Genomic DNA, 57,671 nt, shown 5'->3' with positions numbered 1-57,671 from the left:
GTTATTTAGAATATCGGGTAAGCAAGAAAACTCAGAGAACATACAACTTCAAGTAGGTGGGGATAAAAAAAACAAATATTGTCGTTATATTTCCTCCTAATCGAGAGCGAGTGCCGCCATAATAATTTCTTTTTTATCAGGATAAACGCTCAGATAAACGTCGTATTCACCATAAGATCGTGAACGCCAACGGATGGTATTAGCATCAATATGCTCAGGAATAAATTTTTTAGCTATTAAATAGTCTTCCAACTTTGATGGGTCAGTCGCCCCCATAAAAAATATGATATTTGTCTCAGGTTTGTTACCGTCACGGGCTGAATAGACTATGTAATAACTCGGTGACACAAGAGGCGTCTCCTTTATCACCTCCATTGAAAAAAACTGGTTATAAAACCAATTTTCTTTTGTGTAAGAAAGACTATCAATAGTCATTAATTTGAGAATCGCACATACCGCCACCACAATAACGGCAAAAAAAACGATTTTCTTATTAATTCCCATATACCCTTCTATCGTTCAACTGCCACGTCATGCCTTCTCCTTTAACGGGAAGCGGCGGCGCACAACGACGAAGAATAGCGGCACGAAAAAAATCGCGAGGATCGTGGCAGAAACCATCCCACCGATGACACCAGTACCGACCGCGTGTTGGCTGGCTGAACCGGCACCACCGCTGGTCGCCATCGGCAAAACACCAAAAACAAACGCCAATGATGTCATGAGGATGGGACGTAACCGTTGGCGTGATGCTTCCAATGTCGCCTCAACCAAATCTTTCCCTTTTTGGTTCATTTCATTAGCAAATTCAACAATCAGGATGGCATTTTTCGCTGCCAGCCCAACGACAGTCAGTAGCCCTACCTGAAAATAAACATCGTTTTCCAGTCCACGTGTCCACGTCGCGACCAGTGCGCCCACCACGCCAAGCGGAACCACCAGCATTACTGAAAAAGGCACGGTCCAACTCTCATATAGCGCCGCCAAACACAAGAAAACCACCAATAAGGAAATCGCGTAGAGCGCAGGCGCTTGTGCCCCCGTCAACCGCTCTTGGAAAGACATCCCCGACCATTGTAAGCCCACCCCCTGCGGTAGATTAGCCACTAACGACTCCATGATCGTCATGGCTGTCCCCGTACTAACGCCAGGTGCGGCCTCACCGACAATTTCCAGAGAGGAATAACCATTGAAGCGTTCAAGACGGGGCGACCCCGTTTCCCAGGCGGTATACGCAAACGCACTGAACGGCACCATTGCGCCCTGATGGTTACGGACATACCACTGATTGATATCGTCCGGTAGCATGCGGTACTTCGCTGCCGACTGAACATAGACTTTTTTCACCCGACCACGATCAAGAAAGTCATTAACATAGGTCGAACCCCAGCCAGTTTTCAGCGTGCTATTGATATCGCTAATCGAGACGCCAAGCGCCTGCGCCTTACGCTGATCGACATGAATACGCAGTTGTGCGCTGTCATCCAGACCATTATGACGCACACGCGTCAAGTCAGGGTTTCCACCCGCCATCGCTAATAACTGGTTACGGACCTGCATAAACTGCTCGTGCCCCATCCCTGCATGATCCTGTAACTGCATGGAAAAACCGGCCGCGCTGCCTAATCCATTAATGGAAGGGGGGCTACTGGCAAACACCCGCGCTTCGTTGATACTACGAAAAGCCTTAGTCGCACGCTCAATAATGGCAAACGAACTGTTCTCCGATCCGGCGCGCTCCTCCCAATCTTTGAGTCGAATAAACAAACGAGCCACATTCTGCCCGTTACCTCCGGGGCCAGAACCGATAGTGGAAAATACCGACGTCACGTTATCTTTTTCTTGCGTAAGATAGTATTGCTCAATGTTGTTGACTACCTGTAGTGTCTGCTGCTGGGTAGCGCCCGGCGGCAACTGAACCTGTGTCGTAAAAATACCGCGATCTTCCTGTGGTAAAAACGACGTCGGTAGTTTGAGAAACAGGAATGCCATCACACCGATAATGCCCAAATAAAGCAGCAACCAGCGACCACTGTTAACCAGAATTTTTCCTACACCACGTTCATAGCGATGTGCATTTTGATTGAAGCAACGGTTGAACCACCCAAAGAATCCTTTACGCCCATGATGCTGACCTTTAGCAAGTGGTTTTAACATCGTGGCACACAGTGCGGGCGTCAGGATCATCGCAACCAATACGGACAAGATCATTGAGGTCACAATCGTGATGGAGAACTGGCGATAGATTGCGCCCGTGGTGCCGCCAAAAAACGCCATGGGTACAAAGACCGCCGACAGTACCAGCGCAATCCCGACCAACGCACCTTGCACTTGCCCCATCGATTTCCGCGTGGCTTCCCGTGGCGAGAGCCCCTCTTCGCTCATCACCCGCTCTACGTTTTCCACGACCACAATGGCATCGTCCACCAGCAGACCGATAGCCAGCACCATCGCGAACATCGTCAGGGTATTCAAGCTGAACCCACAGGCGTATAGCACGGCAAACGTACCCAGCAATACCACCGGCACCGCAATCGTAGGAATCAACGTGGCGCGGAAATTTTGCAGAAACAGATACATCACCAGAAAGACCAGCAGCACCGCTTCAAACAGGGTTTTCACCACATCGGTGATAGAGGCTTTAACAAAGGGAGAGGTTTCAAAAGCGATTTTGGCTTCCAGACCATGCGGGAAGTACTGCGACAATTCTTCGATACGTTCTCTGACGCGCTTATCCGTTTCCAGCTCGTTCGCGCCAGACGCCAGCTTTACCCCCAGACCGGAGGCCGCCTGACCATTATAACGGCTGAGAAAATCATAGCGCTCGGCACCCAGCTCAACATCCGCGACATCCCCTAGCGTCACCGCCGAACCGTCCTGGTTAACTCGCAGGGTAATTTCACGAAACTGCTGCGGCGTTTGGAGCAATGACTGCGCATTAATCGCGGCGTTAAGTGCTTGATGGTCTACTGAGGGCACGCCACCGACTTGCCCGACTGAAACCTGGCTGTTCTGTGATTCAATGGTTTTCACCACGTCGTCAGTGGTGAGCGAATATTTCACCAACTTGAGCGGATCGAGCCAAATGCGCATGGCATACTGCGATCCGTAGGCATCGACGTCGCCTACCCCGCTGATACGGCTGATAGGTTCCTGAATATTGGTGGCGACATAATCTGAGATATCCTGCTTATCCATGCTGCCATCGGTGGAGACAAACGCGATCATCAGAATGTTGGTATCACCGGTCTTATTGACGGTGACGCCCTGCTGCTGCACATCCTGAGGAAGCTTACGCACGGCGGACTGAAGCTGATTTTGCACCTGCTGGCGAGCTTCGTCGGGGTCAGTACCAGCTTCAAAGGTCAACGTGACACGGGCCTGTCCGGTCCCGCTACTATCAGAGGTCATGTACATCAGGTTATCCAACCCCGTCATGCTCTGTTCAATAACCTGAGTAACCGTATTTTCAAGAGTCTGCGCCGACGCGCCTGGATAATTCGCAGTGATACGCACACTGGGCGGTGCCAGATCGGGATACTGTTCCAAAGGCAGCGATTTAATTGCTAGCATCCCGCACAGGCTGAGAAGAATAGCCAGCACCCACGCAAAAATCGGGCGATCGATAAAAAAACCCGCCATCGCTTTCAGACTCCTCAACCGTATTTCGAAGGGGTAATCCCCGACACTGACTATGTAAACTATCGGCAGACTCAATCATTACCACAGGGTGGCAAATTACCTTACCTGCGTAAACCGTCGAAATCGTGGAGAAATTGAGGAGAAAATGTAAATTATCGTCTTTACGTATCGATGAACATCTAAAGAAGGAATGGACACAACCTGCATGTCCATTCCTGATGGGTATTGTCTTAACGACGTGAAAACAGCATTTTCAGGTAACGATTACAGCACCATCCTTGCAATCATCAGCCCTACCACCACCGAGACCACGACACTGACCAATCCCGGACGCATAAAGCTATGGTTTAGCACATATTTACCAATGCGGGTCGTCCCCGTCGTATCAAATGCCAGCGCAGCCAGACATTGCCCGGCGACAGGAATGAAGAAATAACCATTTACCGCAGGCCATGCACCGATAAGCGCATAAGCAGGTAAACCCAACGCGATCCCTAATGGTAATAAGATCATCGTCGTTGCCGCCTGACTACTGACCATTGCAGAAACAAAAAACATCATTACCGCGATCAACCAGATATGTTCCTGCAAGATAGACTGCACACCGGCTTTGATGAAGGGTAAATTTCCACTCACAAACGTGTCGCTCATCCACGCCAGACCGAAGGCACACACAATCGCCAATGCACCCGCCTTAAATACCGTCCCACTCAAAATCTGGTCAATGGACGGACGGCAAAATAAAACGATCAGACAAGCGAACGACAACATGGTTATCTGAATCGTATATGACATGGATAACAGCTGTGGACCTTTTGCGGTTTCAACCATCGGCCGCAGGGATGGAAAAACGCCGAGCAGCACAATCACTACCGCACCCAACAAAAACAGCAGGACAGACAGCTTCACACGCCAGGTCGCGGGAGTACGCGCTTTCCGCTGTTCGGTGCCCTGAATCAGCCCTTCTTTTACCCGACGTTGATATTCCGGATCGTCGGCCAGCTCTTTCCCCATGGAGAACGTCGACAACGCCCCTGCCGCCACACCAATAAGTGTCGCAGGGACACAGACTAGCATGATGGAGGAAATGCTGATGTCTAACGGCATCATGAAGCCAATCATTGCTGCCATGGCCGCAGAAATCGGACACGCCGTTATCGCCTGCTGTGACGCAATCACCGAGATGGATAAGGGGCGCTCAGGCCGAATACCTGAATCACGAGCAACCTCAGAAATCACCGGCAACAGGCTGTAAACGACATGGCCGGTGCCCGACATAAAGGTAAAAAGGTAGGATACAAATGGCGCGAGTATTGTAATGTATTTCGGATGCCGCCTGAGCAATCGTTCAGCAACCGAAACGAGAAAATCCAATCCCCCCGCAGCCTGAAGTGACGATGCCGCCAGCACGACAGAAAGAATAATCAACATCACATCGACGGGAGGTGAAGACGGCGATAGCTGGAACAGGAAGACCAGTACACCAACGCCTAAACCGCCGATCATTCCCAAAAAAACGCCACCGATTCTGGCACCATACATCAGAGCTAATATAATGAAACACAATTCTGTCCAAAACATATATCACCCCAACTTTTATTTTAATATCCCGCCATACTTCAAGTTGCATGTGAGTTGGCTGCAAATCGAATTATTTAGGGTGTAGTGTCAAAATGAATTTCGGATAATTATTCGGCTTATAAATAAGATTTACTTATTCTATGAATGCTTTTCCATAACCGAACGCCCCGAAGTATCGCAATGTTTTCCCTGCTAGCTGATTCCCTTTTTCTATTGCAGTTAATATCTTTTCTTTTTTAGTGCCTTTAAACTGTTCATCAGAAAACAAGAACGAGACTAAAAATCCAGTAAGAAAAGAATCGCCTGCACCCAACGTATCAACAGGTTTTATATAATCAGGACGATAAAAAGTTATTTCATCGCCATCATAATGGTAAACACCTTCATGACCACGCGTTGCAACTACAGTCTTACAACCATAATCAAACAGCATATTTAATTTACTTTTTGTTTCCTCTTCTGATAAATGACTACAGGAAACAAAGCCATAATCAATAAAAGGACACACTTGCCTGAAGTAATCATCCGTACCACGCATAGAGAAATCGAATGATAACAGGACACCTTGTTGTTTAATGATCTCTAATTGGCTTTCCAAATAGCTATTCAGACTCACATGAACCAAATCAAACCCTGAGATATAGTCTAAATCGGCAGATTCAAAAACGAGTGGATGTTCACGCAGCACACCACCTTTATTACTGTGGAGAAAGGTTCTTTCACCGTCGATCAGGTCAATGCAGGCATAGCCATTCTCCCCGGGATAACGGCGACATCGTTGCGTATCAATACCAAGATGGTGTAGCGTGTCCTGCACATGTCTGGCAGGTTCATCGTCACCAAATACCCCCATGAATGCGCTGTCTAATCCCAACTGTTTGGCATAAACGGAAAAATTTAGCGCATTTCCACCTGGGTACATCAACCCAGTGTGTAAATATTTATCAACAACATTATCGCCAATACCAATGACTCTGTATTTCATTTATTTTCCCGCCGTCTTTCTCAGGGTAAATAACGGTATCTCATGTTATTAAGACAATAACGACTCACTGACAGAAAAGGAACAGCATCCTTGCTGAAATACCCTTTCATACAAAAAATGACACATATATCAATTTTATTAGAATAATCCGGGGTATCGTTTTTATAAAAAATATTGTTCGTTTATCAGTAATCAACTTTCCACATATAGCGACGTGTTGTTAGCGGATGTTGACGAATCGCGGCCAATGCACGATTGTAAACCGGATAAACATTATTAAATAAAGAGTGGTTAAAATAATCGACAACCGAGACATCAAGAGTAGAAATACCTAACTCTTTTGCATCAATCACTTCAATACGCTTGCCGTATTTTTTAAGGAATGTCAGCGCACGTTCATCCAACGCTCTGGTTTTCCCTTCAGAAAGTTGAATAAAGAATGGCGTGTTGGCATCGGTAATCTCAAAGGGTCCATGGAAAAACTCACCGCTATGCAGACAAGCAGAATGAATCCATTGCATTTCCATGAAAATACAAATGCTTTGTAGATAAGCTGAACCATAGCTCGCACCACTACCCATCGTATAAATCACCGGGTCGTTTTTATATTCTTCAGCAAAAGCCAGTGCGCGTTTTTCAACATGAATACAAGCCTGTTTAACGATTTTGTCGATCTTACCTGCTGCGTCCAGGAACTTATCGTAATGGGCATAGCCTTCCATCTGGTTGAGAATCTCAACGCCGGTTAACAATGCTTTTATGGTTTTTTCTTCAGCAATATCTTTATCGTCGCCAAAGCTATAAGTCACCACGTGATCGCAAAACTCCACCAACGGAGAATCCGTGAGCCATGTTAAACCAATAACCGGAACCCCACGACTCTGCGCCAATTCTGCGGCTTTAATCGTTTCTGGCGTATTGCCTTTATGTGATGCAACAATCAATACCGCATTTTCACCTAACGCAGCAGGCGGGTTATTGACGAATTCGCTACTGTTGTATAGCCCGACAGAAATGTCTTTGCCTTCTGTTTCCAAAAAGCTTTTTACCGGATAAAACGCCGCATAGGAGCCACCACAGGCTGCGTAGTAAACATGCTTAATCCCGCCAACGTCTGCCTTATCTGCAATAATGCCCGTTACAATCTCTTTTATGCTCATGATTCCTCTCAATAGCGCTTGTGCTTGGATACTCAGTTCACACGTTAAAAAATGTATTAAAATGAACTATGAATTACATATAACATTGCAATACATATCATTCAACAAATCGTTCGCTACATGCAAAAAAACTATGGAGCAGATCACTCTTCCCGCATTAACGACGGGGAAGTTAATCTACCGGCTGAGTGGAGACGACAAAAAAACCGCCGCGGGCGGTTATTAGCAATGAAGAACAGATGGAGCGGCAACGCTGAAGAGTATTAGACAAAAAAACGGATTTTATCGCCCACAATAAGCTGGGTAGATGAGCAAGAAGCCTTACCGTGATTATCAATAATACGACTGGTAATAGAGATTAGCGGATACCCTGTCGGTATCGCCAGATAATGGGCAACGTCGTAGCTCGCGTATACCAGCTCAATAACCTTGGCTGAGCGGGTAAAATAGATATCGTATTTTTCCTTCAGAATTTGATACAACGACTGTTGGTTAAGCTCTTCCGTCAACAGGAAGGAAAACGTTTCGGGAAAACGGGCGATTTCCAGTGAAACCGGAATATCATCGGCGTAGCGAATACGCTCCAACGTGATAATACGGTCATCGTCGGCCAGTTCCAGCGCATCGCGAACCTCTGTTGTCGGCATTTCAATGACGGATTTAATCGTCCTGGCTCCCGGTCGACGCCCTTGCGAACGACAAAGCTCAGAAAAGCTGACAATGCCGGACATATCACGTTGAAATTTTTCCGCCGAGACAAAGGTTCCTTTGCCGGAAATTCGCGTGAGTAAATGATCTCGCGTTAACGCTTCCAACGCCTTGCGAACGGTAATGCGGCTGACCTGATAATTCTGGCTGAGTTCCAGTTCCGTGGGGATTTTCTGTCCGGCTTTAAACTTACCATCCAGAATCGCTGATTTGATCTTCTGTTCTAACTGCTTATACAAGGGCAGTGCACTGTCGGTATCCAGTTTCGCCACGATATTGACTATCCTTTTTTATCAGGCATTACGCTGTACGCCCATCCAACACGCGCTTTACAGCGACGTATCCATAATCTGTCCGCATGTTAAGCATAACATTATATAACAAAGGCGTTGAATAACCCACAGTCCAACCAGTTTTCTTCCCTGACGCCTTCATCAGGCTGATACCGCTCGTTGCGAAAACGCCATAATGGCATCGACAAATGCGTCCGGATGAGAAATAAACGGCGCATGTGCCGCCTTGGGAATCACCAGCGATGATGAGTCGGGCCATTGTTGATCCAACAGGCTCGCCACCTTCCGCGGTACCAGACCATCCAATGCGCCATACACTCTCAGGAAGGGTTGCGTCATCGCGGCGAGCGACTGACGCAAATCAGCCTGACGAAGAATATCCAATCCGCCATTGAGCACCTCGACGGATGGCATCGGTTGTTCCAGCACCACACTTTTCAGTAAACGCGCATCTTGCCGTGCACTGTCCGTCCCCAGCGTTTGTAACGCCAGAAATCGTTCCACGGTACGCTGAAAGTCTTCGCTAAGCTGCTGCTGAAATCCCTGTAACACGGTGGACTTGATGCCCGGCCAGTCCTCTTGCGCGCGAAAGCACGGTGAAGACGCCAGTGTGATCAATCCAGCCACCCGCTGCGGAGCACACAATGCGACCTGACTGGCAACCAACCCACCGAGCGACCATCCCAACCAGATAGCTCGTTCCGGGGCACGAGCCAGCACAATGTCAGCCATCTGCGCCAGCGTCAACGGGCCAAATCCCTGACTTCGCCCATATCCAGGCAGATCGACCAGATGCAATCGAAAATGCGGCGCTAATCGTGCTGAAATGCAACGCCATACCTGAGCATTCAGCCCCCATCCGTGCAACAGCACAAGTTCCGTTTTTCCTGCACCTTCTGTCTGCCAATACAACGCGGTCATCGGTTATCTTCCTACCGTCAGGAATCCTTTTTAGGGGACGTTCTATTTTTCGGGAAATCATTATATAAGGAAATACGATGTTAACCATCGCAGCCCACTGCTGGCTATGTCGATTACCGCTTTATCATAGCCGATGGGGGATCTGTTCATTTTGCCAGCGTCATTTACCAGCACCGCCGCTGTGCTGTCCTCGCTGTGGTTTACCGGCAGTTGATGCCTCACGACAATGTGGTCGATGTCTGCAACATCCACCACCATGGCAGTCGATGACGTTTGTCAGCGACTATGCGCCTCCCTTCAGTACCTTGCTGAAATTATTTAAATTTCAGGGTAAAACGGAATTGGCGACCGTTCTGGCACGACAAATTTTATTAACCTGGCTAAAAGCCTATCGGGAACACGCACAACGCAATGCCATTCCTCTGTATCGACCCGACATGCTAGTTACCGTTCCATTACATAAACGACGCCAGTGGTTACGCGGTTTCAACCAGACGGAATGCTTAGCCCGACCATTGGCACACTGGCTGGGATGTGAATATTCCCCCCAGACAATTCGCCGCCAACGCCAAACCCGAATACAGCAAACGCTCAGCGCCAGCGCCCGACGAAATAATCTGCGAGGCGCATTTGCCTGCGCGGTACCGTTGACCGGTAAGCAGGTCGTACTCTTAGACGATGTCGTCACCACTGGCAGCACCGCTGCTGAAATCAGCCGATTATTGCTGGCTCAGGGAGCTATCGGGGTCCAGGTATGGTGTTTGTGTCGAACCTTGTAGTTAGGGGGAGGATGGGCGTATTATAACCGACATGCGTAGTCAACCATTGAGTTTAACATTATGATCCACATTACTGATGCTGCTCAGGAACACTTTCTGAAACTGCTGGCAAAACAGGAAGAAGGCACGCAAATTCGTGTTTTCGTCATTAACCCAGGTACGCCGAATGCGGAGTGTGGTGTGTCTTATTGCCCGCCAGATGCGGTGGAAGCCAGCGACACCGAACTGAAATTTGAAAAAATTTCTGCCTATGTTGATGAACTCAGCGCCCCTTATCTGGAAGATGCGGAGATCGATTTCGTTACCGACCAGTTAGGTTCTCAACTGACGCTAAAAGCACCGAACGCCAAGATGCGTAAAGTGGATGATGATGCACCGCTGATAGAGCGTGTGGAATACGTTCTTCAATCGCAAATCAACCCTCAGTTAGCGGGCCACGGCGGTAAAGTCACGCTGATGGAAATTACCGATGATGCGCTGGCGATTTTGCAATTCGGCGGTGGCTGTAACGGCTGTTCAATGGTCGATTACACGCTGAAAGAAGGTATTGAGAAAGAATTACTGCAAAAATTCCCCGAATTGAAAGGGGTGCGTGACCTCACCGAGCATCAGCGCGGCGAGCACTCTTACTACTAACATTTAGTATTACTCATATTTCGTATTATTAATGTGCCGTTCTGGGAGCTCCACTCCCAGAACAGCTGTTTCATTTCTTTGTGGCCGTCAATCTCGTGAATGCCATCACTTGCCGGGTGCGCTACGACGTAAATCAATATCTCTGATCAGACGTTCCAGATAACGATCGGAAAAAATTGACTCCAGCGAGCGAGATAACTTACGCCGCCAGTTGGGATATTCCCGGTTGGTGCCTGGTACGTTTACCGGCGTCGCCATATCCAACCAGTCTTCCAGTTGAAACCCCACTAACGCACTGGCGCTATCGGTAATGTAACGCTGCACACCACGGTTAAGCGGCGAACTCATCGTCGTCAGCACCGAGTTCCGCCCCACTCTTTGTGGCAGCAAACCATGTTGATGTAATGCATCCAGCAACCCCTGCTTGGCTTTTTCACGCAGTTGGATCTGCTGTTGTAATAACTCCGGGTTTGGATATAGTCCCAAATCCTTACCCAACGATAAATCTACCGCCTGCCAATAGCCACGTAATGTCGGGAGATCGTGTGTAGTAATCGTCGCCATGGATTGACGAGGGTAGTCAGATGATGGACGAAAAACGTCTTTCTCATCTTTCTCATCTTTCTCAAAAAACAGTACCTTGTAGGAATACACCCCATAGTCCTGCAATTTGCTGACAATCTCTGCGGGTACGGTTCCTAAATCTTCACCGATAATCAGGCAGCGATGTCGCTGACTTTCCAACGCCAACACCGCTAACAAGTCATCAACCGGGTAATGCACATAGGCACCGCCCACTGCGGTTTCCGTTTTAGGGATCCACCATAATCGCAGCAACGCCATCACATGATCGATCCGTAACGCGCCACAGTTCGCCATATTGCTGCGTAACACATCAATAAAAGGTTGATAGCCTCGAGCACGCATCATATTGGGATTCATTGGCGCCAATTGCCAGTTTTGTCCCTGAGGGCCAAGCGGATCTGGCGGTGCGCCAATAGACGCATCCAGACAATAGAGGTGGCGCTCATCCCAGGTTTCCGCGCCGCCCTGTGCCACGCCAACGGCTAAATCACGATACAAACCGATAGGCAAACCAAGCTGTTTACTGTGTGCAAAACACTCCGCCAACTGCTCATAAGCCAACCATTGCAGCCAGCAATAGAACATGATTTCGTCAGCCTGTTCACGACGGAACGACTTTACGGATTCACCATGCACGTCATGGTAACGGGCCGGCCATTGAGACCAGTCCGCATAGTTTTCACCTTGCTGTTTAAGATAATCCTGTAGTGCATCGAAGGTCGCCTGAAGTTGCAGGCTTTGTCCACCATTAAGTACAAACTGGCGAAATGCGCTGGTCCGCGGGTCTAATGCACTCCGGTGATTAAAATAACGGAAAGCCATCCGCAACGCGGTAAGTTTCAACGCCATCACTGATTCGTAATTGACCCAACGCTCAGTGCGCAGCGCCGTTAATGTGTGCTGAGTCTTATCCAGTCGCCACCACTGCTGTGCTTCAGCGCTTTGTTGAAAATCATCAACCCGATTCACATCAATATAAATGACGTTCAGCCAATGACGAGAGGAAGGGCTATAGGGGCTGGCGGCATCAGGGTTCGCCGGATACAGGGAGTGTAATGGGTTCAGTCCAACAAACACACCGCCACGGCGGGCTATCTGCTCAACCAACTGGCGCAAATCACCAAAATCGCCAATCCCCCAGTTATGTTGCGAACGCAATGTGTAAAGCTGAGCGGTTACGCCCCACCAGCGTTTCCCTTGCTGGATAGCCTCTGGTTCATAACAACGTGGCGGCGCCACAATAATACGGCATGACCAGCGGCGATCGGCCTGAGTCAGGGTCAAGAGGTGATAGCCAAGAGGTAAAGCTGTCGGGAGCGTCAGCGCGGTGCCTCCCAGCGTTTTTCCCTGAACCTGTCCACCATTTTCATACATTAGCGTCCAGCCAAATTCGCCACTGCCGCTCAGCGAAATAACGGCATCACGCCCATGAAGAAAAACACTCACCGGGGGCAAAGGTGCATTTTCACTTCCAGACACATCCATCATCGCCAGAAGTTTATCCCTGATCGATGCATCGACAAGACGTTCATTGCCGTATGCATCGGTATATTTTTCTGCAATACCTGTCTGTTGGATTGCCGGTTTATCCACCTTGAATACCCTCTTCCTTTTCCTTAACGACGCACTTGCCAAATGCGTTTCTGGTAGTCACGAATTGCCCTATCCGAACTAAACATTCCCATTCTGGCCGTATTCAGCACACAACGGCGCGTCCATTCCTCCGGTTCGCGATATTGCGCATCGACATCCTGTTGTACCCGGCAGTACGGCGCAAAATCCGCCATTAACATATAGGGATCGCCCGCTTTCAGCAGGCTATTTAATAGCGGTGCAAATGCCTGCTTATCCCCCTGACTAAACACGCCGCTGGCCAATTCAGATAATATTTCACGTAATAACGGCGTTTTTGCAATCTCGTCTGACGGAACATACCCTTGGGCTTGCAGCGCTTTTACCTGCGCCACCGTATGACCGAAAATAAACATATTCTCTGCGCCAACCTGCTGGGCCATTTCAACATTCGCGCCATCCAGCGTTCCCACCGTTAGTGCACCATTCAGCGCCAGTTTCATATTGCCAGTCCCGGACGCTTCCTTACCTGCCGTCGAAATTTGTTCAGAAACATCTGCCGCAGGGATCATCCATTCCGCCAACGACACACGATAGTCAGGAAGAAACACGACCTTAAGGCGATCGCGACAGCGACTGTCCCGATTAATCGTCTCTGCAACCTGGTTAATGGCATAAATGATATTTTTTGCCAGCACATAACCCGGTGCGGCTTTCGCGCCAAAGAGGAAGACGCGCGGAACTATATCCAGATGCGGGTTATCGCGCAATTGACGATAAAGCGAAAGAATATGCAATAAGTTCAAGTGCTGGCGCTTATATTCATGCAAGCGCTTAATCTGTACGTCAAATAGTGCGTGTGGATCGAGAATCACGCCGTAATGCTGCTTGAGATGATCCGCCAGCCGTGCCTTATTGTCATACTTTATCTGCCGGTAACGCTCACGGAATCCCGCGTCTTCGGCATAGGGTTCCAACCCCTGCAAGGCGGGTAAGTCATCGACCCATTCGGTCTGTAATGTGTCATCAATCAGTGCAGACAGCGCGGGATTGCACTGTTTCAACCAGCGCCTCGGGGTAATACCGTTAGTAACATTATGGAATTTTGTCGGCCACAGTTGGTGATATTCAGGAAAGAGGTCTTTTACGATCAGCTCAGAATGTAATGCCGCTACGCCATTAACCGCAAAACAGCTCACCACGCACAAATTAGCCATCCGGATTTGCCGCTGGTAACGAATGGCGACTTTCGCCCAAACCTGACGGTCTCCCGGCCAGATCTTTTCTACTTCCGTCTTGAACCATGCATCAATTTGTCGAATGAAAGACAAATGACGAGGCAGCAGCCGACCAAACAGACGTTCATCCCAACGTTCCAGCGCTTCCGGCATCAATGTATGGTTGGTATAAGCGAACGTACGACCGGTTATCGACCAGGCATCCTCCCAACTTAGCTTATGTTCATCCACCAACAGGCGCATTAATTCCGGGATTGCTAACGTCGGATGAGTATCATTGAGCTGAATCACTTCGTAATCAGGCAGTTCGTGCAGCCCTCTCCCCGCATTCAGATGCCTGCGCAAAATATCAGCCACCGAGCAGGCGCATTGAAAATATTGCTGCATCAACCGCAGGCGTTTGCCTGCCGTATGATTATCATTTGGATACAGCACTTTGGTCAGGCTCGCGGCGGTAATACCAGCCTGCTCCGCTTTAAGATAGTGTCCTTCGTTGAACAGCGTCAGATCGAACGGATGACGATGCGTCGCCTGCCAAAGACGCAGCGGCTGCGTGATACCATTGCGATAGCCTATCACGGGCAAATCACAGGCTTCGCCACGAAAAACCATGTCAGGTTGCCACGATTGACTACCGTCATCGTGTGTCTGTAATTTTCCCCCAAACCCCACATCAACGGCGAATCCGGTTCGCTGGAAAAACCAGGGGTAGCTATCACGCCGCCAATCATCCGGCGTTTCTTGCTGGTGTCCTTGTGAAAAATGCTGACGGAACAATCCGTATTGGTAATTCAACCCATAACCCGTTGCCGCCTGCCCGACCGTCGCCATTGAATCCAGAAAACAGGCAGCCAATCGCCCCAGTCCGCCATTGCCCAGACCAGGATCGCTCTCATGCTCTAGCACATCATTCAAACTGATCCCTTGCTCAGCCAACACCGCTGCCGCATCCTCGAACCACCCCAGATTCAATAGATTGTTGCCCGTCAGACGCCCCGGCAAAAACTCCATTGATAAATAATTCACGTGGCGCGAAGAAGGCACATCAGAAGAAGTCGCGGTATCAGGTTCACTGGGCCGATCAGACTGGGCTGCCAACTGTTCTGCCAGTGCCACGCTAACCGTGTGCCAACGCTGTTCCGGGGTCAATAGAGTGAGGGAGGCTACGCCATGATACTGCCGTTGGCGCAGCAAGGAAGCGGCAAACAGAGATGCGTTGAATGACAAAGGTTGCGTAGATGAAAACGATGACATGGTGCCTCTCCCCTCAAGTCCGTCGCGGAAAAAGGCACCTCTGGATCAGCACAACTCCAACTGCACCTTATGTTGTTCGATAATTTTCTGCACGCTGGGTGGTGGTAGTTGGTCGGTAAAAAGATAGTCGATCAAATCCATATTGCCCAGGTTTACCATGGCATTTCGGCCAAACTTAGAATGATCCGTTACCAACATGACACAACGTGAGTTTTCAATAATCGCGCGTTTCGTTCGCACTTCATGGTAATCAAACTCCAGCAATGACCCATCCATGTCAATGCCGCTGATACCCAAAATACCGAAATCCAGACGAAACTGAGAGATAAAATCCAGCGTCGCTTCGCCCATGATGCCACCATCACGAGTCCGGACTTCACCGCCGGCCAGAATCAAACGGAAATCTTCTTTTGCCGTCAGTAACGTCGCGACATTCAGGTTATTCGTGACAACGCGCAACCCTTTATGTTGCATCAGCGCATAGGCGACAGCTTCAGGCGTCGTACCGATATCAATGAACAACGTGGCACCATCAGGGATCTGACTCGCCACCCGACGAGCTATACGCGCTTTTTCGTCAGACCACATCATTTTACGGTCGTGGTAAGCCGTGTTCACGGAACTAGAAGGCAGCGCAGCCCCGCCATGGTGACGGTGGATTTTATTCTGATCCGCCAGATCGTTCAGATCACGACGAATAGTTTGCGGGCTAACCGCGAAATGCTCTACCAGTTCTTCGGTACTGACGTAACCTTGACGACGCACCAATTCAATAATGGCGTCATGTCGTTGTGTTTGCTTCACGTTCATCCCCTAACATATCCGGGTTTACCGGGGGTTCGTTTTATTATAAGTATCCCAAAAGGCCATCAATAGCCCGACAACCAGCCCGGAAACGTGGGCCGCATTAGCTATCGACAGTCCTAAAATATCGAAATATCCCGCTATCAGCCACAGCAAGGCAAAAGCCATCAGGCTGCGAGGCATGGACAAATAGCCATCAGGTTCTCTTTCACCCCGCAGCCACACGTAGCCCATCAGGGCATACACCACGCCAGATAGTCCGCCAAAATAAATACCACTAAACCATGACTGCACCCACCCGCTTACCAGCGCAGTAATCAGAGTAATGGTCAGTAACTTACGGGTGCCCAGCACTTTTTCAACCGGTCCCCCTAGATACCACCACCACATCAGATTAAACAAAATATGCAAGACGGAAAAATGCAACAAGGCATGACTAAACCAGCGCCATAGCTGCCATTGTTGTCCTTCATCCGGGTAGGCAAGCAACATCATCACCTGCTCATAACCCCACAGTTTCATCAGCGCAAAAATCACAAGCGACACAATCATAATCAACAACGTTAACGGCCCCGCTTGTTGCTTGAGAGTGTTCAGATAAGAAAAACGCTGATACTGAATACCGGAATCGGTTGAACCTGTCTGCCAACTGGCCGCCTGATAACGAGGATTAAGCGGATCCCTCAGGAAAACATCCAGTTCGTCCTGCACCTGGGCTAAATGGCTTTCATCTGCCAACCACAATTCAGCTTCCTGCCCGGTGGTTCGCATTTCCAGGAAAATGCCCTGCGTATGCATGTAGTCCACAAAGGCCTGTGCCAAACGAAGATGAGATAATGCGACAACTCGAATCATGATAGGCGTGAAAACCACAGAGTAGATTGATTTACTAGCATAATAATGAAAATTTTGTTTAATAGGCAGGACTATCTCGTTAAGAACAGACGCACTGGCCCAATTAAAGCAGACTCAATAGCAAAGCCAGACGCGAAAGTAACATGTGCAGAACGTGGGATCACCAGCCATGATGAAAAATCAATCGGTTATGCTGACGTGTTGTATATTCTGCGGATAACGTTTTTGCCAGGCTTCAAAACCACCATCAATGCTATACACCGATTCAAACCCCAGACTGAGAAGATATTGCGCTGCGTTGCGACTACTGATCCCGTGGTAGCAAATCACCATTACTGGCGTTTCGAAATCTGCCTCACGAACAAAATCCGACAATGTTTCATTGGTCAGGTGAGATGCCCCTGGAATATGGGCAGCAGCAAAGCTCTGCGAATCGCGAATATCTGCAACAAGCGCACCTTGCTGCCAGCGAACGTAAGCTTGTTCAATATCTATCGCTTCAAATTGTTCCATCGAAAGTTACAACCACGTTAATCACAAGGAATATTATTGTAACCGGATGGAAGGCAGAGTAAACCGGATAAATCACGAGGATCGCATTCCTCCGCTTCCTTTCTTACGTATCGTCATGGTTCATGCTTACCCTACCGAAAAAACGACCATTTAGCCTGAAAATCGGGCCAATATCCCTTCATTTAATGTGACAACTGTCGTTAAATTGTTAGCCCCATCACGCATAAATGTTTTTATTTGGTTAACTGTTGGCTGAATTGTTTGTTTTCGATTATTATAATGCTCGAAAACGAACATTTTTTATCTTGAGGGTGGAGGAAGAAACGTGGAAACCAAAGATCTGATTGTGATCGGCGGCGGTATTAACGGTGCAGGTATCGCAGCGGATGCCGCCGGGCGTGGATTGTCTGTCCTGCTGCTTGAAGCGCAGGATCTGGCCAGTGCCACTTCCTCCGCCAGTTCAAAACTAATTCACGGTGGATTACGCTACCTTGAGCACTATGAATTCAGATTAGTCAGTGAAGCGCTTTCTGAGCGCGAAACCCTGCTCAAGATGGCCCCCCATATCATCTTCCCGATGCGTTTCCGCCTGCCTCACCAGCCACATTTACGGCCAGCCTGGATGATTCGCATCGGCTTGTTTATGTATGACAATATCGGCAAACGTGTCAGCTTACCTGCCAGTAAAGGCTTGAAATTTGGTGCCGAATCGGTGCTAAAACCGGAACTTACCCGCGGATTCGAATACTCGGACTGCTGGGTTGACGATGCTCGCCTCGTGGTACTGAATGCCCAGGAAGTGGCAAAACGTGGTGGCGAAGTTCGCACACAAACGAAAGTCGTGAGTGCCCGTCGTGAACAAGGCATCTGGTTGGTCGACGCCGTTGACTCACTCACCGGTGAAACCTTTAGCTGGCGCGCCAAAGGTCTGGTTAACGCTACCGGTCCGTGGGTAAAAGAATTCTTTGATGACGGACTAAAACTGAAATCACCATATGGGATTCGCCTCATTAAAGGTAGCCACATTGTCGTACCCAAAGTACACAACCAGCCTCAGGCCTATATCCTGCAAAACAAAGATCACCGTATTGTCTTTGTGATCCCGTGGCAGGATGAGTTCTCCATCATCGGCACCACCGATGTCGAATATCATGGCGATCCTCATAACGTGAAGATCGATGACAACGAAATCGGTTATCTGCTGGATGTGTATAACGATCACTTTAAAACACCGCTAACGCGTGACGATATTGTGTGGACCTATTCCGGCGTTCGCCCACTCTGCGATGATGAGTCCGATTCACCACAGGCCATCACGCGTGATTACACGCTGTCGGTCGCTGACGATAACGGTCAGGCACCGTTGCTCTCCGTGTTCGGCGGTAAATTGACGACCTATCGTAAACTGGCAGAGCACGCGCTGGACAAGCTCCAGAAATACTACCCTCAGGCTGGTAAAGCGTGGACGCAAAATGCGGTCTTACCCGGTGGCGATATCGCAGGCACCCGCGAGGATTATGCCGCTGCATTGCGCCGTCGCTTTAATCTGCCAGAAGCACTCGCCCGCCGTTATAGCCGAACCTATGGTTCAAACAGCGAGCTGATTCTTGCTAATGCAAAAGGCATTGCAGACCTGGGTGAAAACTTTGGTCATGACCTGTACGAAGCCGAATTACGCTATCTGGTAGAAAAAGAGTGGGCCGTGTCGCTGGATGACGTGATTTGGCGTCGGACCAAACTGGGCATGTTGTTGAACGAAGAACAGAAACAACGCATCGGCGAGTGGCTGGATACCCACCATCAACGAGTGGGTAACGTCAGCTAACACGATTAAACCGGTACTCCCTTTATCAGACCGATGGGAGAGTCGGGTTTGCCAACAACTTAATGGAGATCTCCGTTTTCGCGGAGATCTTTATACCCTCAAGCCAAAATGGTATTAACCGTAAACCGCTGTAATACCCCCCTCCACGAAATATCTTGCAGAATACTGGCTCATATCATTTTTCATCAAAAATTTTATATTCGACAATGAGTGGTTACATCAAAATAAGATCATTCCCTCATTTTTATCGTTGTATTACACAATATAAAATCAATCCAATTAAATAACAAAGTTATAATAAAATTAACGACTCTCTATTTTTATTTACGCTATCAATTAAGTTCTTTCTATATTCATAAAAATAAAGATTTCAAATAATAATAAGAATCAATAACCTCAAAAATATTCGTAATAAATAATTTCTATGACATCAATCACAGAATAAAAAACATTATAACCACATCATAAATATGGTTATATCGGATGCATAATAATATCTTATAGAGAAAAGACATTTTACTGCGAATGATTTTCATTAACACAGATGCATGAAAAACGCTATTTTCCATTCTCTCGTGTTTGATGAAGAAATAACAACGGCATGGCTCGCGTAATTAATTGGATATCGCCATCGTTATTTACACAAATATATAACGATAATTGACACAATAAGTCAATGCGTTTCTACACCCTAAATAATTCAAGTTGCTGGCAAGATCACACTCGGCAACTTACTGCATGACGGGTATATACGCCAGCCTTTACCCATTCAGCTATGGGTGTACTTCCATACTCATTTTGCGAGGGATGAGAATTAAATGCCTAATCAGGTTGAACGTCCTTTACTGGATCTGGGGTTAACAAGATTGGAGTTCCTGCGTATTTCAGGTAAAGGTCTGGCAGGAATAACCATTGCGCCCGCCTTACTGTCTTTGCTCGGCTGTAAGCAGGAAGACATTGATAGCGGCACCGTTGGCCTCACGACCACACCTAAAGGGGTGTTGGTAACGAAAAGAGCCCGCTGTACCGGCTGCCACCGTTGTGAAACTGCGTGTACAACGTATAACAACGGCACCGTGGGTTCCTTCTTTTCACGAGTCAAAATTCATCGCCATTATTTTTATGGTGATGGCGGAATAGGGTCAGGCGGCGGGCTGTATGGCGATCTGAATTTCACAACCGATACCTGTCGGCAATGTAAAGATCCCGAATGTATGAAAGCCTGCCCTATTAAGGTCATTACCTATAACGAAGAGCGTGGCTGTATTACCGTCGATGAAAAACGTTGCATTGGTTGTTCTGCCTGTACAACAGCTTGTCCGTGGATGATGGCGACGGTAAATCCTCAGGTCAAAAAATCCGGCAAATGTAATTTATGCGGTGAATGTGCGACCGCTTGCCCCACTGGCGCATTAAGTATCATCGACTGGAAAAATATTACGGTATGAGTCGCCGATTTTATTTCTCCCTGTTTTATTCATGATGATACTTCACACTCAGGAAAATAAATTATGATCAACGGTTGGACTGGCAATATATTACGTATCAATTTAAGCTCCGGCGCCATCACCAAAGAAGACTCCAGTAAATATAAAGCATTTATTGGTGGGATGGGATTTGGTTATAAAATCATGTATGACGAGGTCGCACCGGGAACCAAACCTTTTGATGAAGCCAATAAAGTGATATTTGCCGTCGGACCATTAACCGGTTCCGGCGCACCTTGTAGCTCACGAGTTAATATCACCTCACTTTCCACCTTCACCCGCGGTAATTTAGTCGTTGACGCACATATGGGCGGGTTCTTCGCCGCTTATATGAAATACGCGGGCTACGACGCCATTATTATTGAGGGTAAATCTCCCAAACCGGTCTGGATTAATATTCAGGACGATAAGGTCAGTATTGAGAATGCCGCATTCCTATGGGGAAAAGGCACCCGCGACACCACGGAAGAAATCTGCCGCGCCACCAATGTCGAAGCGTGTGTTGCCGCCATTGGCCCCGCCGGGGAAAATCTGGTGCCGCTATCCGGTATTCTGAACAGCCGTAACCACAGCGGCGGCGCTGGCACCGGTGCCGTTCTCGGTTCTAAAAACCTGAAAGCGATCTCGGTTATCGGCACTCACGGCGTCAACGTATCGGACAGGCAAGAGTTGAAAAACCTGAATGATTACATGATGACGCAACTTATCGGCGCGAATAACAACCATGTCGTTCCCAGCACACCACAAGCCTGGGCTGAGTATTCCGATCCGAAATCACGCTGGACAGCCCGTAAGGGATTGTTCTGGAAAGCCGCCGAAGGAGGGCCGGTAGAAACCGGTGAAATCCCACCTGGCAACCAGAATACGGTAGGGTTCCGCACCATGAAATCCGTGTTTGATCTCGGCCCAACCGCCGAAAAATACACGGTAAAAATGGGGGGCTGCCATTCTTGTCCCATCCGCTGTATGTCGCAGTTGAACGTCCCACAGGCCAAGCAATATGGCGTACCGACAACGGGCGGCAACACCTGTGTAGCAAACTTTGTCCATACCACCATTTTCCCACATGGCCCGAAAGACTTTGACGAAAAAGGCGATGGCAAAGTGGTGGGCAATCTGGTTGGGCTCAATATTTTTGATGATATGGGGCTGTGGTGTAACTACGGTCAACTGCACCGCGACTTCACCTATTGTTACAGCCACGGTGTATTCAAACGCGTGCTGCCCGCCGAGGAATACAACGAAATTCGCTGGGATCAGTTAGAAGCAGGCGATCCGGAATTTATCAAGGATTTCTATCGTCGTCTGGCCTATCGCGTGGGCGAATTGAGCCATTTAGCCGATGGATCTTACGAAATCGCTAAACGCTGGAATCTTGGCGATGCCTACTGGGGTGATAAGAAAAATAAACTCTGGTCACCAATGGGTTTCCCTGTTCACCACGCCAACGAAGCATCAGCGCAAGTGGGGTCCATCGTCAATTGTATGTTCAACCGCGATGCGATGACGCATACCCACATCAACTACATCGGCAGCGGGTTGCCGTTGAAATTACAAAAAGAGATTGCTGCCGAGTTATTTGGCTCTGCGGATGCCTACGACGAAACCAAAAATTACACGCCGATTAACGAATACAAAGTGAAGTATGCCCAATGGACCATCTACAGAAGCTGCCTTCACGATGCGATTACGCTGTGTAACTGGGTCTGGCCGATGACGGCATCGCCGCACAAGAGCCGCAACTATCGCGGCGATCTGGCAATGGAAGCCAAATTCTTTGCAGCAGTGACAGGGGAAAACACCACGGAAGCCAGCCTGGATCTGGCCGCGGAACGTATTTTTACCCTGCATCGCGCTTATACCGTGAAGCTGATGAATACCAAGGACATGCGTAACGAACACGACCAAATCTGCTCGTGGGTCTTTGATAAAGATCCCGATATCCCGGTATTCACCGAAGGGACGGACAAGATGGATCGTGAAGACATGCAAAAATCGCTGACGCTGTTCTATAGCGCCATGGGGTGGGATCCGCAATTAGGCTGTCCGACTCGGGCAACGCTGGTCCGGTTAGGAATGGAAGACGTGGCAGACGATTTGGCGGCTCGGGATCTTCTTCCCGCGTAGTCCCCTATTGCAGGGTATTGATTATGACAACAACATCATCACTCACGTCCGAACCGGCGGGATTGGAAATACCCCCGGACGATCGGCCAGACCTCAGTAAGAGGCGACTGCTGTTGCCGTTATCCACGCAAACAGAAGCTATGGATAACCGTGCTACAGCAGATGATAAGCCGGAACCAAAAGCACCGTTTCTGATCGTGGCGGATTATATCCGCCAATGCTCAGTCGCGGGGGAACTGGTCCATGACCAGTGCTTTCTGGCACCGCCTTATTCACTGGATGCCGCCACTATCGAAGAACTGTTTGATCACATGGCTGCCAGCGACGAGTGTGCAGACATTCTCTCTATCAGCAACGGTGAAGAGCGCTATTACTATTCCGATCAAAGCATGAGCCATAACTACGCCCGGATTTTACTGTTCACTCATGAGCAAGATGCCTGTAAGACCATTGCAGACACCGTACGCTTCGAGTGTCAGACCTATCCGCGCCCCTATAAGGTGCACATGCTGACGCTACCGCCGTATTCATTCGATCAGGAAAAAATTGATAGCGCACTCCGTTTTTTCAGTCAGTCCGATAGCTATAAGGATATTCGTACCGTCGTTGCATCCAACGACGAGCCTTATTTATTCAGTGAACGCTTCATGAGTTATGGCAAGGCGAAAGGGCTATGTGAGTGGATCGAGGTTGAACAATATGAAAACCCATAATCCTTCTCCTGCGGACACACGACAAACTAACGATTTATTCCCTGTGTCCGCGAATTACCCCACTGGAGAGCAGATGAACCAGCAAATTTTGACACCTCGGATGCAATCTACTTTGAACCGTGCATTCTCTAACTGCGCATTTTCTGGGAGGCAAGGAAGATGACATGCTCACGCCGTCAGTTTGTCCTCGGCATGGGATCGGTGATTTTTTTTAGTGCACCAGTCTTCTCCGCCCTCGGCGGAACGGATAAAAACAGACCGGTACGCTACGCCATGATCCACGACGAAACGCGGTGTAACGGTTGTAATATCTGCACCGTTGCCTGCCATAAAGTGAATAAAGTACCAACCGGGGCCGCTCGAATGAGCATCGCTCATATCGCGATGACACCGCCGGAACAGGGAAATATCTACCATTTCTTCCGCCATTCCTGTCAGCAATGCGACGATGCGCCCTGCATTGATGTGTGCCCGACTGGCGCATCTTACCTGGATGAAAGCAATGGCATTGTTCGGGTGGATAAAGCGAAATGCATAGGCTGTAGCTACTGTATTTCCGCTTGCCCGTATCAGGTTCGTTACCTGAACCCCACCACCCGCGTGGCGGATAAATGCGATTTCTGTCTGGAATCCCGGCTGCAAAAAGGCTTTCCGCCGATCTGCGTTAGCGCCTGTCCACAGAGTGCCCTCATCTTTGGACCTGAAGATAGCGAACCGGTACAAACCTGGCTGAAAACCCATGAATATTATGAATACCGACTGCCCAATGTCGGCAAGCCACATATTTATCGTCGCCCCGGTCCACATGACGTTGAAAAGGTGAATGTATGAATATTATGCCTAATGCAGAGCAGTTTCAGGCTCAGTTATACCAGTACGTTTATATCTATACGCCAGAATTCTGGCCTGTATGGCTGATTCTGGCGGGGGTTTTACTTGCCGGTATGCTCGGCGTATTAACGCTGCATGGTCTGTTACGCTACAAACTTGCGCCAGCACATCATGCGATACATGAAGAAGAAAAGGTGTATCTCTACTCGCGGGCGATCCGTCTGTGGCACTGGAGTAATGCGCTGTTATTCATGCTATTGCTGGCCAGCGGTTTGCTGAACCATTTCGACATAGGTTCGACAAAAGACAGAGCCACATTGGTTGCCATGCATGATCTCTGCGGATACCTGCTTCTGATTAGCTGGATTGGTTTTGTACTGATTAACGCTTTCGGTGGCAACGGACATCATTATGTTATTGACCGTAAGAGCTGGGGAAAACGTGCGTTTATGCAGGTCCGGTTCTATCTGTACGGCATTATTAAAGGGGAAGATCATCCTTTCCCGGCCACACAACGCGCTAAATTTAACCCGCTACAGCAAGCGGCTTACCTTGGCGTGATGTATGCCTTGCTGCCTGCATTACTCGTAACAGGGCTCTTGCTCAGTAACCCGCAGTGGATACCCGCCGATGCAGTGCAACTGAAAGCCTGGCTATTGCCCATACATTTGTTTTTAGCCATCGCCAGCCTGTTTTTTATCGGCGGACATATTTATCTCTGCACGACCGGAAGAACGCCGACCCAAACGTTCCGCTGTATGATCGATGGCTATCATCGTCATTAAGGTGTGATCGCCAGTAAACAGGAACCAAATATGACGCGGGCATGACAAACAATGAATAAAATAACCAAACAGCAATTGCATTCATTACAGGTCAGCCCGCAAATTTATCGCTGGTTCCTGCGCCGCTTCCCGCAGGGGGGCGAGTATCAGGCAATCCATCATGCGCTGATGTGCGATGGCGATATCGAGTGGTTGGAAACACTGGTGGAGTACAGCTACGCCCTCAGTTTTGACACCCCCGCATTCATCGCACAGGAGACACAAGCCACAGAGGCCATGGTGGCACAATTAACGTCAAACGGTGACGGTGTCGTGCAGATAAAACCCCGCGCTGCGCGTACCCAACACGCGTCTATTCCCGCCTCAACGCTCCAATTGGCGACCAGTGATTCCGCATTGAATATCGGCAGCATCGGGTTACAAAGTCAGGTTGCGCTGTCTGGTTCGTATAATCTGGTCGGTAACTCAGGTGATAACACAAGTATCGCCAACGTCGGTTACGGCGCTCAGCTTGTCAGCTCAGGTTTTGCCGTCAGGATCAGCAACACTGGCCCGCAAAGCCGCATTGGCAGCTTGGGGGGACGATCGCGTATCAGTAACAGTGGAAACTCGGTAAAAATCAGCAGCACCGGACGCGGAACATGCATCGCCAACAGCGGCATGCGCAGCTATATCAGCAGCATGGGCGATGCAACCCGTATCGCCAACGCTGGCGACATGTGCAAGATCGGTATTACGGGTCATAACAACCGCCTTATTAACAGCGGAGACGATGTTTCAATCAACATATCAGGAGAAAATGTCGAGCTGCTTTCCTCGGGTAAAGTGAAAACGCTGATATTAGGAAAAGGCGGTTGCGCGGCATTAACCTATCACGATGGCACCCGCACCCGCTTTTTAGTGGTCTATGAAGGAGAAAACGGCATCACGGCAGGCGTAAAATACCGGGTTAATAGTGCGTTTGAACTGGAGGCATGCGGGTAGATACGCGGTGCAGGCAAAGAAATAAATCCCCGCCATACTTCAAGTTGCATGTGCATTAGCAGAACCAGAAAATGCTTTCGGGATGAGCCGCACGAATGCGGCTCACACCAGCACTACAACCTTATTGGCTTAATATCCCAGATATCTTTCGCATACTCGCTGATGGTGCGATCGGAAGAGAAGTAGCCCATATTGGCGATATTATGCGCGGTACAACGCGCCCACGCCTCCTCGTTATGATACAGCTCATCCACCCGATCTTGCGTATCAACATAGCTACGATAGTCAGCCAGCAGTTGATAGTAATCACCAAAGTTCACCAAAGAATCAAACAAATCGCTGTAACGTTTAGGGTCTTCTGGATTGAATTGGCCCGTCGCAATCTGCGTTAAGACGCGATGTAATTCCTCATCCTGTTCGTAATACTGCCTCGGGTTATAGCCATTTTTACGCAGTGTCTCCACTTCATCAGCCGTATTGCCGAAAATGAACATGTTTTCCTCCCCAACATGCTCGAGCATTTCAACATTAGCGCCGTCCAGCGTCCCGATCGTCAACGCCCCATTGAGCGCGAATTTCATATTACTGGTACCCGATGCCTCGGTTCCTGCCAGCGAGATCTGTTCAGAAAGATCCGCAGCAGGAATAATGATCTGCGCCAGACTGACGCTATAGTTCGGGATGAAAACCACCTTCAGACGATCGTGCAACGCGGGATCGTTATTGATCACCTTCGCGACATCATTGATCAGGTTGATGATATGTTTTGCCATGTAATAGGCTGACGCCGCTTTTCCGGCAAAAATAGCCACGCGCGGCACCCGATCAACCTCTGGATCATCCTTGATGCGGTTATATAACGTAATAACGTGCAATACGTTAAGCAATTGCCGTTTGTACTCGTGAATCCGTTTGATCTGCACATCAAACAACGCTTCCGGATTGACGACAATATTCAGATTTTCCGCGATGTAAGCGGCAAGCCGTTCCTTGTTCTCCAGTTTGACCTTACGGATTTTCTGCACAAATGCCGGATAATCAATATGCTGCTGAAGTTCGCTGAGCTGACTTAAATCAGTACGCCACATCTGCCCGATGGTTTCATCCAATAGTTTGGACAACGGTCGGTTCGCCAGCGCTAACCAGCGGCGCGGCGTCACACCATTGGTTTTATTGCAGAAGCGATTGGGGAACAGCGTAGCGAAATCAGCAAACAGCGAATGCACCATCAAATCTGAATGCAGCTCCGATACGCCATTCACTTTGTGGCTGGCAACCACCGCCAACCAGGCCATACGCACCTTACGCCCGTTATTCTCATCAATAATCGAGACTCTGGCTAACAGGTCATTATCACCTGGCACCTGCTCCTGCACATATTCCAGGAAATTCTCGTTAATCTCGAAAATCAATTGCAGATGGCGCGGCAAGATCTTACCCAGCATATCCACCGGCCAGGTTTCCAGCGCTTCCTGCATCAGCGTGTGGTTGGTATAAGAGAAGACCTTGGTGACCACTTCCCAGGCCGCCTGCCACTTGAACTTATGCTCATCGATCAGTAACCGCATGAGCTCAGGGATAGCCAACACCGGGTGGGTGTCATTCAGATGGATGGCAAATTTATCGGCCAGATTGTCATAGGTTTTATGCATCATCCAGTGACGACTCAGGATATCCTGTACCGTCGCGGAGACCAGAAAATACTCCTGCCGCAGACGCAGTTCACGACCAGAGTAGGTAGAATCATCGGGATACAATACCCGCGACACGTTCTCGGAGTGGTTTTTATCCTCCACCGCCGCGAAGTAATCACCCTGATTAAATTTACCCAGATTGATTTCATTACTGGCCTGCGCGCCCCACAACCGTAGTGTGTTGGTGGCGTCCGTATCAAAGCCGGGAATGATCTGATCGTAAGCGCAGGCAATAACTTCTTCCGTTTCCAGCCAGCGAATTTTTGTTCCTTCTTGCTGCACACGCCCGCCGAAACGCACTTTATAGCGTGTACTATGGCGTGGAAACTCCCACGCATTGCCATATTCCAACCAATAATCAGGGGATTCCGCCTGTCGTCCATTGACGATATTTTGTTTGAACATGCCGTATTCATAGCGAATGCCATAACCACGACCGGGTAACGCCATCGTGGCCAGCGAATCCAGAAAACAGGCGGCGAGTCTCCCCAGGCCACCATTGCCTAAACCGGGATCGGTCTCTTCCTGTAGTAAGTCGTCCAGTTCCAGCCCCATGCCATCCAGTGCAGCTTTGAGATCGTCATACAATCCCATGGCTAGCAATGCGTTAGAAAGCGTGCGTCCCAGCAAGAACTCCATTGAGAGGTAGTAAACCTGACGAACATCCTGAGAAAGCTGGGCGCGATTGGAACGCAACCAGCGTTCCACCATGCGATCGCGTACCGCCAGCAGCGTGGCGTTCAGCCAGTCATGCTTATTGGCGATTGACGGATCCTTGCCGACGGTGAACATAAGTTTGTAAGCGATAGAATGTTTCAGCGCTTCCACACTGAGCGTTGGTGAAGTATAGATAAACGGAGAGTTCATAATATTCATTCCCAAGTAAGTGTTACTACAAGCGTTGATATAGCGTCAAATAAGCCTGTGCGGCCACCTTCCAACTAAAATCCATTGCCATCGCCTGACGCTGGACATAGCGCCATAATGTCGGACGAGACCACAACACAAACACGCGACGAATCGCTCTGGAGAGCGACCCGACATTGCAATCGTTAAACACAAATCCGCTCGCTAACCCATCCGCCAGATTTTCCAATGAACAGTCAGAGACGGTATCAGCCAATCCCCCTGTTCGGCGAACCAACGGTAACGTGCCGTATTTCAGCCCGTAAAGCTGAGTCAAACCACAGGGCTCAAACCGACTTGGCACCATAATGACATCCGCACCACCGATAATCCGATGCGAAAACGCCTCGTGATACCCAATCTGCACCCCAACCTGACCGTGGTATTCTGCCGCCGCCGCGAGGAATCCCTCCTGCAAATCCGCATCTCCCGCACCCAACACCACCAGTTGCCCCCCTTGGTCCAACAAATCGGGTACCGCACTCAGGGCGATATCCAACCCTTTTTGGCTGGTGAGTCGGCTGACAATGGCAAACACGGGCACCTTGTCATCCACCTTCAATCCCATCGCCGTTTGCAGACGTCGCTTGTTTTGCACCTTATCGGGTAATGCATCACGGCTGTAGTGACTGGCTAATAACGGATCGCTTTCAGGATTCCAGACCGCATCATCCACGCCGTTAAGAATGCCCGATAAGCGCCCTTCTTCTTCCCGAGCCTGCAATAACCCTTCCATGCCATAGCCATAAGCCGGTAAGGTAATTTCATGTGCATACGTCGGACTAACCGTTGTGATGTGATCGGCGTAATACAGGCCGGCCTTAAGGTAAGAAATCTGTCCATAGAATTCGAGGCCGTAAACCTGGAAGAAATCGGAAGGAAGCTGAAGTTCCGCCATATGGCGGGCATCAAAAAGCCCCTGATAAGCCAGATTGTGTACGGTAAAGACCGACTTGGCCGGACGGTTACGCGCCGCCAGATAGGCACAGGTCAGCCCGGCATGCCAATCATGTGCATGCACAATATCCGGTCGCCAGTAATGATCCAGCCCGCAAGCCATCTCACAGCCAACCCAGCCCAATAGCGCAAAGCGCAAATAGTTGTCCGCGTAAGCATATAACGCAGGATCGTGATACGGGCTACCCGCACGGGCATACAAATCGGGTACGTCAATCAGGTAAATGCCGACGCCATTAAAATGGCCGAACAACAGCGTGACACGCCCAGCGAACGTATCCAGTTCGCGAACAACCTGCGCATCCGTTATCCCTTTTTTCAAATCAGGAAAAGCTGGCAACAGCACCCGGACATCCATCCCTGCGGCAATCTGCGCCGCCGGTAGCGCGCCAGCAACATCCGCCAACCCGCCTGTTTTCAATAATGGAAATAACTCAGAACAAACGTGTAATACCCGCATCATTACTCCTGTTTGCCTTGCTGATCGTTACAGTTTTTCCAGCATCGCGCGCGTCACGAGCACAATCCCTTCTTCCGAACGATAAAAACGACGACTGTCTTCTTCGGCATTTTCCCCAATCACCATCCCTTCGGGGATCTGGCAGGCGCGATCGATCACACAGCGGCGCAAACGGCAGGATCGCCCGACACTGACGTCTGGCAGAATCACGGCCGAATCAAGGCTGCAAAACGAGTTCACCCGCACGCGAGGAAATAACACCGAATGTGTTACTACCGAGCCAGACACAATGCAGCCACCGGAAACCAGAGAATTCATCGTCATACCGTGACTGCCAGAGCGATCCTGCACGAATTTTGCTGGCGGTAATGATTCGATTGCCGAGCGAATCGGCCAGTTGCGGTCGTACATATCCAGTTCAGGCGTCACTGATGCCAAATCCAGATTCGCTCGCCAGTAGGCTTCCAGCGTTCCAACGTCTCGCCAGTAAGTTTTATCGCTCTCGTTTGCCGTCACACAGGACAAATTAAATGGATGGGCCCAGGCCAGACGTTGTGAAACCACTTTGGGAATGAGATCCTGCCCGAAGTCATGATTTGAATTTGTCATGCTGTGATCTTCTTCCAGCAACTGATAAAGATAGTCAGCATTAAAAACATAGATCCCCATGCTCGCTAACGCCATATCGGGGTTATCCGGCATTGGTGTCGGGTGTTCAGGTTTTTCGGCAAAATCAAGGATCCGATTTTGTTTATCGACGCTCATTACCCCGAACGCACTCGCCTCTTGCAGCGGTACAGGCAAACAAGCGACGGTACATTCCGCCCCTTTTTCCACGTGATCGATGAGCAGGCGTGAATAATCCATTTTATAGATGTGATCGCCAGCTAATATCACAACATACTCCGCCCGATAGCGGCGGATGATATCCAGATTCTGGCAAACCGCATCAGCGGTTCCCCGATACCAGTGGTCCGTCGAATGGCGTTGCTGGGCAGGCAGAAGATCCACAAACTCATTCATTTCCGCATTAAGGAAAGACCAGCCGCGCTGAATATGTTGCACCAGCGTATGCGACTGATACTGGGTAATCACACCGATTCGTCGAATGCCGGAATTTAGACAATTGGAAAGGGCAAAATCAATAATCCGGAATTTGCCACCAAAATGAACGGCGGGTTTGGCTCGTAACGCGGTGAGTCCCTTCAAACGCGTGCCTCGCCCCCCAGCCAGAATAAGCGCCACGGACTTCAGCGGTAATTGCCTCGCCAGCATCAGCGGATCGTTTTTATCGTTATTCACCATGGCTACTCTCCTTCTGATCCATTATTTACAGAGATGTTCTCTTTGATAGCGACTTGGTCAGGACGCATACCGTGCGCGCATTTCCGTGCCATATTCCCGAATCCATCCGAAATCCTTTTTCACCCAGCGACGGCTCATCATCAAACGGTGGGGAAACGCGCCATTCCCCCTCAGGTAACGAAAATGTTCCAGCCCGTTCACTGGCATTAATCAGTAACAGCCAGTGGTCAGAAAGCACAATCTGTAACTGATGATCCCCTCGCTCCCATTGATCGGGAGTCAACGGCTGGCCTTGCTCATTAAGCCACTGCACCGCCCCATCACCATCCTGCCACCACGCTTCTTGCGTGAGCGCCGGTATCGTGCGGCGCAACTGGATTAGCCCGGCGGTAAACCGGCATAGGGCGCTATCCGCGTCATCCCAATGCAACCAGGTCAGTTCGTTATCCTGACAATAGGCATTATTGTTGCCCTCCTGGCTGTGACCATGCTCATCGCCTGCCAGCAGCATCGGCGTGCCTTGAGATAACAGCAGCGTTGTCAGCAAAGCGCGTTGACTGACGTCGCGACGCTGCTGCGTTTCTACATCGGCCTCAATCCCTTCCGTGCCGTGGTTATTGCTAAAATTGCTGTTCGTCCCGTCGCGATTGCCTTCACCATTCGCTTCATTGTGTTTGTGGTTAAAACACACCAGATCGCGCAGCGTAAAACCGTCGTGCGCAGTCAACTTATTGATAGAGGCATAAGGCAGACGCTGATCGTGTTGGAAGATATCGCTGGATGCAGCGAAACGACGGGCAAAACCACCAAGCGGAATATCGCCATGCAACCAGAAACGCCGCATATCATCACGATAACGATCGCTCCACTCGGCAAACGGGACGGGGAATTGTCCCAGTTGATAACCGCCCTCGCCGATATCCCAGGGCTCGGCAATCAACTTGCATCCCTGCAAACGCTCATCATTTTTCATTGCAGCCAAGAGGGGAGCGGAAGCGTTAAAAGAAGGCGTGCGTCCAAGCACGGTAGCCAGATCAAAACGAAAACCATCGATATGACAGACTTCGCGCCAGAAATGTAGACAATCCATCACCCACTCCATCACCGCCGGGTGATTGAGGCGGAGTACGTTGCCGCATCCGGTCCAGTTATGGTATTCCCCATGCTCGTTAAGCCAGTAATAATGACGATTATCGATACCCCGCAGAGAAAGCGTCGGGCCTTCCACATCCAGTTCGGCACTGTGGTTAAACACCACGTCAAGAATGACTTCAATGCCAGCACGATGCAGCGCTTTGATCGCATCGCGAAATTCATTCAGCGCATCGTCGCCAGCAGCCAAACTGTTATCGACAGCGAAAGGCAATAGCACGTTGTAACCCCAATAGTTACGCAATCCCATCTGCTGTAGCCGTGGTTCATCCGCATGTTGCTGAACGGGCAATAACTCCAGTGCTGTTACACCCAATCGGTTCAGGTAATCGATCATCACTGGATGGCCCAGTGCGGCGTAGCTACCGCGAATCGCCTCCGGAATATCGGGGTGCAATTGGGTCAGCCCACGCACGTGGGCTTCATAAATGACCGTTTGACTCCATGGCGTCTGTGGATGGCGGTCATCTTCCCAATCGTATTCTTCGTCAACGACGACACACTTGGCCATTACATCGGCGCTATCACGCTCATCACGCTGGTCGAAACCGCCGTGCAACCCTTCGTCATCCACCACCCAGCCATCCAACTGTCGGGCGCAAGGATCCAGCAACAATTTATGCGGGTTGAAACGCAATCCCTGAAGCGCATCGAACGGCCCATCGACGCGAAAGCCATAACGCAAACCGGGTTTTGCGCCAGGCAGGTAGCCATGCCAGATATCACCGCTGCGCTGCGTTAACGCGAACCGTTGCTCCTGCTGTCGTTCATCAAACAGACACAGTTCTACTCGCTGCGCATCGGCTGAAAACAGGGCGAAATTGACGCCTTCACCGTCAAAACTGGCACCCAGAGGGCTGGCGGACCCTGCTTGCAATACCGTCATTTACGCCTCCTTCACCAGATAAAGCGTGGCCAGAGGAGGAATCGTCAACACCAGTGACTGCGGGCGTTGATGGCTAGCTATCGTTTCGCTCTCAATCGCCCCTTCGTTACCCAAGTTGCTACCGTGATAGTAGCCTGAATCGGTGTTAATGATTTCTCGCCAGCGTCCGGGCTGGTTAATACCTATGCGGTATCCATAACGAGGGACTGGCGTAAAATTACTGACAATCAGGATTTCATTGCCCTGCTCGTCGCGCCGTACAAAAGCAAAAACGGAATTTTCCCGATCGTCCACAACCAACCATTCAAATCCCTGAGGCTGAAAATCCAGCTGATACAGCGGCGCATGCTGGCGATAACAATGATTAAGATCGCGCACCAATTGCTGAACACCACGATGCCAACCTTCTGGTTCATCAAGCAAATGCCAATCGAGACTGGCGTCATAATTCCATTCGCGGCCCTGCGCGAACTCACAGCCCATAAACAGCAGCTTTTTGCCGGGATAAGCCCACATAAAACCGTAATAGGCACGTAAGTTAGCGAATTTCTGCCAGACATCGCCGGGCATACGGTCAAGCAGAGAGCGTTTACCATGCACGACTTCATCATGAGAGATCGGCAGGACAAAATTTTCGCTATAGGCATACAACATGCCGAACGTCAGCTTATCGTGGTGGTATTTGCGATGAACCGGATCAAGCTGCATATAAGACAACGTGTCATGCATCCAGCCCATATTCCACTTGTAATGGAACCCCAGACCATTGCAGTCCGGTGGCATCGTGACGCCGGGATAATCCGTCGATTCTTCGGCAATGGTCACCGCACTGGAGTAAGCCTGGCCGAGCATCTGGTTGGTATAGCGCAGGAATGCGATGGCTTCGAGATTCTCTTTACCACCATAATGGTTCGGTACCCACTCTCCCGCTTTACGGCTGTAATCACGATAAATCATCGACGCGACGGCATCGACCCGCATACCGTCAATCCCATAGTACTCCATCCAGAACAGGGCGTTGCCGGCCAGATAGTTACGCACTTCATGACGCCCATAGTTGTAAATCAGGGTATTCCAGTCCTGATGATAACCTTCGCGGGGATCGGCATACTCATACAGCGCCGTACCATCAAACTGCGCCAGACCATGTTCATCACCGGGGAAATGCCCCGGCACCCAGTCCAACAGGACGTTGATACCCGCGTCGTGAAACGCATCAATAAATTGTCTGAATGCCTGCGGCGTGCCGAACCGACGTGTCGGCGCATAAAGCCCAAGGGGCTGATATCCCCAGCTACCGTCAAAGGGATGCTCGTTAATCGGCATGAGTTCGATATGGGTGAAACCCATGTCTTTAACATAGGCTATCAGTTGCGTTGCCAGATCCTGATAACTGAGCCAAAAGTTGTTATCCGTATGACGTCGCCAGGAACCGAGGTGCACTTCATAAATTGAGATAGGCGATTGCAACCCATTAGCCTGCCGTCTCGCCTCACTCACCGGCACCTTCTCCGGCAACGGCGTGATCAGAGAGGCATTATCTGGACGCATTTGTGCTTCAAAAGCGTAAGGATCCGCCTTCAGGCGGACATTGCCATGACAATCGACGATTTCGTACTTATACAGTTGTCCTTGAGCAACTGCCGGTAAAAACAGTTCCCAGATACCGTTCTCTTTTCTTAAACGCATCGGGTGACGGCGACCATCCCAGAAGTTGAACGGACCAACCACGGATACCCGCCGAGCATTCGGTGCCCACACGGCAAAACGTGTACCCGCAACGCCATCCAGCGTTGTCAGATGCGCACCTAAGCGTTCGTAGGGACGTAAATGCGTGCCTTCGGCCAGTAACCAGATATCCAAATCCTGTAATAACGGGCCGAAACGGTAAGGATCTTCAACCAAACAAACGTCGTTTTGCCAGGTGACAGACAGTTGGTAATGAAACCGATTTTTTCTGCGCGGCAGTACACGACAAAAAAAACCACGGGCATCTATTTTCTCTAATTCAACAACTTTTTTCCCGTTAGACGCGTCAACAACCCATACTTCCTGAGCATCGGGTAATAATGCCCTGACTTCTAACCCGTTATCGGTTTGATGCATTCCCAGCAGAGAAAAAGGGTCGGCATAATGTCCGGCAATAAGTGCATTAATCGCATCAGAAAACGCTGACATGGTATCTATCCTCTGATTAACCATTTGAATTAAATAAACAAGTTACACAAATAGTTCATTGCACTATGCTTATATTTCGTCTCGCCAAGTCTTAGCACAAATCACAATAAAACCAATCAGTTACTAGCCTGCTAACGAATGACCCAAAATCACAAAAATATCTAATACTATGAAAGAGTTTGCTAACGAAGGAGGTATAAATTAGCTTAGTCAAAGAAATTCGAAATAACTGGGATATGCTTAAATTTTTCTGTTTATATTTATATGAATAAATTATGACTGATTATTTTTAGCATCTTTTGCTTAAAAAGCCGTGTTATTGCGTCAACAGTCAACACAAAAGACAGGGATATCAAAATGGAGCTAGCTAACTGGAATGAGTGGAGTGAGTGGCAAAAATTGAGCCCTTGCCCACTTGAGGTCCCCGTAGGCTGCGGCGCTTACATCATCGCCACCCGAATCGCGATACACCGAGCAGTGGGAATCGATACCGAAGGTATCCTGGATATCGGTGAGTCAAAAAATCTTTGCGGAAGGATAAAATCTTTCATCGCATGCGCTAACGGACGTCGTCCTCGTGGACATATGGCAGGATGGCGTTATAAACAATATGAATTTGAAAAACATTTTCCATTGGACACGCTTTTCATTCGCTGGCATCCCACGCAAACAAAAGAAGAAGCCTATGCGATTGAAGGAAAAATATTACAAACTTACCTTATTCAACATAAAGAATTACCGCCATTAAATTACAAGTTTAATTGGCCACAATATGCCGAATAGCCTGCATTTTACGGCAAGCATGGCTCACCGTTCACCACCGCGCATATCGTGACGTCAGAGAACGCGCTACAATTGCTCGTTTAAAGCATTGCGCGTTTAAAGCACAGTATGTTCAGGCAGTAGCAGTAGGACACCTTTATCTATGGTTAGTCAGGTCGATCTCATTCTTTCATTGTTGCAGCAGATGTGCGTCTATCTGGTTATTGCCTATCTGCTGAGCAAAACACCGCTGTTCATCCCACTGATGCAGGTCACAATCCGTTTACCTCACAAGCTCGTGTGTTATCTGGTTTTCTCCATGTTCTGTATTATGGGAACCTATTTTGGCTTACATATTGATGATTCTATTGCCAATACGCGTGCAACAGGTGCTGTATTAGGCGGGATGCTCGGCGGCCCTTCCGTGGGATTTTTGGTTGGGCTCACCGGGGGATTACACCGCTATTCCATGGGCGGAATGACCGCATTAGCCTGTATGCTATCGACCATCGCCGAAGGGTTAATCGGCGGTCTGTTACATCGCTATCTGGCGCGCCGTAATCGTATCGATTTACTGTTCCAGCCGTTAGTGGTGGGGTTAACTGCACTGGTGGCGGAAATCCTGCAAATGGCCATCATCCTGCTGGTCGCTCGTCCCTTTGACAGCGCCGCAGAACTGGTGACGGATATCGCCTTGCCAATGATGATCACGAACTCTATCGGTTCCGCGATGTTTATGCGTATCCTGCTCGACAGGCGGGCAATTTTCGAGAAATACACGTCCGCATTTTCCGCCAAAGCGTTGCAGATTGCCGCTCGCGCCGAAGGGGCGTTACGCCAGGGGTTCAATCAGCAGAACAGCATGCGCGTGGCGCGTATTCTCTACGAAGAACTCGGCGTGGGAGCCGTCGCCATTACTGACCGCGACAAATTACTCGCCTTCATTGGGCTGGGCGACGATCATCATAAGGTCGACTCTCCCATTACCTCATCGCACACCCGACGCGCCATTGATAACAATCAGGTGGTCTACGCCGATGGCAACGAAGTCTCTTATACTTGCTCGATCTCCTCCAGTTGCAAGCTGGGATCGACACTGGTTATCCCACTGCGCGGTGAGGAACAACGCGTCATCGGCACCATCAAGCTGTATGAACCCAAGAACAAACTCTTTTCCAGCATCAATCGCACGCTAGGGGAAGGTATCGCGCACCTGTTGTCTGCACAGATTCTGGCCGGGCGCTTCGAACAGCAAAAACAGCTCTTGGTGCAATCAGAAATCAAGCTACTCCATGCGCAGGTTAACCCGCATTTTCTGTTTAATGCCCTGAACACATTATCGGCGGTTATTCGACGTAATCCTGATCATGCACGCCAGTTGGTGTTATCTCTGTCGACTTTTTTTCGTAAAAACCTTAAACGCAGTAACGATGAAGTGTCGCTTAACGATGAGATTGAGCACGTGAATGCTTATCTGGAAATCGAGAAGGCACGCTTTGCCGATCACCTCACGGTAGAAATCTCCTTGCCGGATGAGTTGCTGGAAGCACGGTTGCCCGCATTTTCTCTGCAACCCATCGTTGAAAACGCGATTAAGCACGGCGTTTCCCAGATGATTGAGAGTGGCTATATCCATATCAGCGGACGTATGCACGCCAATACGCTGGAACTCACCGTAGAGGACAATGCGGGTATGTATCAACCACACAGCGGCGGGGATGGGTTGGGGATGAATCTGGTCGATCGCCGGATTAAGGCGCGCTACGGCAACCGTTATGGCATCACCGTGGTCTGCGAATCAGATAAATTCACGCGTGTAGAAGTACGCGTTCCGTTGATTTCTCCCCGCAAGGCGATAGCGGATATTGAAGAGGCTGCCTAGGGTTGCGACGCGTCCCCGATGTTCTGCACATCCAATACATCACGCAGAAAATCACCCAGATAATTAAACGAGGCCACCATCACCACGATAGCAATGCCAGCAGGTAGCATCTGTTCCGGATGGGTAAGCATGACGTTTTTGGCCTCGCCCAGCATTGCGCCCCATTCCGGGGTTGGGGGTTGTACACCTAAACCGAGGAAAGAAAGTGCCGAAAGCAGCAAAATGACGGCACCGCTATCGGTTGTCGCCAGCACCACAATTTCAGCGAACGTCACCGGAAGAACATGGCGCATGATAATGTGATGAGAAGGACAGCCAATCAGTCTGGCATAGTGAATATAGTGTTTATCACTGTACTGCATGACAATGCCGCGGATCATTCGGGCATACCATGCCCATTTCACTAACAAAATCGCCAGCACAATATTCGTTAATCCTGGTCCCAGAATACCGACGAGCGCAAAGATCATCACTTCACCGGGAAAAGAAAGCATCACGTCTGAAAAGCGCATCAATACACTGTCGACTCGTCCACGAAAGTAGCCAGCCAAAACACCAATCAGCATGCCCAACGTCAGTGTAGCCACCATTGCCGCTAATGAGACAAATACCGTCGTGCGAATACCGAAAAGTAAGCGAGAAAGCACGCAACGTCCAAGATGATCGGCGCCGAGAGGAAAATGACCACTTATGGGGTGGTATTTATCCCGCCACGATACCAGCAGCGGATCGTTCGGGGCCAACCACGGCGCTAACACCCCCGCACCTAAAATGACCACCACCGCACACAAGCACAGTAGCGCCACGCGATCCTGCGATAACCGTAGCCAAAAACGACGGATCATTGCGCCACACCATCACGCAAGCGCGGATCGAGCCACATCTGTAGCAAATCGATAATGAAATTAGCCACCACAAACAGTAAGGCCATGAGCAACACATACGCCTGAATCACCGGATAGTCGCGGTTGAAAATAGCCGTCACGCACAGCCGTCCCAGGCCGGGCCAAGAAAAGATGTTTTCAATGATTAACGTGCCCGCGATGAGCTTTGGAATGCTCATCCCCAGCGCAACCAGCGGAGAATACATGGCGTTGATCAGCACATGCCGCCATAGAATACGCCGTTCGCTCAACCCTCTGACGCGAGCATATTCCACATAGGGCAGACTCAGTTGCGCCAACATATTATTACGCAACAGCCGAACGTAAGTACCGATATAACCCAGCGATAACGTCAGCGCTGGCAGGATAACCGCGCCAGATGACTCAACGCCTCCTATCGGTAGCCAGTTCAATTTCACCGCGACCAACCAGATCAGTAGCAACCCTGCCCAGTAATTCGGCATGGAGGTAAACAGGAATAGCAGCACACGCAGTAGTTTGTCCAACCACGTCTCTTTCGTCATCACGCAGAGCATCGCGAGCGATAGCGAAAACAGCAAGATCATCCCCAGCGCACTGCCCGCCAGCCACAGCGTCACAGGCAGCGCCTGCTTCATTTCCACCCACACGCTGGCGCGCGTCACAAAGGACGTACCAAAATCCAGATGGACACAACGTTCCAGCCAAATGAAATACTGCTGCCAGAATGGCCGTTCCAGTCCTAACTCATGCCGCATGGCCGCGATGGCCTCATCGGTTGGCACGATCATATTGACGCGCAGTGCAACCTCTGCGGGATCGGAGGGAGAAAGTTGGATGAGCGCAAAGGCGATCCAGGAGATCGCCAGAATCAGCGGGATCATCATCAACAAGCGACGAAGAATATAGCGTGTCATCGTCGTCTCCGGGGCTTAATGCAACGACATCTTTTCAAACGCAATTTCGTACTGAGAAGGATTAAACGTCACCCCATGTAATCGCTTACTGAATACCGCTTTAGTGCGGGAATACGTCAGTGGGATATACACACCTTCCTGCGCCAGCGTCATCAGTATCTGCCGATACAACGCCTGACGCTGCGACTCATCATGAGCAATCAATACACGACCGATCAGCGCGTCCAGTTCAGCTTTATTTGGCAGCCCTTTTTGTCCCTGATAATCGGCGTGGGCCGGGATACGGAAAGAGGAAACATACGACTGTGGATCGTAAGGTTTTCCCCAGGAAAGCGAATATTGCAGATCAAAGTCCCCAGATCGCTGCCGATCGAGATACGCTTGCTTCTCTTCTCCTATCAGCTCAACATCCACGCCGACCTGACGGAAATCGCTTTGTACCACTTCGGCAATTTGTCGCTCACCGGCGTTATTACTGTTGTAAGAGAATACCAACCGCATCGGCAAGCCCTGTTTTTCACGCACGGATTTCCCCGCAGGCAACAACCACCCGGCTTCATCCAACAGCGTTCGGGCTTTTGCTATGTCATAGTGATAGATTGGCAGGTCAGCGATATCCGCATAAGGGACGTTACGCGCCAGCAGTGTGTCCGCCACACTTTCGCTCCCCGACATCACACCTTCAGCGATCGCCTGCTTATCAACAGCGTACTGCAATGCCAAACGAACCTGACGTTCAGATGTAACGGGTCGGCTACTGTTCAATACCAGCGCTCGCGATCCGATCGGTTCGCTAACCGCCGAACCAAACCTCCCGCTGGCCTGCAACGCCATAAAACTGTCACTATCAAACATGTCGCCATCTGCACCGAAAATAAGCTGAATATCACCTTTTTCCAAGGCTAATAGCATACTTTGCCGATCGGGAATCACCTTCCAGACAACCCGTTGTAACACGGGAGGGGTTCCCCAATAGTTCGGATTAGCATCAAATACCGCGTACTGGTTTTTCACATGATCATGCAGCAACCACGGCCCGGTGCCGGAATAGGCACTGACACCGTCTTTGGTTTGTCCCTGAATAAAATCACGAGGAGAAATAAAGCGGAAGGGACGGGTTAACCCGAGTTCAACCAGCGTAGGGTAATAAGGATTTTTTAACTGGATCGCCACGGTGTATTCATCGATCACATCAACGCGATCAATTTGTCTAACCAGTTCAAGCCAGGCATGCCGTTGATAGTTTGCCAGCACCGCATCCATATTCAGCTTCACTGCCGACGCATTAAACTTTTCGCCATCGCTGAATGTTACGTCCTGACGCAAAAAGAACGTGTAGCGTTTGCCATCAGGCGAAATGCTCCAACGCGATGCCAGCCAGGGTTGTACGCCGCGATCGGTATTCACCACCAGGGATTCGAACACCATGTTTTGTGCTGCCATCTCACCGCTGTAAAGATGAGGATTAATGTCACGGATATCCTTGGTACTGGCGTAATTCAGCGTTCCTTCTGCCGCCAGAATACCGGGAGCCACCAGACACAGCAAAAGCACGCCGAACGCCCGAATTCGATATAAAAATAAACGAGATAGTATTGTTATGCGCCCTATCATGTTGATCCCTACTCTATTTCTCTGCGCAGACCAGAAACATCGGCGTTGACGCGTAGTTCACCTTTTCGGTGTCATCCCATAGTTCATCTCCAACCTGGGTATCCACCATCAGTTTGTGATAACCACACTTCAGCAATGCCTGCATATCCCATTGCGGACGGCGCTCACGACTCAGCGGCAGCTGGCGGGCAATGTTTTCCATCGCGGTGGTATCCGTATTCACATAGTGATCGTCCAACCCCAAATAGCGTGCATTTGCCCGATCTTCCAGATAACCAAGGCGACAGTGTTCATCAAACAGTTGCAAATACCAGTTAGCGTCAAAATTCACCATACGCCCCCCAGGTACCAGCACTCGTCGCCACTCTTCATAGGCACACTGTGGCGCATCCAGATTCCAGGTCACGTTACGCGTCACGATCAAATCAAAACTGTTATCGTCAAACGGCAGCGTATGTACGTCCGACAATACAAAATTCACGCTGACGCCGTACCGTGATGCATTGGCGTTAGCCTGATCCAACATGGCCTGCGTCATATCCACCGCCGTCACATGATGCCCAGCCAACGCCATCGTGACCGCAAAAAAACCAGGGCCGGTGCCAATATCCAATACCTTCAAGACCGGCTTTTCCGGTGCGTATGCCATGATTTTGTTCAACCATGCAGCTCGTTTGGCATTGGCCAGTTCAGCGGCGTTCAACTGGCTATAACTCGCCGCACGGCCAGTCCAATAGCATTGAACATCGTCTAAGAGTTCACGTTCTAAAAGTTCACGGGGTTCATTTTCGACAAGGAGCTGGCTCACGCGGGTTATCCTGTTAATCATTTCAGGCCAGCGTCAAGACCATCCGCGCTGGGGCTGAACGGGAAGAGGTGTTTTTATGCCCGATTTATAACAGATAACGTCGTGATGTTTAATGAAGGAGTATGAAGTTTTAAAAAAAAATCATACTTCCATGATCTAGCGTAATATCCACTTCGTTGATAAGGGGATTTACAGAGAGGGTGACAATGAGATGAGATTTAATTGCCCATGACGCACACCCGTTTGCGCCATGACGGATTCAGCAAAACGCTCAACCAACGCAGCAGTACCGCGCAGAATAACCGTTTCGACACACTCTTCATGGCTCAGATGTGTGTGCATCGTCGATACGGTCAGGTCGTGATGATCATGCTGCATTTCCGCCAAACGGCTGGAGAGTTGGCGTTCATGGTGATCGTAAACATAGCTCAGTACCGCCACACATTCCCCGTTCTTATCCATTTTGAAGGTCATTTCCCCCAGTTCCCGACGTAACATATCGCGGAACGCTTCAGAACGATTGGCATATCCTTTACGCGCCATCAGTTCGTCAAAATCCTGCGCGAGTTGATCGTCCATTGAAATGGTCAGTCTTTGCATCATAGCCTCAAAGAAAATGGGGTAAGGGCTGGAAGTACGACGAGTATAAAAGGTTGAGGGAAGAATAAATATGTCTCAACGCAATTAAGTCACAGAGCTGGAAATCAGAACCGTTCGAACGGGGAAAACACGGGTACAGGCGGGAAAAGCAGGTCTGGCGCAATTCATCAACGGTTGCCGCCAGACCAAAAACTATTACAGCAGAATACGTAGCATACGGCGTAGCGGTTCAGCCGCCCCCCACAGTAGCTGATCGCCAACCGTGAAGGCAGACAAATATTCCGGCCCCATATTCAGCTTGCGTAAACGCCCAACAGGCGTAGACAGCGTTCCCGTTACGGCGGCTGGCGTGAGTTCGCGCATCGTAAGTTCGCGATCGTTCGGCACGACCTTCACCCAATCATTATGCGTTGCCAGCATTTGCTCGATTTCCGGCAGTGACACATCTTTTTTCAGCTTGATGGTAAATGCCTGACTATGGCAGCGCAGTGCCCCCACGCGAACACACAGGCCATCCACCGGAATAACCTGACTGGTACTGAGAATTTTGTTGGTTTCTGCCTGACCTTTCCACTCTTCACGACTCTGGCCGTTTTCGAGCTGTTTGTCGATCCAGGGAATCAGGCTCCCTGCCAACGGTACACCGAAATTGTCCGTAGGCAGCGTACCACTGCGCGTCAGCGCGGTGACCTTGCGTTCAATATCCAAAATGGCAGAGGCTGGGTTTTGCAACTCTTTGGCCACGTCACCATGCAGCATCCCCATCTGAGTAAGCAGTTCGCGCATGTGACGCGCACCACCGCCAGACGCAGCCTGATAGGTTGCTACAGACACCCAATCGACCAGATTATTGGCAAACAAACCGCCCAGAGACATCAGCATCAGGCTGACGGTACAGTTACCACCCACAAATGTTTTGATGCCATTATCCAGACCTTGCTTAATCACATCGTGGTTAACCGGATCCAGAATAATAATGGCGTCATCTTTCATACGCAGAGAAGAAGCGGCATCGATCCAGTAGCCTTGCCAACCGCTGGCACGCAGCTTTGGATACACGTCCGTCGTGTAATCGCCACCCTGACAGGTGATGATAATATCCAGTGCGCGTAACGCATCCAGATCGTAAGCATCCTGCAAGACGCCTTGCTGCCCACCAAACACCGGGGCCGCTTCGCCGTGCTGAGACGTCGAAAAAAATACCGGACGGATTGCATCAAAATCGCGTTCTTCCACCATGCGCTGCATGAGAACCGAACCGACCATACCGCGCCAGCCAATAAAACCAACATTTTTCATGGTAACTGTCCTGCCTTGGGGGTAACAAAAATAATTCTGGTGATCCAACACCGATGCAACTTGGAAGAAGACGGGTGTATTGTAGTCAACACATTAAGCGTGATTGTATTTCCACCATACAAAATGTACATAAAGTCGCAAGTGAATTTATTCGATAGCACCACGTTTTTTAGCAGTGATTCTAATATCGTCGCGCTTATACCCAAAATAATTCGAGTTGCATGAAGGCGGCAAGTGAGGGAATCCCGATGAGCTTACTTAGGTAAGTGATTCGGGTGAGTGAGCGTAGCCAACGCACAGGCAACTTGAAGTATGACGGGTATATACAAGGTGACATACATCATCGTGTGATATCAGGAAACCGGATTTCAGGCATGGAAAAACAACAATGACAGAAATGATCTCAGCAACCGTGCTGTTGCTACTTATTATGGATCCACTTGGCAATCTGCCTATCTTCATGTCCGTATTAAAGCACTTGGATCCCAAACGCCGACGCGTCGTGTTAATCCGAGAGATGCTCATCGCACTCGGACTGATGCTGATTTTTCTTTTTGCTGGCGAACGTATTCTGGCATTTCTTAATCTGCGAACCGAAACCGTATCCATTTCAGGCGGGATCGTGTTGTTTCTGATTGCCATTCGCATGATATTTCCCTCTCAGGAAGGGAACAGCAGCGGCTTGCCCGCCGGTGAAGAACCTTTTCTGGTACCGATGGCCATTCCCTTAGTGGCGGGGCCTTCAATTCTTGCCGCGCTTATGCTGTTGTCGCATCAATACCCCGATCGATTGCCGCATTTAACGCTGGCTCTCTTTATCGCCTGGAGCCTCTCTTTCATTATTTTGCTGATGTCCGATCTCTTTTTGCGTCTGCTCGGAGAAAAAGGTGTCAGCGCACTGGAAAAACTGATGGGATTAATTCTGGTTATGCTTTCTACCCAGATGTTTCTGGATGGCGTGCGAGCATACATGGGGCTGTGAACCAACAGGTTTCGCCTTCCATTGGCGAAACCTGATTTATCGGTACGGCACTCAGATAGGATAAAGAGAATGCTTTAAAGCAGAATACTGCCCACGGCCGCAATCAGGAACGCGATGGTACCGAGTAGCGTTTCCATTACCGTCCAGGTTTTCAGCGTGGTTTTCTCATCCATTTCAAGGAAACGCCCCACTAACCAGAAACCAGAATCATTCACGTGCGACAGTACCGTCGCGCCCCCCGCAATCGCGACGACAAGGAAACAGAGATCAAATTCACTCAGACCTGGCGTAGCCGCAACGGTTGGTGCCATCAATGCTGCCGCCGTCGTCAGCGCGACGGTGGCCGAGCCCTGTGCGACACGCAATGCGGTGGATACGACAAACGCCGCCAAAATCAACGGCATGCCAGTATCCGCTAATGCACCAGCCAATGCGTCACCAATGCCGCTGGCACGTAATACCCCGCCAAACATTCCGCCCGCACCCGTCACCAGAATAATGGAACAAATAGGGCCTAATGCGCCATCGCACACTTTTTCCAGGTGTTTGCGACTATGTTTGCCACTAAAGACCACAAGGGCAAAGAATACCGTGATCAACAGTGCAATCGGGGTTTTCCCTAACATCCGCAGAAACTGAACTATACCGCTATCGCCGTTAATGATGCCCATCACCGTCAGCGTATTGAGCCCGGTATCCAAAAAAATCAGAAGTAAGGGGAGTAACAGAATACTCAACACGACAGAAAAACGAGGAGGCTTAACGTTAGAGTCAGCTTCAACTTCAGACAAAAAGCTTGACGGTAATTTTATATCGAATTTTTTGCCGGCCCACAGACCAAATAGGTAGCCACCAAAATACCAGGTTGGCAGAGCAATGATCCCACCCACAATCACTAATAACCCAATATTTGCTCCTAACAGTTCACTGGCTACGACGGGCCCCGGATGAGGTGGAACCAGAGCATGCATCGCCGCGAATGCGCCTGCCGCAGGCAAAGCATATCTTAACGTCGATCCGCCAAAACGCTTTGCCACGCTGAAAATGATGGGCAACATGACCACTAACCCGGCATCAAAAAAGATCGGAAAACCGAAGAGTAACGAGGCAATACCTAAGGCAAAAGGTGCGCGATGCTCCCCAAATTTATTGATCAATGTATCAGCCAGAACATTTGCCCCGCCGGTAATTTCTAGCAAACGTCCAATCATGGCTCCTAGGCCAACCAGCAACGCAACCGAAGCTAACGTGCTACCGAAACCGCTGAGTAGCGTCGGGACAATTTTTTCGTAAGGCGTTTTGGTGATCAGCGCCGTTATCAGGCTGACAACGGTTAACGCCAGGAATGCATGAACCTTGAAACGCATGATCAGTACAAGCAGTAATGCAACGGCACCGGCCGCAATCATCAAAAGGACACTTGCACTATAAGCTGATGTTATTTCTGTCATTATTGAGTTCCCCTGCCGTCACCATAACGGCCTGACTGTGGCTATTTGTAAAATGTATAACATCGTTATTTAATGGCTCGATTTGATGATACGGGTAACATGTTAATATGTGAAACCATTAAGCATCATCTCATTCACAATATGGGACAGGGATCAAACTATGTCGGATCGAGACGCCATGTCGCAGTAGAAAGAACCAATAGACATCACAACACGCCGTATGACCTTCGATGATGCACAGCAAGGAAAAAACCTAAACATCACTGCGCCTCTGCTCCAGAGAAGGAAACACGAAAAGCACAGTAATGCTTAGGTTTTGTATAGATGAATAACAGCATAATAGTGGAACGTTCGATTTGATGAAAAAACAGACTACATAGGCAATATAGCAGCCTGAAAACAGAAAACCGTGAACATCGCCACGGTTTTCTGACATCGGTTTCTACACCGATTTGCATGCCGCCACACTTATACCGGCGGCAGATCAAACAGTAGAATTTCACTGTCCGCATGGGCATGAATAGAAAGCGTTTCTTCATCCCAAATGGCGAAAGCATCGCTGGTTTCCGCCATATGACCGTTAATCTCTACCCGACCACGCACAACCTGAATCCAAATACGACGCCCTGCCTGTATCGGATAAACCGATGATTCATCCGGTTTCAATGCCCATCGCCATAGCGTCATGTCCTGAAAAACTTTCAGCGAACCCTCACGAGCATCCGGTGACAGCACCAGTTGACGCCCTTGCAGACCATCAAAACGTTTCTGCTCATAACGCGGCGTCAGCCCTGCTTTTTCAGGAATAATCCAGATTTGATACAAATGCAGCAACTCGTCACGACTGGCGTTGTATTCCGAATGGCGGATCCCCGTGCCTGCACTCATAATCTGAAACTCACCCGCTGGGATCTGCTCTTTATTCCCCATGCTGTCCTGGTGTTCAACCGTTCCACGGAGTACATACGTCAGAATTTCCATATCTTTGTGCGGGTGCGTACCAAACCCCTGTCCACCTTCAATCCGATCTTCATTGATCACGCGTAATGCAGAGAAACCCATGAATTCGGGATCGTAATAATCGGCAAACGAAAAGGTGTGCCAACTATCCAGCCAGCCGTGGTTGGCATGGCCGCGCTGTTGTGCTTTACGTAAATAGATCATGTTCGCTGTCCCCGTGTTTTCGATAAGTAAAGTCTAACGGGAGGCGAAGAATAAGATAGCGTAAAAAACTTAACGCTCTGTTCGAAAAATCCGAACAAGTTGGTGACAGGCAAAAAAAAAGCCAGCACCCGAGCTGGCTAAATAAATACTGGAAGCAATGTGAGCAATGTCGTGCCTTCACAGCAAAACCGCGTGGTTAATGGTGTACAGTTAATACAAACCGCGTTCAAACAACGCCATTTGCGATAACCTCACACCGACCATATTTGCGGTTCCCCGGAACGCATGACAATAATAATCATTATCATTCGCGTCTGTAAAGTGTTTTTTTTACACACTCGATAGACATATCCCACAACATAGAAAAATAACGTTCGCTCGTTACGAACCTTATTCATCTAACGCTCGAGCCAACAGCGTGATGGGATGCTCACAAGGTTTACTGGTGGACATCTCAATTTGCCACTTACAGGTTTCGCAATCCGTCACCACCACATCCACACCGCTTTCCTCTATCTGACGAAACAATGGCGCACCGATCCCCTGCGCGGTTGTGTAATTTTCCTTTTTAAACCCATAGGTTCCCGCAATTCCACAGCACTGCGAATCCAGAACGATCAGTTCAATACCGGGGATACGTTGCAGCAACGCTAGCGTATAAGCCGTCCATCCCATGCGCTCCAAATGACATGGCGTGTGATAGGCCACACGTAACGAGAGTGGACGTAATGGCAGGGAGCGGCCTTCCTCTTCTAATAACCGATAAAGCCGACGAGTCACCAACTCAATACCTTCGCGAACGCTCGCATTATCAATCCCCAGCAAATGCGGGTATTCATCGCGTAGCGTAAAGGTACAACTGGATGATGTCGCCACAACCGGAATCGATTTGCCGTTGATGCTTTCATCTAACGAACGGATATTCACCCGCGCCTGCTTACGCGCCTGCTCATGGAAGCCATTAGCAATTAACGGCACGCCACAGCACTTCTCTTTGTTTAACAACTGCACGCCAATATCCATGGCGTTAAAGACCCGGATCAGATCTTTTCCTAGCTGCGGATGGTTATAATTGACATAACAACCATGAAAATAAGCAATTTGCTCTTCATAACGCTGCTGTTGCGCCGCCTGCTGATGATACCAGCGGCGAAACGTCCCAAAGGAATACTTCGGCAGTTGACGACGGTGATCGATTTTCAGCGCCTTATCCAATAGCTGACGCACAGGTTTCAAGCTGGTTGCCGTATTGATTAATGGCGCAAACGGCGTCGACACCGTTCCCATAAAATCGGTATGACTCAAAATGGCGTCACGTAATGTCGGTTTATGCTCACTATGATTAGCTTTCGCTCGCTGAATGATGTCACCGATTTTCACATCTGAAGGACACGCGACTTCGCAACGTTTGCAGTTGGTACAATATTTCAGCGCTTCATCGTATAGGGCCGGGTCTTTCCGGCGCAGACGCTCACCATCCGGCCCCGCCTGCTTAGGCCCAGGATACAAAGGGTTTACTCGTGATACCGGGCAGTAAGTGGTACAGACCGTACATTTGATGCAATTCTCAAAACTGTTATCGGTAAGCAGACTCATGGGTTGCTCTCCTTCAGTATCTGGTCAGCGACATACAGTGCACTGAGCATGGATACGCCAGCACCACACCCTTGAACTATCGGATCAAATCCTTCCAATACCGCGCCAATGGCATACAGGTTATCCACCGTTTTCCCGTCAATAGCCGGTCTCAACCTTTCATCCGTCATCACACCAAATTGCATGTAGGGCTGAGCAGCAAAGACCGCTTGCTGGCTCCAGCATTCACGGCGAGTATCGAAACGCACATCCAGACCAAAAATAGGTTCTTTAATCTGATCAAACTCTGCCACCAAACCATTGCTGAAATAGCTGCCACTCGCTAACACCACCTGCGTCGTCCGTAGCGGAATATCGCCATGGTTGTGAGTGTACAGCGATACACCATCAGTTTTCAGATCGGCTCGCACCACACGATCGCCGGGCATGACCATACCGCCCAATTGGCGAAAACGGCGGGAAAGTGACTGATACAGGCGTAGCCCCAGTAGCGATGGTGGCAACGTAGGCAACAGCAACACCGGTTTACCCAGCGCTTGATGGAGTGCCGTCATCAGTTCCGAACTCTCCAGCCCCAGACAAGCTGGCATGATCACCGCGTTATTGCCGCTAGCCAGAGTGGTCAGTTCATCGATTAGCACGCTCAGATTCGCCGGATTATCTAACACCCGGGCAATGTTAACGGAGCGGAACTCACTGGGATTGCGACGTAATGGATCCAAAATAGAGAGTTTCAGGTCGTCGCTACGCGCGGCAATACCCTGTTCTTGTAACGCACCCGCCACAATGCGGGATTGAAAATCGAGAAAACCATCAATGCCAACAACCAGCGGACTTTGCCATCCCAATTCTTCACCATAGCCGCAGGTCACGCTATCGATAGGGCTCAGCCAGCAAGGACGGAATTTACCAAGCGGCGTCATACGTTGATGGTTCTGTTGGTAATCCCCACGCATCACGATACTGGAACGGTTGAGTAGCGCTTCCGCTTCCGGTAACAGGGTCACAATACGCTCAGCGCCGATAAGAGAATAAGGGTGACGGGGTGCCAGACGAGCCAGCTCAGTCAATGCCGTCAAGGGATGACTCACCGCACGACCATCCGGCAGACAAGAGAGCAAATCCAACGCACCAGAAGAGAAATGCAGCGCACTTTGTCCGGCGCTAACGATAGCGCAACGTTTTCCCGCTTCAGATAGCCGGATACCGCAGGTTAATCCTGCCAGCCCGCCGCCAATAATGACTACGTCATACCGCATCGTGTTCCTCCTGGTTATCGTCGGCCGTCAAACCGCACAACCCTTGATATACCCAATTGGTAAATTCACTTTCGCGCAGCGTATTGCCCCAGGCAACGGGGCGAATGCCTTTCCAGCGTTCATTCAAGAACTGACTGAGTTGGTTAATGGATTGCTCCGGCGTTGATTGCCCTAACCGACACAATAAACCGGCGGCACGACACGCACACAGTTCCCCCTGACATGTCCCCATTCCCACGCGGGTACGACGGCGCAAATCAATCAGGTTGTTTACCTGTAGTGATTCCACCGCATAGCGCACTTCACCGGCGGTAACCGCCTCGCATTCACAAACCAGACTGTTATCTAAACGTTCACCGGAAAACAAACGCCCGGCGCGCTCACCATGGCGATAAATAGCAGAGCCACGTAGCGGTGCAGACAGTGTCTTGTCCTTGTCGTGTTTTATCGAGGAGCGTATCGACGGTTGATTTTCTGAGGCGGGTTCAGAACCCGGAAGCGGCCGCTGCGCCGTTGAACAAGCGACCTGGAGGCCCAGCTTTTCACAAATTTTATCCGTGGCCCATTCGGCCATCAGCCGATAAGTCATCAACTTACCGCCGGTAATGGTGAGAAATCCTTCCAACCCATCACGACTGGCATGATCCAGCAGCACAATGCCGCGACTCACACTGCGCCCGGTCGGATCATCATCGCTTGCCACCAACGGACGAACCCCTGCATAGGCACGCAAAATACGCGTCGAAGCCAGTTTCGGCGCGAGCATGCTACCTTCACGGATCAGGATATCGACCTCAGCTGGCGTCACCATCATGTTATCAATTTGGTCATAGTCCACGCGGGTTGACGTTGTACCAATAAGGGAAATGGTGTCGCCCGGCACCAAAATGTCGGCATCGGCTGGCTTACGGCAACGGTTAATTACCATGTTGTTAATGCGATGCCCTAAAATTAGCAACGCGCCTTTGGCCGGGAACATACGAACGCGCAGATCGGCATATTCAGCAATATGTTGCCCCCAAATCCCCGCCGCATTAACGACAATCTGCGCGTAAATTTCTGATTCGACCCTGTTTTTATGGTCGAAAACGCGCACACCAATAATTCTGTCGCCCTGACGGATCAAACCAATCACTTCATGATAGGTCAGGACACTCGCCCCATGCTCACAAGCATCAATCATATTGGCAGTGGTTAACCTGAACGGATCGACGGTCCCATCAGGCACCCGCACTGCGCCAATCATGGTCGGATTAGCAGCAGGTTCCAGTTGTAATGCTTCTTTCGGGTCAATCGCCTGTGCATTGATACCCGCTTGTTGACATGCGGTAATGAACTGGCGTTGCCAGGCAAGGTCATCCTCGGGGAGAGTAAGGAACAATCCATCGGTAGGTTCAATACAATGACGAGCGATGCGGCGGAGGATCGTATTTTCTTCAATACACTCACGCGCGGATTCGCCATCGGTTACGGCATAACGCGCACCGCTATGCAGCAAGCCATGATTGCGCCCGGTCGCCCCGGTCGCAATGTCGTGACGTTCTAATAAGAGGCAATGCAACCCACGTAATGCACAATCACGCGCGATACCCGCCCCCGTCGCACCACCACCAATGATAACAACATCAGTTTCCCGGTGAGCCCTATTCTTTTGCATCATGATCCCACCTTAGACGCTCATTTATGTTGTTATTGGGACACAAAAGATAAGGTTAATGTTTGATAGAGAGCAAAAACGAGCAAAAAACGAAAATAACAGAACCAAATAAAACCATAAACGTGACTTGAGTCACTAAAATAAGGATTATTATTCACTCACTTTTGTTAACATGCTCCCAAAAAATGTTACCACGTCATAAAACCGTAACATTTGGGTTTTGAATCACAGATAACAACATATGTACTCACTACAATCACGTTCGCAATAGAACAATAAATTGTCGTTTTATTTCGCATTGGAGATATCTATGCTGAGCATTTTTAGGCCCGCCGCCCACCAGCCGCGAATAGCGGAAAATAACATTGACCCTGTTTATCGCCGCCTACGCTGGCAGATTTTCATGGGAATATTCTTTGGCTACGCAGCCTACTACCTCGTTCGTAAAAATTTCACACTGGCGATGCCTTACCTGATAGAGCAAGGCTTTTCCCGTGGCGATCTCGGTTTCGCGCTGTCCGGGATCTCTATCGCCTATGGTTTTTCCAAATTCATCATGGGCTCGGTATCCGATCGTTCGAATCCGCGTGTCTTTCTACCCGCAGGATTAATTCTGGCCGCCGCCGTGATGTTATTCATGGGCTTTGTCCCTTGGGCAACATCCAGCATCGCGATCATGTTCGTTCTCTTATTCCTGTGTGGTTGGTTTCAGGGAATGGGATGGCCGCCGTGTGGACGTACGATGGTTCACTGGTGGTCACAAAAAGAACGTGGTGGGATCGTTTCGATTTGGAACTGTGCGCACAACGTAGGGGGTGGACTACCGCCGCTGCTGTTCCTACTGGGTATGGCCTGGTTTAACGATTGGAAAGCCGCGTTATACATGCCGGCATTTGCCGCTATTGTCGTTGCACTGATCGCATTTGCTTTGATGCGTGACACACCACAGTCCTGTGGTTTGCCGCCTATCGAAGAATATAAAAATGACTATCCTGTTGATTATGATGAAAAAGCAGAAGAGGAACTGACTGCCAAGCAAATCTTCATGCAATACGTTTTCCCGAATAAATTGCTGTGGTATATCGCCATTGCCAACGTATTCGTTTACCTGTTGCGCTACGGTATTCTTGATTGGTCACCCACTTATCTCAAAGAGGTGAAGCACTTTGCTCTGGATAAATCATCCTGGGCTTATTTCCTCTACGAATATGCGGGCATTCCCGGTACGCTAATCTGCGGTTGGATGTCAGATAAGGTCTTCAAGGGTAACCGTGGAGCGACGGGTGTCTTCTTCATGATACTGGTCACCATTGCCACCATTGTTTATTGGATGAATCCGGCAGGTAACCCGCACGTCGATATGGCTTGTATGATTATTATCGGCTTCCTGATTTACGGCCCGGTTATGCTAATTGGTCTCCATGCTCTGGAGCTGGCACCGAAAAAAGCAGCGGGAACCGCCGCAGGCTTTACCGGTCTGTTCGGTTATCTTGGCGGCTCCGTTGCCGCTAGCGCCATCGTAGGTTATACCGTCGATTTCTTCGGCTGGGATGGCGGCTTTATGGTGATGATCGGCGGTAGCATACTGGCGGTACTGCTACTGGTCGTCGTTATGTTAAGCGAGAAAAAACATAAAGAAGAGTTAGCCCAACGCGCGTAAGTCGTGAACGTTAACGTCCATCAGACGGCGTCAGCAGACGCCGTCTTTCTCCATATCAGAGATAAATAACCGCTAACAACACGACGACAAATTGGATGTACACAGGCTCGAACGATTTCCCCACCAGGCTCAGTTTTTTCTTTTAAATCCCTTTCCGTTTAAAAACTGACATTCCTTTCAAACTTATCGTTCCGAAAAAAGCCTGTCTCGCTGGTATATTTAATATAGATGGATAGTATTATCATCCTTTGTCATGAGCTGTATCAGCTTGGGGTGGACATATAATTTCTCCCGCCCTACCGCTATCTCATAAAGAATCCCAATGTCACACAGTTGTTTCAGATAAGTGGATGCAGACTGACGTTTTGCAATGCCTTTTTCAACTAGATTAGCTATACGACAATAGGGCTGTTCAAAAATAACTTCAACTAATTCATGGCTGTAGAGCTTCGGTAATGACTCTCGAACATAGGAAGCGGTAATATCGAATAGTGCTCGAACCGCAGCGATCTTGTCTGTTGTCCAGCTTGCTGTTTCCTTTACCGCACCCAACATAAAAATCACCCATGCATCCCAATGACCAGAGACCGTCACATCACGCAGCCGCTCATAATATTCGGATTTATGGGCCACAATAAATCGGCTTAAATAAAGGATTGGCAGCGTCAACAGGTTCTTTTCAATCAGAAATAGAATATTAAGAATTCGCCCCGTTCGACCGTTACCATCAGGGAACGGGTGAATGGCCTCAAACTGGTAATGTGCAATCGCCATCTTCACGAGCGGATCGATATCATCATCCGCATGAATGAAGCTTTCCCAATTCCCGAGTAAATCACGTATAACTCCCTCTCCGACTGGAGGCGTGTAAACAATACGGTTATCACCACTAACCAAAGCCGTCCCAGGAATTTTTCGGATGTCTATATCTGCATTTTTCAATGTGCTACAAATGCTGATTGCAGTAGAGATGCAGAGTGGACGTTGCCCCAAATACTTAAACCCATCATAAAGTGCAGTACGGTAGCGCAATGCTTCTTTTGTTGCAGGATCAGCTTGGCTATCTTCTTGAGAAAACTGAAAAAGTTTATCCGAGGTCGTCACAATATTTTCAATCTCAGACGAATCTTTGGCTTCAAGTAGCGGAATTAAATTAATCAATAAACCTTGATTAGGTAGAAGTTCGCCTGCCTGCTTAAGTTCTGCTAACGCTGCCCGAGCCTTAATACAAGACTTCAGTACAGGTATTGACTCCATCAACTCGCATTGAGGGGGAAGTTTCGGAAGCTGATTAAACGGTTCATGTGGATTCCACGACATAGGCTTAAAAACCTTCTTTTTATCGACACGTTTTTATTTTATGTCGATACCATAAACATATCGCCATAACGTGTCGATAAAAACAGATTATATCGACACGTTTTTGATCGACGTCGACGTGATAAATCGAAGAAGGTCACTGCGCGTTCTCTCTGGAAGAGATTGCCAAGCGCTTATTCATGCACAGGCTCGAACGATTTCCCACCAGGCTCAGTTTTTTCTTTTAAATCCCTTTCCGTTTAAAAACAGGCATCCTTTCAAACTTATTGCCCTGACAAATACATGTCTCGCAGGTAATGTGGTACAGCTGAATCAGCATTCGTGCCGATCACTTCCCGATCCGGCAACATATCTTTCAGGCGTTGATGCGCATTCGCCATAATGCAGCCTTTACCCGCCATTGACAGCATCTCATAGTCATTCATGCCATCACCGAAAGCGATACATTCTTTGAGTGAGAAACCCATGATCTTCGCGACCTGTTCCAGCGCATGGCCTTTGGATACCCCGCCCGCCATCACTTCCAGACAGCTTAACGTCGAAAAACTCACATTCACACGATCGCCCCAGCGCGCATTGATCGCCTCTTCCAGAGGCAAAAGCTGTTCATGAGAATCACAGGTAAAAAAGACTTTGCTGATTCCATCCGTTTCCAATAGCCCCGGTTCGAACAGCTTGTACTTGAACACCGATTCCTGAAAAAAGCGTTCTTCTTCTGGCCGACGGCGGTTCATGTACCAGTCATCATTACGGTAGACGTGCGTTAGCATCGCCGGATTATCGTGCACAACGTGATACAAATCGCGTGCAATATCCTGATCCAGATTGTGACTGAATATCAGCTCTCCTTGCGTATTATGTACACGAGCACCGTTAGACGTGATCATAAACGCGCTAATCCCCAATCCGTCGCGAATTTGCGCCACATCCATATGGTGCCGTCCCGTCGCGAACACAAAATGGATGCCCTTCGCAGTCAGTAATCTGAGCGTTTCTTTCGCATATGGCGATAGGGTATGGTCGGGCGACAACAGAGTGCCATCTAAATCAGAAGCAACGACGTGATACATAACGATGAGATTTAACCTCTGTAGTAGTAGTCGCGGCACGATAGTTATCCTCGCCGCAAAATAAGAGAATACCCTTGTTGTCTTTCAAATTGCAGACACTTTAGCCTGAATCATCTGAAATCTATTGGGCGTAATCGGTAAAGTGGCTCAGAATCAACGCAAAAGCCTGAGCACGGATATCGTCTTTCTCGAACAGGATCTCATGGCGGGCACCTTCAATAACGTTGGGCACGCCTCCCACACAAGGATGACCGGCCCGAGCGAGAGCCTGACAAAAAGCGTCCTGACTACGGTTATCGACCACGCGATCGTCCTGAGCTTGCAGGAGCAAAATTGGCGTCGTGATATTCTCCGCCTGTATCAACAGTTGCTGGCAAGCTATCATCGCTTCCCGAACCCAGTGATAGGTGGGGCCGCCAACACGCAATTCAGGATAATCAGCATAAAATCTCACGCTACGCTGATAACGTTCCCGGCTCTGTGTTAAGACATTCACGCTATAAGGTAAAGGTCGCCATTGCCCGGTGCCTATCGCGTAATAATCACGGATTGACGGATGGCGTTCTGACCAGTCAAGCACACGCCACGCTAACCAATGAGGCATCGGCAGATGAATACCACACATCGGCGCACAAAGCGCGACAGCATCAAATGCCGTCGGCTGACGCGCCAGAAAATGAGCCAGAATCGTCCCGCCCATTGAGTGGGCCAGTGCAAAGCGACGCGTATAATCACGTGGTTCAATTTGCTGTTGCCACAATAGTGCGATGTCATCAACATAATCGTTAAAACGCAACACGTGTCCACGATGACTATCAGGTAATAATCGCCCTGAACGCCCCTGCCCACGGTGATCCATCATCAGCACATCATAGCCATTACGGTAGAGATCGTAAGCGACTTCACTGTATTTTACGGTGCTTTCGATCCGACCAGGAAAGACGACCACGA

At 49.5% G+C, this 57,671-nt stretch carries 44 protein-coding genes (1 of these 44 only partly in view); 13 read left to right on the top strand and 31 right to left on the bottom strand.

The genetic code is table 11. From position 1 onward, the window contains the following. Positions 1-96 precede the first annotated feature (96 nt). The 7 genes from ACKPVM_RS08190 to bioH form a co-directional block, all read right to left on the bottom strand. Positions 97-504 carry a hypothetical protein gene (locus ACKPVM_RS08190; RefSeq protein ID WP_409308487.1) on the bottom strand — a complete coding sequence of 136 codons (408 nt, stop codon included), beginning with the start codon at positions 502-504 and terminating at the stop codon, positions 97-99. A 27-nt stretch (positions 505-531) separates the two neighbouring features. Continuing rightward, a complete protein-coding gene (acrD, locus tag ACKPVM_RS08185; protein ID WP_409308485.1) occupies positions 532-3,642 on the bottom strand; it encodes a multidrug efflux RND transporter permease AcrD in 3,111 nt (1,036 codons plus the stop codon). 264 nt (positions 3,643-3,906) lie between these two features. Beyond that, positions 3,907-5,223: an anaerobic C4-dicarboxylate transporter family protein gene (locus ACKPVM_RS08180; RefSeq protein WP_409308483.1), complete on the bottom strand. Its 1,317-nt coding sequence runs from the start codon at positions 5,221-5,223 to the stop codon at positions 3,907-3,909. Positions 5,224-5,356: 133 nt separating this feature from the next. After that, a complete protein-coding gene (locus ACKPVM_RS08175) occupies positions 5,357-6,208 on the bottom strand; it encodes a fructoselysine 6-kinase (RefSeq protein ID WP_409308481.1) in 852 nt (283 codons plus the stop codon). A 185-nt stretch (positions 6,209-6,393) separates the two neighbouring features. Continuing rightward, positions 6,394-7,371 (bottom strand): SIS domain-containing protein, encoded by a 978-nt coding sequence (locus ACKPVM_RS08170; protein ID WP_409308658.1) that lies wholly within the window; start codon positions 7,369-7,371, stop codon positions 6,394-6,396. 260 nt (positions 7,372-7,631) lie between these two features. Then, positions 7,632-8,351 (bottom strand): GntR family transcriptional regulator, encoded by a 720-nt coding sequence (locus ACKPVM_RS08165; protein ID WP_409308657.1) that lies wholly within the window; start codon positions 8,349-8,351, stop codon positions 7,632-7,634. A 159-nt stretch (positions 8,352-8,510) separates the two neighbouring features. Beyond that, positions 8,511-9,290: a pimeloyl-ACP methyl ester esterase BioH gene (gene bioH / locus ACKPVM_RS08160; protein ID WP_409308479.1), complete on the bottom strand. Its 780-nt coding sequence runs from the start codon at positions 9,288-9,290 to the stop codon at positions 8,511-8,513. A 77-nt stretch (positions 9,291-9,367) separates the two neighbouring features. On the opposite strand from bioH, the gene gntX reads away from it, so the two are divergent. Then, positions 9,368-10,069 carry a DNA utilization protein GntX gene (gene gntX, locus ACKPVM_RS08155; RefSeq protein WP_409308477.1) on the top strand — a complete coding sequence of 234 codons (702 nt, stop codon included), beginning with the start codon at positions 9,368-9,370 and terminating at the stop codon, positions 10,067-10,069. Positions 10,070-10,129: 60 nt separating this feature from the next. Continuing rightward, entirely contained in the window at positions 10,130-10,705 is a 576-nt protein-coding gene (nfuA, locus tag ACKPVM_RS08150; protein WP_409308476.1) for a Fe-S biogenesis protein NfuA, read from the top strand. 105 nt (positions 10,706-10,810) lie between these two features. On the opposite strand, the gene malQ is transcribed toward nfuA, so the two are convergent. From malQ to glpE, 5 genes are all read right to left on the bottom strand, one after another. Continuing rightward, positions 10,811-12,883 carry a 4-alpha-glucanotransferase gene (malQ, locus tag ACKPVM_RS08145; RefSeq protein WP_409308474.1) on the bottom strand — a complete coding sequence of 691 codons (2,073 nt, stop codon included), beginning with the start codon at positions 12,881-12,883 and terminating at the stop codon, positions 10,811-10,813. A 23-nt stretch (positions 12,884-12,906) separates the two neighbouring features. After that, positions 12,907-15,354 (bottom strand): maltodextrin phosphorylase, encoded by a 2,448-nt coding sequence (gene malP, locus ACKPVM_RS08140; RefSeq protein ID WP_409308473.1) that lies wholly within the window; start codon positions 15,352-15,354, stop codon positions 12,907-12,909. Positions 15,355-15,399: 45 nt separating this feature from the next. Beyond that, a complete protein-coding gene (locus tag ACKPVM_RS08135; protein WP_409308471.1) occupies positions 15,400-16,158 on the bottom strand; it encodes a DeoR/GlpR family transcriptional regulator in 759 nt (252 codons plus the stop codon). Positions 16,159-16,182: 24 nt separating this feature from the next. Further along, complete coding sequence (gene glpG / locus ACKPVM_RS08130; RefSeq protein ID WP_409308469.1) at positions 16,183-17,013, bottom strand: rhomboid family intramembrane serine protease GlpG; 831 nt, start codon at positions 17,011-17,013, stop codon at positions 16,183-16,185. Positions 17,014-17,193: 180 nt separating this feature from the next. After that, positions 17,194-17,526 carry a thiosulfate sulfurtransferase GlpE gene (gene glpE / locus ACKPVM_RS08125; protein ID WP_409308467.1) on the bottom strand — a complete coding sequence of 111 codons (333 nt, stop codon included), beginning with the start codon at positions 17,524-17,526 and terminating at the stop codon, positions 17,194-17,196. A gap of 325 nt (positions 17,527-17,851) precedes the next feature. Between glpE and glpD the strand changes: the two genes are divergently transcribed. The 7 genes from glpD to ydhT all read left to right on the top strand — a co-directional run bounded on the left by glpD (position 17,852) and on the right by ydhT (position 26,278). Beyond that, positions 17,852-19,351 carry a glycerol-3-phosphate dehydrogenase gene (gene glpD / locus ACKPVM_RS08120; RefSeq protein WP_409308465.1) on the top strand — a complete coding sequence of 500 codons (1,500 nt, stop codon included), beginning with the start codon at positions 17,852-17,854 and terminating at the stop codon, positions 19,349-19,351. Between the two features lie 818 nt (positions 19,352-20,169). Further along, positions 20,170-20,799 (top strand): ferredoxin-like protein, encoded by a 630-nt coding sequence (locus ACKPVM_RS08115; protein WP_409308464.1) that lies wholly within the window; start codon positions 20,170-20,172, stop codon positions 20,797-20,799. 63 nt (positions 20,800-20,862) lie between these two features. Continuing rightward, on the top strand, positions 20,863-22,965 hold the full coding sequence (locus ACKPVM_RS08110) for an aldehyde ferredoxin oxidoreductase (RefSeq protein WP_409308462.1): 2,103 nt from the start codon (positions 20,863-20,865) through the stop codon (positions 22,963-22,965). Positions 22,966-22,988: 23 nt separating this feature from the next. Next, complete coding sequence (locus tag ACKPVM_RS08105) at positions 22,989-23,678, top strand: YdhW family putative oxidoreductase system protein (RefSeq protein ID WP_409308460.1); 690 nt, start codon at positions 22,989-22,991, stop codon at positions 23,676-23,678. Positions 23,679-23,837: 159 nt separating this feature from the next. Next, positions 23,838-24,509, top strand: a complete 672-nt coding sequence (locus ACKPVM_RS08100) for a 4Fe-4S dicluster domain-containing protein (RefSeq protein WP_409308459.1) — start codon at positions 23,838-23,840, stop codon at positions 24,507-24,509. Then, positions 24,506-25,294: a thiosulfate reductase cytochrome B subunit gene (phsC, locus tag ACKPVM_RS08095; RefSeq protein WP_409308457.1), complete on the top strand. Its 789-nt coding sequence runs from the start codon at positions 24,506-24,508 to the stop codon at positions 25,292-25,294. The genes ACKPVM_RS08100 and phsC overlap by 4 nt, the downstream gene beginning before the upstream one ends. A 51-nt stretch (positions 25,295-25,345) precedes the next feature. Then, the gene (gene ydhT, locus ACKPVM_RS08090; protein WP_409308456.1) at positions 25,346-26,278 is read left to right on the top strand and encodes a protein YdhT; all 933 of its coding nucleotides are present in this window, start codon (positions 25,346-25,348) and stop codon (positions 26,276-26,278) included. A gap of 113 nt (positions 26,279-26,391) precedes the next feature. On the opposite strand, the gene glgP is transcribed toward ydhT, so the two are convergent. The 5 genes from glgP to glgB are packed head-to-tail and all read right to left on the bottom strand — an operon-like array spanning position 26,392 to position 35,816. After that, complete coding sequence (glgP, locus tag ACKPVM_RS08085; protein WP_409308454.1) at positions 26,392-28,839, bottom strand: glycogen phosphorylase; 2,448 nt, start codon at positions 28,837-28,839, stop codon at positions 26,392-26,394. A 25-nt stretch (positions 28,840-28,864) separates the two neighbouring features. Next, a complete protein-coding gene (gene glgA, locus ACKPVM_RS08080) occupies positions 28,865-30,295 on the bottom strand; it encodes a glycogen synthase GlgA (RefSeq protein ID WP_409308656.1) in 1,431 nt (476 codons plus the stop codon). Between the two features lie 27 nt (positions 30,296-30,322). Continuing rightward, a complete protein-coding gene (glgC, locus tag ACKPVM_RS08075; RefSeq protein WP_409308452.1) occupies positions 30,323-31,600 on the bottom strand; it encodes a glucose-1-phosphate adenylyltransferase in 1,278 nt (425 codons plus the stop codon). Positions 31,601-31,625: 25 nt separating this feature from the next. After that, on the bottom strand, positions 31,626-33,638 hold the full coding sequence (glgX, locus tag ACKPVM_RS08070) for a glycogen debranching protein GlgX (protein WP_409308450.1): 2,013 nt from the start codon (positions 33,636-33,638) through the stop codon (positions 31,626-31,628). Further along, the gene (gene glgB, locus ACKPVM_RS08065; protein WP_409308449.1) at positions 33,639-35,816 is read right to left on the bottom strand and encodes a 1,4-alpha-glucan branching enzyme; all 2,178 of its coding nucleotides are present in this window, start codon (positions 35,814-35,816) and stop codon (positions 33,639-33,641) included. 357 nt (positions 35,817-36,173) lie between these two features. Here glgB and ACKPVM_RS08060 point away from each other — a divergent pair, with 357 nt between their 5' ends. Together ACKPVM_RS08060 and ACKPVM_RS08055 are read left to right on the top strand one after the other, a co-directional pair. Then, positions 36,174-36,599 (top strand): hypothetical protein, encoded by a 426-nt coding sequence (locus ACKPVM_RS08060; protein ID WP_409308447.1) that lies wholly within the window; start codon positions 36,174-36,176, stop codon positions 36,597-36,599. 142 nt (positions 36,600-36,741) lie between these two features. After that, complete coding sequence (locus tag ACKPVM_RS08055; RefSeq protein WP_409308445.1) at positions 36,742-38,460, top strand: LytS/YhcK type 5TM receptor domain-containing protein; 1,719 nt, start codon at positions 36,742-36,744, stop codon at positions 38,458-38,460. On the opposite strand, the gene opp1C is transcribed toward ACKPVM_RS08055, so the two are convergent. The 6 genes from opp1C to asd form a co-directional block, all read right to left on the bottom strand. Then, a complete protein-coding gene (opp1C, locus tag ACKPVM_RS08050) occupies positions 38,457-39,305 on the bottom strand; it encodes a nickel/cobalt ABC transporter permease (protein WP_409308443.1) in 849 nt (282 codons plus the stop codon). The two genes, ACKPVM_RS08055 and opp1C, sit on opposite strands and share 4 nt — an antisense overlap. Further along, positions 39,302-40,240, bottom strand: a complete 939-nt coding sequence (opp1B, locus tag ACKPVM_RS08045; protein ID WP_409308441.1) for a nickel/cobalt ABC transporter permease — start codon at positions 40,238-40,240, stop codon at positions 39,302-39,304. The genes opp1C and opp1B overlap by 4 nt, the downstream gene beginning before the upstream one ends. Before the next feature lie 15 nt (positions 40,241-40,255). Further along, positions 40,256-41,854 (bottom strand): nickel ABC transporter substrate-binding protein, encoded by a 1,599-nt coding sequence (nikA, locus tag ACKPVM_RS08040; protein ID WP_409308439.1) that lies wholly within the window; start codon positions 41,852-41,854, stop codon positions 40,256-40,258. 13 nt (positions 41,855-41,867) lie between these two features. Beyond that, positions 41,868-42,662, bottom strand: a complete 795-nt coding sequence (locus ACKPVM_RS08035; RefSeq protein WP_409308437.1) for a class I SAM-dependent methyltransferase — start codon at positions 42,660-42,662, stop codon at positions 41,868-41,870. 189 nt (positions 42,663-42,851) lie between these two features. Then, the gene (gene nikR / locus ACKPVM_RS08030; RefSeq protein WP_409308655.1) at positions 42,852-43,262 is read right to left on the bottom strand and encodes a nickel-responsive transcriptional regulator NikR; all 411 of its coding nucleotides are present in this window, start codon (positions 43,260-43,262) and stop codon (positions 42,852-42,854) included. A gap of 195 nt (positions 43,263-43,457) precedes the next feature. Continuing rightward, positions 43,458-44,561: an aspartate-semialdehyde dehydrogenase gene (gene asd / locus ACKPVM_RS08025; protein ID WP_409308436.1), complete on the bottom strand. Its 1,104-nt coding sequence runs from the start codon at positions 44,559-44,561 to the stop codon at positions 43,458-43,460. A 388-nt stretch (positions 44,562-44,949) separates the two neighbouring features. On the opposite strand from asd, the gene ACKPVM_RS08020 reads away from it, so the two are divergent. Continuing rightward, complete coding sequence (locus ACKPVM_RS08020; RefSeq protein WP_409308434.1) at positions 44,950-45,543, top strand: YhgN family NAAT transporter; 594 nt, start codon at positions 44,950-44,952, stop codon at positions 45,541-45,543. Positions 45,544-45,617: 74 nt separating this feature from the next. Here ACKPVM_RS08020 and ACKPVM_RS08015 read toward each other — a convergent pair whose 3' ends face one another. From ACKPVM_RS08015 to glpA, 5 genes are all read right to left on the bottom strand, one after another. Next, complete coding sequence (locus ACKPVM_RS08015; RefSeq protein ID WP_409308432.1) at positions 45,618-46,994, bottom strand: GntP family permease; 1,377 nt, start codon at positions 46,992-46,994, stop codon at positions 45,618-45,620. A 468-nt stretch (positions 46,995-47,462) separates the two neighbouring features. Further along, positions 47,463-48,158: a pirin family protein gene (locus ACKPVM_RS08010; protein ID WP_409308431.1), complete on the bottom strand. Its 696-nt coding sequence runs from the start codon at positions 48,156-48,158 to the stop codon at positions 47,463-47,465. A gap of 390 nt (positions 48,159-48,548) precedes the next feature. Next, positions 48,549-49,754: an anaerobic glycerol-3-phosphate dehydrogenase subunit GlpC gene (gene glpC, locus ACKPVM_RS08005; protein ID WP_409308430.1), complete on the bottom strand. Its 1,206-nt coding sequence runs from the start codon at positions 49,752-49,754 to the stop codon at positions 48,549-48,551. Further along, complete coding sequence (gene glpB, locus ACKPVM_RS08000) at positions 49,751-51,013, bottom strand: glycerol-3-phosphate dehydrogenase subunit GlpB (protein WP_409308428.1); 1,263 nt, start codon at positions 51,011-51,013, stop codon at positions 49,751-49,753. The genes glpC and glpB overlap by 4 nt, the downstream gene beginning before the upstream one ends. After that, positions 51,003-52,670, bottom strand: coding sequence for an anaerobic glycerol-3-phosphate dehydrogenase subunit A (gene glpA / locus ACKPVM_RS07995; RefSeq protein ID WP_409308654.1), 1,668 nt, complete (start codon positions 52,668-52,670; stop codon positions 51,003-51,005). Before glpA ends, glpB begins: the two co-directional genes overlap by 11 nt. A 310-nt stretch (positions 52,671-52,980) precedes the next feature. On the opposite strand from glpA, the gene glpT reads away from it, so the two are divergent. Continuing rightward, positions 52,981-54,330: a glycerol-3-phosphate transporter gene (gene glpT, locus ACKPVM_RS07990; RefSeq protein WP_409308426.1), complete on the top strand. Its 1,350-nt coding sequence runs from the start codon at positions 52,981-52,983 to the stop codon at positions 54,328-54,330. Between the two features lie 219 nt (positions 54,331-54,549). Here glpT and fic read toward each other — a convergent pair whose 3' ends face one another. From fic to pldB, 3 genes are all read right to left on the bottom strand, one after another. Beyond that, on the bottom strand, positions 54,550-55,650 hold the full coding sequence (gene fic, locus ACKPVM_RS07985) for a protein adenylyltransferase Fic (RefSeq protein ID WP_409308424.1): 1,101 nt from the start codon (positions 55,648-55,650) through the stop codon (positions 54,550-54,552). 263 nt (positions 55,651-55,913) lie between these two features. Continuing rightward, entirely contained in the window at positions 55,914-56,720 is an 807-nt protein-coding gene (yigL, locus tag ACKPVM_RS07980) for a sugar/pyridoxal phosphate phosphatase YigL (RefSeq protein ID WP_409308653.1), read from the bottom strand. Between the two features lie 121 nt (positions 56,721-56,841). After that, on the bottom strand, positions 56,842-57,671 hold the 3' portion of the coding sequence (gene pldB / locus ACKPVM_RS07975; protein WP_409308423.1) for a lysophospholipase L2. 166 nt of this gene lie beyond the right edge of the window; the window shows 830 of its 996 coding nt (coding positions 167-996); its start codon lies off the right edge, out of view — the gene reads right to left on this strand; the stop codon is at positions 56,842-56,844.

It is taken from the genome of Pectobacterium hainanensis (genome assembly GCF_046237015.1).
In the GTDB taxonomy this organism is placed as follows: domain Bacteria; phylum Pseudomonadota; class Gammaproteobacteria; order Enterobacterales; family Enterobacteriaceae; genus JBJYIN01.
The sequence above is the reverse complement of the archived record's forward strand: the minus strand, read 5'-3'. Positions and strand labels throughout refer to the sequence as shown.

Excerpts from the sequence above, each read along its gene's own strand:
- ydhT (WP_409308456.1), top strand. The coding sequence starts at position 25,346 with ATGAATAAAATAACCAAACAGCAATTGCATTCATTACAGGTCAGCCCG.
- yigL (WP_409308653.1), bottom strand. The coding sequence starts at position 56,720 with ATGTATCACGTCGTTGCTTCTGATTTAGATGGCACTCTGTTGTCGCCC.
- ACKPVM_RS08055 (WP_409308445.1), top strand. The coding sequence starts at position 36,742 with ATGGTTAGTCAGGTCGATCTCATTCTTTCATTGTTGCAGCAGATGTGC.
- opp1B (WP_409308441.1), bottom strand. The coding sequence starts at position 40,240 with ATGACACGCTATATTCTTCGTCGCTTGTTGATGATGATCCCGCTGATT.
- phsC (WP_409308457.1), top strand. The coding sequence starts at position 24,506 with ATGAATATTATGCCTAATGCAGAGCAGTTTCAGGCTCAGTTATACCAG.
- glpC (WP_409308430.1), bottom strand. The coding sequence starts at position 49,754 with ATGAGTCTGCTTACCGATAACAGTTTTGAGAATTGCATCAAATGTACG.
- ACKPVM_RS08115 (WP_409308464.1), top strand. The coding sequence starts at position 20,170 with ATGCCTAATCAGGTTGAACGTCCTTTACTGGATCTGGGGTTAACAAGA.
- ACKPVM_RS08110 (WP_409308462.1), top strand. The coding sequence starts at position 20,863 with ATGATCAACGGTTGGACTGGCAATATATTACGTATCAATTTAAGCTCC.
- nikA (WP_409308439.1), bottom strand. The coding sequence starts at position 41,854 with ATGATAGGGCGCATAACAATACTATCTCGTTTATTTTTATATCGAATT.
- gntX (WP_409308477.1), top strand. The coding sequence starts at position 9,368 with ATGTTAACCATCGCAGCCCACTGCTGGCTATGTCGATTACCGCTTTAT.
- glgB (WP_409308449.1), bottom strand. The coding sequence starts at position 35,816 with ATGTCAGCGTTTTCTGATGCGATTAATGCACTTATTGCCGGACATTAT.
- ACKPVM_RS08015 (WP_409308432.1), bottom strand. The coding sequence starts at position 46,994 with ATGACAGAAATAACATCAGCTTATAGTGCAAGTGTCCTTTTGATGATT.
- fic (WP_409308424.1), bottom strand. The coding sequence starts at position 55,650 with ATGTCGTGGAATCCACATGAACCGTTTAATCAGCTTCCGAAACTTCCC.
- ACKPVM_RS08190 (WP_409308487.1), bottom strand. The coding sequence starts at position 504 with ATGGGAATTAATAAGAAAATCGTTTTTTTTGCCGTTATTGTGGTGGCG.
- glgP (WP_409308454.1), bottom strand. The coding sequence starts at position 28,839 with ATGAACTCTCCGTTTATCTATACTTCACCAACGCTCAGTGTGGAAGCG.
- glpB (WP_409308428.1), bottom strand. The coding sequence starts at position 51,013 with ATGCGGTATGACGTAGTCATTATTGGCGGCGGGCTGGCAGGATTAACC.
- ACKPVM_RS08180 (WP_409308483.1), bottom strand. The coding sequence starts at position 5,223 with ATGTTTTGGACAGAATTGTGTTTCATTATATTAGCTCTGATGTATGGT.
- opp1C (WP_409308443.1), bottom strand. The coding sequence starts at position 39,305 with ATGATCCGTCGTTTTTGGCTACGGTTATCGCAGGATCGCGTGGCGCTA.
- bioH (WP_409308479.1), bottom strand. The coding sequence starts at position 9,290 with ATGACCGCGTTGTATTGGCAGACAGAAGGTGCAGGAAAAACGGAACTT.
- glpT (WP_409308426.1), top strand. The coding sequence starts at position 52,981 with ATGCTGAGCATTTTTAGGCCCGCCGCCCACCAGCCGCGAATAGCGGAA.
- asd (WP_409308436.1), bottom strand. The coding sequence starts at position 44,561 with ATGAAAAATGTTGGTTTTATTGGCTGGCGCGGTATGGTCGGTTCGGTT.
- acrD (WP_409308485.1), bottom strand. The coding sequence starts at position 3,642 with ATGGCGGGTTTTTTTATCGATCGCCCGATTTTTGCGTGGGTGCTGGCT.
- glpG (WP_409308469.1), bottom strand. The coding sequence starts at position 17,013 with ATGATTCGAGTTGTCGCATTATCTCATCTTCGTTTGGCACAGGCCTTT.
- ACKPVM_RS08100 (WP_409308459.1), top strand. The coding sequence starts at position 23,838 with ATGACATGCTCACGCCGTCAGTTTGTCCTCGGCATGGGATCGGTGATT.
- glgC (WP_409308452.1), bottom strand. The coding sequence starts at position 31,600 with ATGGTGAATAACGATAAAAACGATCCGCTGATGCTGGCGAGGCAATTA.
- glgA (WP_409308656.1), bottom strand. The coding sequence starts at position 30,295 with ATGCGGGTATTACACGTTTGTTCTGAGTTATTTCCATTATTGAAAACA.
- ACKPVM_RS08175 (WP_409308481.1), bottom strand. The coding sequence starts at position 6,208 with ATGAAATACAGAGTCATTGGTATTGGCGATAATGTTGTTGATAAATAT.
- ACKPVM_RS08105 (WP_409308460.1), top strand. The coding sequence starts at position 22,989 with ATGACAACAACATCATCACTCACGTCCGAACCGGCGGGATTGGAAATA.
- glpA (WP_409308654.1), bottom strand. The coding sequence starts at position 52,670 with ATGCAAAAGAATAGGGCTCACCGGGAAACTGATGTTGTTATCATTGGT.
- glgX (WP_409308450.1), bottom strand. The coding sequence starts at position 33,638 with ATGACGGTATTGCAAGCAGGGTCCGCCAGCCCTCTGGGTGCCAGTTTT.
- glpE (WP_409308467.1), bottom strand. The coding sequence starts at position 17,526 with ATGGAACAATTTGAAGCGATAGATATTGAACAAGCTTACGTTCGCTGG.
- nikR (WP_409308655.1), bottom strand. The coding sequence starts at position 43,262 with ATGCAAAGACTGACCATTTCAATGGACGATCAACTCGCGCAGGATTTT.
- ACKPVM_RS08060 (WP_409308447.1), top strand. The coding sequence starts at position 36,174 with ATGGAGCTAGCTAACTGGAATGAGTGGAGTGAGTGGCAAAAATTGAGC.
- ACKPVM_RS08010 (WP_409308431.1), bottom strand. The coding sequence starts at position 48,158 with ATGATCTATTTACGTAAAGCACAACAGCGCGGCCATGCCAACCACGGC.
- malP (WP_409308473.1), bottom strand. The coding sequence starts at position 15,354 with ATGTCATCGTTTTCATCTACGCAACCTTTGTCATTCAACGCATCTCTG.
- ACKPVM_RS08020 (WP_409308434.1), top strand. The coding sequence starts at position 44,950 with ATGACAGAAATGATCTCAGCAACCGTGCTGTTGCTACTTATTATGGAT.
- nfuA (WP_409308476.1), top strand. The coding sequence starts at position 10,130 with ATGATCCACATTACTGATGCTGCTCAGGAACACTTTCTGAAACTGCTG.